This window comes from Arabiibacter massiliensis, assembly GCF_902386925.1.
Taxonomy (GTDB): Bacteria; Actinomycetota; Coriobacteriia; order Coriobacteriales; family Eggerthellaceae; genus Arabiibacter; species Arabiibacter massiliensis.
This window is the reverse complement of record NZ_LR698996.1, coordinates 973,057-1,029,756: the sequence shown is the minus strand read 5'-3', so window position 1 is coordinate 1,029,756 and position 56,700 is coordinate 973,057. Positions and strand designations below refer to the sequence as shown.

The 56,700-nt window shown below is 67.6% G+C and carries 50 protein-coding genes and 2 tRNA genes (2 of these 52 cut by a window edge); 40 read left to right on the top strand and 12 right to left on the bottom strand.

Translation table 11 applies throughout. The features are described 5' to 3' along the window. Positions 1 to 1,041, top strand: the 3' portion of a protein-coding gene (rlmD, locus tag FX134_RS04495) for a 23S rRNA (uracil(1939)-C(5))-methyltransferase RlmD (RefSeq protein ID WP_172623381.1). It extends 303 nt beyond the left edge of the window; only the last 1,041 of its 1,344 coding nucleotides appear in the window; its start codon lies beyond the left edge, outside the window; the stop codon is at positions 1,039 to 1,041. A 7-nt stretch (positions 1,042 to 1,048) separates the two neighbouring features. Here rlmD and FX134_RS04490 read toward each other — a convergent pair whose 3' ends face one another. Then, positions 1,049 to 2,179 carry a WYL domain-containing protein gene (locus FX134_RS04490; RefSeq protein WP_172623380.1) on the bottom strand — a complete coding sequence of 377 codons (1,131 nt, stop codon included), beginning with the start codon at positions 2,177 to 2,179 and terminating at the stop codon, positions 1,049 to 1,051. Positions 2,180 to 2,309: 130 nt separating this feature from the next. Between FX134_RS04490 and FX134_RS04485 the strand changes: the two genes are divergently transcribed. From FX134_RS04485 to FX134_RS04405, 17 genes are all read left to right on the top strand, one after another. Beyond that, positions 2,310 to 5,015, top strand: coding sequence for an AAA family ATPase (locus FX134_RS04485; protein ID WP_172623379.1), 2,706 nt, complete (start codon positions 2,310 to 2,312; stop codon positions 5,013 to 5,015). Between the two features lie 171 nt (positions 5,016 to 5,186). Continuing rightward, on the top strand, positions 5,187 to 6,215 hold the full coding sequence (locus FX134_RS04480; protein ID WP_143412132.1) for a hypothetical protein: 1,029 nt from the start codon (positions 5,187 to 5,189) through the stop codon (positions 6,213 to 6,215). A 556-nt stretch (positions 6,216 to 6,771) separates the two neighbouring features. Continuing rightward, a complete protein-coding gene (locus tag FX134_RS04475; RefSeq protein WP_080798205.1) occupies positions 6,772 to 7,305 on the top strand; it encodes a peptidylprolyl isomerase in 534 nt (177 codons plus the stop codon). Positions 7,306 to 7,347: 42 nt separating this feature from the next. Beyond that, positions 7,348 to 8,712 carry a tetratricopeptide repeat protein gene (locus FX134_RS04470; protein WP_080798202.1) on the top strand — a complete coding sequence of 455 codons (1,365 nt, stop codon included), beginning with the start codon at positions 7,348 to 7,350 and terminating at the stop codon, positions 8,710 to 8,712. 73 nt (positions 8,713 to 8,785) lie between these two features. Continuing rightward, positions 8,786 to 9,190, top strand: a complete 405-nt coding sequence (gene ndk, locus FX134_RS04465; protein WP_080798198.1) for a nucleoside-diphosphate kinase — start codon at positions 8,786 to 8,788, stop codon at positions 9,188 to 9,190. 136 nt (positions 9,191 to 9,326) lie between these two features. After that, positions 9,327 to 10,364, top strand: a complete 1,038-nt coding sequence (locus FX134_RS04460) for a 4Fe-4S dicluster domain-containing protein (RefSeq protein ID WP_080798195.1) — start codon at positions 9,327 to 9,329, stop codon at positions 10,362 to 10,364. After that, positions 10,354 to 11,265, top strand: a complete 912-nt coding sequence (locus FX134_RS04455) for an FAD/NAD(P)-binding protein (RefSeq protein WP_080798192.1) — start codon at positions 10,354 to 10,356, stop codon at positions 11,263 to 11,265. The genes FX134_RS04460 and FX134_RS04455 overlap by 11 nt, the downstream gene beginning before the upstream one ends. A gap of 16 nt (positions 11,266 to 11,281) precedes the next feature. Then, positions 11,282 to 12,067 (top strand): NADH-quinone oxidoreductase subunit B family protein, encoded by a 786-nt coding sequence (locus FX134_RS04450; RefSeq protein ID WP_172623378.1) that lies wholly within the window; start codon positions 11,282 to 11,284, stop codon positions 12,065 to 12,067. Between the two features lie 10 nt (positions 12,068 to 12,077). Continuing rightward, positions 12,078 to 13,370, top strand: coding sequence for a Ni/Fe hydrogenase subunit alpha (locus tag FX134_RS04445; RefSeq protein ID WP_080798186.1), 1,293 nt, complete (start codon positions 12,078 to 12,080; stop codon positions 13,368 to 13,370). Positions 13,371 to 13,492: 122 nt separating this feature from the next. Beyond that, positions 13,493 to 14,548 (top strand): rod shape-determining protein, encoded by a 1,056-nt coding sequence (gene mreB, locus FX134_RS04440; protein ID WP_080798183.1) that lies wholly within the window; start codon positions 13,493 to 13,495, stop codon positions 14,546 to 14,548. An 18-nt stretch (positions 14,549 to 14,566) separates the two neighbouring features. Then, positions 14,567 to 15,478 carry a rod shape-determining protein MreC gene (mreC, locus tag FX134_RS04435; RefSeq protein WP_080798180.1) on the top strand — a complete coding sequence of 304 codons (912 nt, stop codon included), beginning with the start codon at positions 14,567 to 14,569 and terminating at the stop codon, positions 15,476 to 15,478. After that, positions 15,475 to 16,002, top strand: a complete 528-nt coding sequence (gene mreD / locus FX134_RS04430) for a rod shape-determining protein MreD (protein ID WP_080798172.1) — start codon at positions 15,475 to 15,477, stop codon at positions 16,000 to 16,002. Before mreC ends, mreD begins: the two co-directional genes overlap by 4 nt. 12 nt (positions 16,003 to 16,014) lie before the next feature. Next, entirely contained in the window at positions 16,015 to 18,180 is a 2,166-nt protein-coding gene (gene mrdA / locus FX134_RS04425) for a penicillin-binding protein 2 (RefSeq protein ID WP_080798168.1), read from the top strand. A gap of 36 nt (positions 18,181 to 18,216) precedes the next feature. Then, positions 18,217 to 19,419: a rod shape-determining protein RodA gene (rodA, locus tag FX134_RS04420; RefSeq protein WP_080803740.1), complete on the top strand. Its 1,203-nt coding sequence runs from the start codon at positions 18,217 to 18,219 to the stop codon at positions 19,417 to 19,419. A gap of 13 nt (positions 19,420 to 19,432) precedes the next feature. After that, positions 19,433 to 20,506 carry a YcjF family protein gene (locus tag FX134_RS04415; RefSeq protein WP_080798165.1) on the top strand — a complete coding sequence of 358 codons (1,074 nt, stop codon included), beginning with the start codon at positions 19,433 to 19,435 and terminating at the stop codon, positions 20,504 to 20,506. 57 nt (positions 20,507 to 20,563) lie between these two features. After that, complete coding sequence (locus tag FX134_RS04410; protein ID WP_080798162.1) at positions 20,564 to 22,519, top strand: TIGR03960 family B12-binding radical SAM protein; 1,956 nt, start codon at positions 20,564 to 20,566, stop codon at positions 22,517 to 22,519. After that, on the top strand, positions 22,512 to 23,234 hold the full coding sequence (locus FX134_RS04405) for a TIGR03936 family radical SAM-associated protein (protein ID WP_080798159.1): 723 nt from the start codon (positions 22,512 to 22,514) through the stop codon (positions 23,232 to 23,234). The genes FX134_RS04410 and FX134_RS04405 overlap by 8 nt, the downstream gene beginning before the upstream one ends. Positions 23,235 to 23,333: 99 nt before the next feature. Here the strand turns inward: FX134_RS04405 and FX134_RS04400 are convergent. Next, positions 23,334 to 23,410 (bottom strand) — tRNA-Asp (locus FX134_RS04400). Between the two features lie 375 nt (positions 23,411 to 23,785). On the opposite strand from FX134_RS04400, the gene FX134_RS04395 reads away from it, so the two are divergent. The 4 genes from FX134_RS04395 (at position 23,786) to FX134_RS04385 (ending at position 27,533) form a co-directional block, all read left to right on the top strand. Continuing rightward, the gene (locus FX134_RS04395) at positions 23,786 to 24,622 is read left to right on the top strand and encodes a Fic family protein (RefSeq protein ID WP_080798156.1); all 837 of its coding nucleotides are present in this window, start codon (positions 23,786 to 23,788) and stop codon (positions 24,620 to 24,622) included. Positions 24,623 to 25,133: 511 nt separating this feature from the next. Beyond that, on the top strand, positions 25,134 to 25,487 hold the full coding sequence (locus tag FX134_RS04390; protein ID WP_080798154.1) for a nucleotidyltransferase domain-containing protein: 354 nt from the start codon (positions 25,134 to 25,136) through the stop codon (positions 25,485 to 25,487). A gap of 178 nt (positions 25,488 to 25,665) precedes the next feature. Then, entirely contained in the window at positions 25,666 to 26,433 is a 768-nt protein-coding gene (locus tag FX134_RS14550; RefSeq protein WP_172623377.1) for a type IV toxin-antitoxin system AbiEi family antitoxin domain-containing protein, read from the top strand. Between the two features lie 8 nt (positions 26,434 to 26,441). Further along, positions 26,442 to 27,533 (top strand): nucleotidyl transferase AbiEii/AbiGii toxin family protein, encoded by a 1,092-nt coding sequence (locus tag FX134_RS04385; RefSeq protein WP_172623376.1) that lies wholly within the window; start codon positions 26,442 to 26,444, stop codon positions 27,531 to 27,533. Between the two features lie 348 nt (positions 27,534 to 27,881). Here FX134_RS04385 and FX134_RS04380 read toward each other — a convergent pair whose 3' ends face one another. Beyond that, positions 27,882 to 29,060, bottom strand: coding sequence for a hypothetical protein (locus FX134_RS04380; RefSeq protein WP_080798149.1), 1,179 nt, complete (start codon positions 29,058 to 29,060; stop codon positions 27,882 to 27,884). 351 nt (positions 29,061 to 29,411) lie between these two features. Here FX134_RS04380 and FX134_RS14990 point away from each other — a divergent pair, with 351 nt between their 5' ends. Beyond that, a complete protein-coding gene (locus FX134_RS14990) occupies positions 29,412 to 29,825 on the top strand; it encodes a helix-turn-helix domain-containing protein (protein ID WP_080798147.1) in 414 nt (137 codons plus the stop codon). A gap of 73 nt (positions 29,826 to 29,898) precedes the next feature. Here the strand turns inward: FX134_RS14990 and FX134_RS04370 are convergent. Continuing rightward, positions 29,899 to 29,975, bottom strand: a tRNA-Asp gene (locus tag FX134_RS04370). 214 nt (positions 29,976 to 30,189) lie between these two features. Here FX134_RS04370 and FX134_RS04365 point away from each other — a divergent pair. The 8 genes from FX134_RS04365 to FX134_RS04330 all read left to right on the top strand — a co-directional run bounded on the left by FX134_RS04365 (position 30,190) and on the right by FX134_RS04330 (position 39,966). Further along, the gene (locus FX134_RS04365; protein WP_080798144.1) at positions 30,190 to 30,675 is read left to right on the top strand and encodes a MarR family winged helix-turn-helix transcriptional regulator; all 486 of its coding nucleotides are present in this window, start codon (positions 30,190 to 30,192) and stop codon (positions 30,673 to 30,675) included. After that, positions 30,666 to 32,828 (top strand): ABC transporter ATP-binding protein, encoded by a 2,163-nt coding sequence (locus FX134_RS04360; protein WP_080798141.1) that lies wholly within the window; start codon positions 30,666 to 30,668, stop codon positions 32,826 to 32,828. Before FX134_RS04365 ends, FX134_RS04360 begins: the two co-directional genes overlap by 10 nt. Further along, complete coding sequence (locus FX134_RS04355) at positions 32,825 to 34,693, top strand: ABC transporter ATP-binding protein (protein WP_080798138.1); 1,869 nt, start codon at positions 32,825 to 32,827, stop codon at positions 34,691 to 34,693. Before FX134_RS04360 ends, FX134_RS04355 begins: the two co-directional genes overlap by 4 nt. Positions 34,694 to 34,742: 49 nt before the next feature. Then, positions 34,743 to 35,462 (top strand): HAD family hydrolase, encoded by a 720-nt coding sequence (locus FX134_RS04350; protein ID WP_080798134.1) that lies wholly within the window; start codon positions 34,743 to 34,745, stop codon positions 35,460 to 35,462. Positions 35,463 to 35,957: 495 nt separating this feature from the next. After that, positions 35,958 to 37,496, top strand: coding sequence for a ribonucleotide reductase subunit alpha (locus FX134_RS04345; protein WP_080798131.1), 1,539 nt, complete (start codon positions 35,958 to 35,960; stop codon positions 37,494 to 37,496). A gap of 3 nt (positions 37,497 to 37,499) precedes the next feature. Continuing rightward, positions 37,500 to 37,997 carry an RrF2 family transcriptional regulator gene (locus FX134_RS04340; protein WP_080798129.1) on the top strand — a complete coding sequence of 166 codons (498 nt, stop codon included), beginning with the start codon at positions 37,500 to 37,502 and terminating at the stop codon, positions 37,995 to 37,997. Further along, the gene (locus FX134_RS04335; protein ID WP_080798126.1) at positions 37,988 to 38,863 is read left to right on the top strand and encodes an HhH-GPD family protein; all 876 of its coding nucleotides are present in this window, start codon (positions 37,988 to 37,990) and stop codon (positions 38,861 to 38,863) included. Before FX134_RS04340 ends, FX134_RS04335 begins: the two co-directional genes overlap by 10 nt. A 524-nt stretch (positions 38,864 to 39,387) precedes the next feature. Further along, entirely contained in the window at positions 39,388 to 39,966 is a 579-nt protein-coding gene (locus FX134_RS04330; RefSeq protein WP_080798123.1) for a manganese efflux pump MntP, read from the top strand. A 436-nt stretch (positions 39,967 to 40,402) separates the two neighbouring features. On the opposite strand, the gene pheA is transcribed toward FX134_RS04330, so the two are convergent. After that, positions 40,403 to 41,254: a prephenate dehydratase gene (gene pheA / locus FX134_RS04325; protein WP_080798120.1), complete on the bottom strand. Its 852-nt coding sequence runs from the start codon at positions 41,252 to 41,254 to the stop codon at positions 40,403 to 40,405. Positions 41,255 to 41,629: 375 nt separating this feature from the next. Between pheA and FX134_RS04320 the strand changes: the two genes are divergently transcribed. From FX134_RS04320 to FX134_RS04295, 6 genes are all read left to right on the top strand, one after another. Then, a complete protein-coding gene (locus FX134_RS04320) occupies positions 41,630 to 42,874 on the top strand; it encodes a hydrogenase small subunit (protein WP_080798111.1) in 1,245 nt (414 codons plus the stop codon). 6 nt (positions 42,875 to 42,880) lie between these two features. Beyond that, positions 42,881 to 44,545: a nickel-dependent hydrogenase large subunit gene (locus tag FX134_RS04315; protein ID WP_080798105.1), complete on the top strand. Its 1,665-nt coding sequence runs from the start codon at positions 42,881 to 42,883 to the stop codon at positions 44,543 to 44,545. Position 44,546: 1 nt separating this feature from the next. Next, positions 44,547 to 45,233 carry a cytochrome b/b6 domain-containing protein gene (locus FX134_RS04310; RefSeq protein WP_080798101.1) on the top strand — a complete coding sequence of 229 codons (687 nt, stop codon included), beginning with the start codon at positions 44,547 to 44,549 and terminating at the stop codon, positions 45,231 to 45,233. Between the two features lie 227 nt (positions 45,234 to 45,460). Next, positions 45,461 to 45,889, top strand: a complete 429-nt coding sequence (locus FX134_RS04305; protein ID WP_080798097.1) for a viscotoxin-A3 — start codon at positions 45,461 to 45,463, stop codon at positions 45,887 to 45,889. 2 nt (positions 45,890 to 45,891) lie between these two features. Continuing rightward, positions 45,892 to 46,404 (top strand): hydrogenase maturation protease, encoded by a 513-nt coding sequence (locus FX134_RS04300; RefSeq protein WP_232050836.1) that lies wholly within the window; start codon positions 45,892 to 45,894, stop codon positions 46,402 to 46,404. A gap of 232 nt (positions 46,405 to 46,636) precedes the next feature. After that, the gene (locus FX134_RS04295; RefSeq protein WP_080798093.1) at positions 46,637 to 47,650 is read left to right on the top strand and encodes a sensor domain-containing diguanylate cyclase; all 1,014 of its coding nucleotides are present in this window, start codon (positions 46,637 to 46,639) and stop codon (positions 47,648 to 47,650) included. Here the strand turns inward: FX134_RS04295 and FX134_RS04290 are convergent. Beyond that, on the bottom strand, positions 47,631 to 49,307 hold the full coding sequence (locus tag FX134_RS04290) for a putative bifunctional diguanylate cyclase/phosphodiesterase (RefSeq protein WP_080798090.1): 1,677 nt from the start codon (positions 49,305 to 49,307) through the stop codon (positions 47,631 to 47,633). The two genes, FX134_RS04295 and FX134_RS04290, sit on opposite strands and share 20 nt — an antisense overlap. 259 nt (positions 49,308 to 49,566) lie before the next feature. On the opposite strand from FX134_RS04290, the gene FX134_RS04285 reads away from it, so the two are divergent. The 3 genes from FX134_RS04285 to FX134_RS04275 all read left to right on the top strand — a co-directional run bounded on the left by FX134_RS04285 (position 49,567) and on the right by FX134_RS04275 (position 51,378). After that, positions 49,567 to 49,989 carry a DUF488 family protein, N3 subclade gene (locus tag FX134_RS04285; RefSeq protein WP_080798087.1) on the top strand — a complete coding sequence of 141 codons (423 nt, stop codon included), beginning with the start codon at positions 49,567 to 49,569 and terminating at the stop codon, positions 49,987 to 49,989. 262 nt (positions 49,990 to 50,251) lie between these two features. Next, positions 50,252 to 50,863 (top strand): TetR/AcrR family transcriptional regulator, encoded by a 612-nt coding sequence (locus tag FX134_RS04280; protein ID WP_080798083.1) that lies wholly within the window; start codon positions 50,252 to 50,254, stop codon positions 50,861 to 50,863. Continuing rightward, complete coding sequence (locus FX134_RS04275) at positions 50,860 to 51,378, top strand: flavodoxin domain-containing protein (protein ID WP_080798080.1); 519 nt, start codon at positions 50,860 to 50,862, stop codon at positions 51,376 to 51,378. Before FX134_RS04280 ends, FX134_RS04275 begins: the two co-directional genes overlap by 4 nt. On the opposite strand, the gene FX134_RS04270 is transcribed toward FX134_RS04275, so the two are convergent. From FX134_RS04270 to FX134_RS04245, 6 genes are all read right to left on the bottom strand, one after another. Beyond that, the gene (locus FX134_RS04270) at positions 51,375 to 51,914 is read right to left on the bottom strand and encodes a CarD family transcriptional regulator (RefSeq protein ID WP_080798077.1); all 540 of its coding nucleotides are present in this window, start codon (positions 51,912 to 51,914) and stop codon (positions 51,375 to 51,377) included. The genes FX134_RS04275 and FX134_RS04270 overlap by 4 nt on opposite strands. A gap of 275 nt (positions 51,915 to 52,189) precedes the next feature. Beyond that, positions 52,190 to 53,251 carry a hypothetical protein gene (locus tag FX134_RS04265; protein WP_080798072.1) on the bottom strand — a complete coding sequence of 354 codons (1,062 nt, stop codon included), beginning with the start codon at positions 53,249 to 53,251 and terminating at the stop codon, positions 52,190 to 52,192. 57 nt (positions 53,252 to 53,308) lie between these two features. Continuing rightward, positions 53,309 to 54,346 carry a hypothetical protein gene (locus FX134_RS04260; RefSeq protein ID WP_080798070.1) on the bottom strand — a complete coding sequence of 346 codons (1,038 nt, stop codon included), beginning with the start codon at positions 54,344 to 54,346 and terminating at the stop codon, positions 53,309 to 53,311. Between the two features lie 47 nt (positions 54,347 to 54,393). Continuing rightward, positions 54,394 to 55,611: an AAA family ATPase gene (locus FX134_RS04255; RefSeq protein WP_080798068.1), complete on the bottom strand. Its 1,218-nt coding sequence runs from the start codon at positions 55,609 to 55,611 to the stop codon at positions 54,394 to 54,396. Between the two features lie 15 nt (positions 55,612 to 55,626). Beyond that, positions 55,627 to 56,118: a hypothetical protein gene (locus FX134_RS04250; RefSeq protein ID WP_080798066.1), complete on the bottom strand. Its 492-nt coding sequence runs from the start codon at positions 56,116 to 56,118 to the stop codon at positions 55,627 to 55,629. Positions 56,119 to 56,158: 40 nt separating this feature from the next. After that, a protein-coding gene (locus FX134_RS04245; protein WP_080798063.1) for a hypothetical protein crosses the window boundary here: on the bottom strand, positions 56,159 to 56,700 show its 3' portion. Its footprint extends 121 nt past the window's final position; 542 of the gene's 663 nt are visible here — the last part of the coding sequence; its start codon lies off the right edge, out of view — the gene reads right to left on this strand; the stop codon is at positions 56,159 to 56,161.

Here is a 56,700-nt window from a genome sequence, read left to right as displayed (position 1 = left end):
ACGGCGGGCTTCGAGGCCGCCCGCGCCGAGGAGCTCGTGCGCCCCTGCCTGCCGAGCAAGCGGCAGTGGGGCTACCGCAACAAGCTGGAGCTGGGCGCGCGCATGGACGAGCGCGGCGTGTTCCAGCTGGGCTTCCACCGCGAGGGCACGCACGACATCGCCACGCCGGACTCGTGCCCCTTGGCCCACGACGCGCTCAAGAAGGCCCCGAAGGCGCTGCGCGGCGCGCTCAGGTTCGCGCAGGGGTCGTCCGATCTGGAGATCTTCCGCGTGGGCGTGCGCCACAGCCTGCGCACGCGCGACCTGGAGGTGGCGCTGTGGACGGCACCGGGCGCGTTTCCCCGCGCGCACATCGCCAAGACGCTGAAAAGCGCGCTCAAGGCCACGAGCATCGTGCGCGTCATGGCCGACCCCGGCAAGGCGCGCAAGATCAAGGGCGTGGAGACGCTCGACGGCAAGGGCTGCTGGGAGGAGGAGCTGGGAAGCGCCCGGTACCTCACGAGCGCTCCCTCCTTCTTCCAGGTGAACACCGCGCAGGCCGAGAGGCTGGTGGCCGAGGCCGTGGCCGGGCTGGGGGGCGCGGTGGGCGAGGACGGCCCCGAGGGGCTCGACGGCCTGCTGGTGGCCGACCTGTACGCGGGCGGCGGCACGTTCTCCATCCCGCTCGCGCAGGCCGGGGCCGACGTGCTGGCGGTGGAGTCGGCCGGCTCGTCGGTGCGCGATCTGCGCCGCAACGCCGACATGAACGGGGTGGACGTGGAGGTGATCGGCGGCGACGCGGCGCGCGAGCTGCCGGAGCTGGGCGGCCTGGACGCGCTCGTGGTGGACCCGCCGCGCGCGGGCCTGGCCGACGGCGTGGTGGAGAGCATCGCCGCCGCCGCGCCCGGGCGCGTGGTGTACGTGAGCTGCAACCCCGCCACGTGGGCGCGCGACGTCAAGCGCTTCGAGCAGGAGGGCTACCGCCTGGCCCGCGTGCAGCCGGTCGACCTGTTCCCGCAGACGTTCCACGTGGAGGTCGTCTCGACGTTCGAGCGCGTGTGAGGGCGCGCTAGCCCGGAGCCCCGCCCGCGTAGCGCTTCGCCACGCGCAGTCCTTCCTCGTGCAGGGCGTCGCGCAGGCTCTGGGGCTTCAGCACCTCGACCACGTCTGAATACTGCATCGCGAAGAAGCGCATGGCGTTCTCGTTGGCCTGCACGGAGGCTTCGAGGAGCGGGCGGGCGCCGGCCGCGCCGCCGTCGACGCGCGCGAGGCGCACGGCCGACCCGAAGCGGTCGAACACGAGGTTGCGGTTCGCATCGGTGTCCTCGAAGCGGAACAGCACGGCGACGATGGGATCGGAGTACGTATAGAGGTGCTTGTCCAGGTAGGCCCGTATGTCGGGATGCCGGTCGGGCGGCACCGTCGCCTTCCGGGGCTCTCCGCAGCGATCGCGGGGTATCTCCGCATCGAACATGAGGTCGATGCGAAACGAGTACATCTTGCGATCGCCCGGGGGTATCTCGGCGCTCGGGTAGCTGGCGAAGAGGTAGTGCCTTCCGTCGCTCATGGCCATGAAACGCGGATCCACCACGTGGCGCCGCTCGCCGGCCTGCTGGCAGAACCTGCCTTCCAGATCCAAGCTGCCCAGCGAGAAGCTCGCCTGCCAGCCGTTGCCCAGGGCGTCGTTCAGCACGTCGATGCTGCGGAACAGCTGCCTGTTCACGGCGGGCTGCGGGCTCGCGTCGTAGAAATCGCCGAAGCCCGCAAGCTTCTTCGCGCGGGCCCCTCCGAGCGCGCTCACCTTCTGCCAGAGGTCGCGCTTCTGCCGCGGCGGCATGCGCGGGCAGCTGAACAGCGCATCCGCCAGGTAGCGCAGCTCCTCCGCCTCGAGCGCGGGCTCGCAATGCCAGCCGCAGCTCACCTCCTGCACGCCTCCCTGGCCGTCGGAGCGCTCCTTCACGTCCGGACGCACCCGCTCGTCGAGCTCGGCGAGCCAGGACAGGTTGTTCGAGACGGTCTTGCGGTCGACCTCGATGCCGTATTCGGCCTCCACCCTCCTGCGGATGTCCTCGATGCTCAGGGGATGCTCGGCATCGGTGCCCTGCTCCAGGATGCGCAGGATGCAAAGCGGCAGAAGCTTCAAGCGGCAGTCCCGCCGCCGTTGCGGCCTCGCCTCCTCCTTCGTTGCCCTGCTGCCCATAAAGGCCTCCTTTCGCGTCGATGGGTCACAGTATAGGGCATCCCGTTGCGCCATATGTCCGTTTTTCCTACCATGCTGCCCGCTACCATGGGCTTTGAAGAGGGAAGGCGCGAGAGAGGTGCATGGGACGATGAAGTGCTACCAGGCAGTGTGCAAGGGCGCCGACATGGACGCCTGGATGATCGACGAGAAGGGCTACCTGCGCGACGAGCTCGACAAAAAGGCGCTGGCGTTTCCCTTCCGGTTCCGCCACGGGCGGTGCGACGACGATGACGTGCTGCGGTTCGGCGTGTCGCTGCTGTGCGCCGAGTGGAACGTCGATGAGGACGATGCGAGGGAATACGCGCTGGAAGCCTGCCGGCTCTGGGGCTTTCCGCAGCCTTCGTCGATCGAGGTGGAGGAGTGCACGTTCGGCACCTGCATCCTCAGCGAAAGCAACGGCTGCTGCACGTGGGTGGACCAGGCCGCGATGTGCCGCGTCGCGAATCTTGTCGAGCTGAGGGAATTCATGGGCCGCACGCAGTCGATGTCGGAGCGGCTGCTGGCGAAGCCCCTCCCGAAGGCCGAGGCGTTCGAGCGCCTGGAGCGCACGAGGTACGCGCAGGCTCTTGCCGACGAACTCGCGCGCGTGTACGCAAAGCCCGAGCGCAAGGAAGATGCAGCGGCTCTGGCGCCGGTCCACTACCTGCTTGAAGGGGCGAGTCCCGCGCGCTACGAGCCCGCCCTGGACATCCTCCTGGGGGCGCTTCTAGAGGCGGGTCGGCTGCCGTCGCGCCACGTGTTCGCCTTGGACATCGATAGGTTCGACATCAGCCATCCCGAATCGTTCGCCGAGAGGGACTGGCTCGACCGAGTGAACGAGGCGTTCGCGGAAGCGCTCGACGGCAACGTCTTGGTGGTCAGGTACGGATCGCGCGACGAAGGCTCCTCGTTCGGCAAAAGCTCCTATCGCCTGCTCAGCAAGCTCATCGACATGCTGAGGGGCCATCGCGACACCATGCAGATGGTCTTCCTCGTGCCGCCGGGCAAGCCCGACGTGAAGATACGCATCCGCAAGCGCCTCGGGGCGCCGATGGTGGACGTGGCAGAGGATGCGGTTCCGAGGATGCAGGGCGCCGACATCGAACGGCAAAGGCGCCATCTGGCGAAACTCGCTGCCGAAGCGGGGATGGAGGCGGACGAGAGCCTGGACGCGCTTCTCGAGGAGCGCGCTCGCAACCGTTCCTTCGACGACTTGGATCAGGTGTTCGTCGAATGGAAGCAGCGCGCGCTCATCAGCGCGGCGTTCCCGCAGTACCGCGAGGTGGCCGCCGAGTCAGAGCGGCTGCTGAAGGCCGACAGGGAGCCGGCGGCTTTGCAGCGCCTTGAGGAGCTGGTGGGTCTTCACGAGGTGAAGCGCCAGGTGAAGGACATCCTCCTCCGCAGCGAGATGAGCCGTGAGGCCGAGCTCTCCGGCCTGCCCGTGCAGCCCTTCTCGCTGCATGCGGCGTTCGTGGGCAACCCCGGCACGGGCAAGACCGAGGTGGCGCGCCTGTACGGCCAGGTCCTCTCCGAGGCCGGCGTGCTCGGCGAGGGGCGCGTGGTCACCGTGTCGGGCTCCGGCAGCTGGAGCGTGAACGAAGCTTTCGACGCCGCGCGCGGCTCGGTGCTGTTCATCGACGAGGCGTATGGGATGCTCGAGCGCCCGAGCAGCTCCATCGCCGAGCTCATCGCCTTCATGGAGAACCGGCGCGACGACACCGTGGTCATCCTGGCGGGTTACGAGGACGAGATGGACGCGCTTTTGGATTCCAATCCCGGCTTCCGCTCGCGCCTGGGGTCGGTCGTGCGGTTCCCCGACTACACGGCCGACGAGCTTGGCCAGGTCTTCGACCTCATGTGCGCCCGCGCCCAGCTCGTCGTGCCCGAGAAGACCCGGGTCGCGGTGCGCGACGTGCTCTCGCGAGGTGGCAGGCGGGACGACCGGGGCAACGCCCGCTTCGTGCGCAAGCTGTTCGAGGATGCGGTGGGCGCTCAGCAGGTGCGCCTGGCCCGCTCGCGGGGCGGGGGAGCGCCGCTTTCGCGGATGGAGCTGCAAACGCTCCTGCCGAAGGACGTTGGCCGTCTGCCGAACGCGCGGGCGAAGAGCGCGCGCCAGGAGCTCGGGGAGCTCGTCGGGTTGGACGAGGTGAAGCGCCTGGTGTCGGATCGCCTCGATTTCGCGCGCGTGCAGAAGATGCGCCGCGACTCGGGGCGAAATGGAGCCGGCGTGTCGATGCACATGGCCTTCCTGGGCAACCCCGGCACGGGCAAGACCGAGGTGGCGCGCCTGGTGGGGCGCATCCTCAAGGAAGAGGGCGTGCTCTCGGTGGGCGACTTCTACGAATGCGGGCGGCAGGACCTGGTGGGGACGGCCGTGGGGTGGACGGCTCCGAAAGTCGCGAAGCTGTTCAGGCGCGCGAAGGGCTCGGTGCTGTTCATCGACGAGGCGTACTCGCTCGACGACAAAGGGCGCGGAGGCTACGGGGAGGAGGCCATCGCGACCATCGTCGATCAGATGGAGAAGCTGCGCGACGACCTGGTGGTCATCTTCGCCGGCTACACCCGCGAGATGGAGCGGCTGTTCGCGGTCAACCAAGGGCTGGCGTCGCGCGTAGGGTTCCAGGTGGAGTTCCCCGACTACAGGCCGGACGAGCTGCGGCAGGTGCTCGAGCTGATGGCGGACAGGGAGGGCCTGCGCTTGGCTCCCGGCGCCGCCGAGAAGGCGGAGGGGTTCGCGCGGACCGCCTCGAAAGGGGAGGACTTCGGCAACGCCCGCTTCATGCGCAACCTGCTCGAGCACGCGATGGTGGCGTAAGGCGCCCGGCTCGTGCGCTCGCTCGGATCGCGCGAGCCGGGCGAGCAGGAGCTCGTCACGCTGGAGCCGGAGGACTTCTCCTGGGAAGGCCCCGCCGAGAAGCCGACGCTCGGCTTCGCCGGCGCGTGAGGTATGATGGAGCTGCAAGCAAGAGGGAAGCGAGGCTCGGACATGGGAGAGAACGGCAAGAACCCTTTCACGTGGGACTACGACTACAAGGACCTCATGGAGGACGGCTTCATCAAAGGCTTCGACGAAGCCCGGGTGCGCGCGGCGTTCACGGCGGCGGGGAAGGACCGGCGCGATTACCCGGATCCGATCTCCAAGCTCCTCGCGTTCAAGTATCTGGCCAAGGAGCACAATTTTGACAGCGGTATGGAGCATGAGGAGGAGTGGCCTGCAAGGATGGTGCTGAAGAAGAGCCTGCCCGAGGGATGGAGGTTCTCAAGCAATAAGCTCTGCAGAGAGGGAATGGACCTGCAGATTCGCTACGATGTCATGAACTCGTTCGCGACCACCTTCAACTTTGCTTCGCGACACTTGTATCCGCAGCGATTCGGGAAGGGGAGGGAGACGCCGAGCTACCAGAAGACCCTCGCCTTCTTCGAGGAGATGCGCGGGTGGCCCAGGCACTGGAGGAGGGATCTCATCGAGCTGCACCGTCTTTTCGAGAGGTTCGCAGCGCTTGCCCACACGATCGGCAATTTCACGTACATTCCTTATATGAAGTTCGATGGGGGAGGAACCTTCAACATGCGGCGTGGGTTCGGCGCCCTTCCCCTCGGCACCGAGGATGCGCGCGTGCACGACTACTGGGACCTGTCGCTCGAGTGGCTCAAGGAGCGGGGCATTCCAGGTCATTGGGAGGGGCTCGCTAAAGGATGCCCGGTCACGTTCGAGGATTACGTCGAGCTTGCGCGGCTGGAGTTCTACTGCGTGGACGATGATGCTATCAGAGTTTTTCTTGAGAAAGCCGAGGGAGCCAAGCCCGACGGTGTTGAAGAGGCGTACGAGGAGACAGTGCGCGAAAAATGCAACTACGAGGTCGTTCCGCTCTGGAAAGGGCATCGCTTGGACGACCCCGGCTCCTACGTGCCCGAGGATATCGCGCAGATCGCCAGCTTCCTTGAGGCCGTCAACCTGCGCATCGAGGCGCGCGGACGCCTGCTCATCGCCTTGCACGAGAAGGCGATGAGCTGATGCCTCCTGCGCTCGTCCGAGCGGATCGCTGCGCGCGGAAAACCGAGATTCCTGCCACGAGCCAGGGTTTCGACTCCACCTTTGACGCATGATCGACCACCTCGGAGGAGAGGCTGCACGCGAATCACGACGTCTCTGCGCAAAAATCCTCGACGTGAAAGGATTTCTGTGATCTGCGCTGGCGTTGGATTGTCCCGACCTGGGAAAACGCCGAAGATCAGCCCCTTCGGCGAGCCGGCGCCCTCGCTTTTCCGCTTCCAGGCCTTTCACGTCGAGGGTTTTCGTGTCGAACGGAGCGGTTCGGCGTGCAGGGGGACGCGGTCGTCGGATCGTGCGTCGAAGGGGGCCAGAACAAGGGCTTTTCGCGCACTCGGCAGCGGAAGGGGATCGCTCGGCTCCGGCGCGCCCCTCGTCCCTCGTCGCGCCTCAACGCGGCGTGGATGTTCTACGATTTTTCCGGGTGGGCGGGGTTGACCTGCTAAACTTCTCCCTTGTATGCGATATTTCGCCCCGTTTCGCGTGGGCGCATGATAGCAAGCAAACGAAAGGGAGCCCTATGGCGCAGTACACTCCGGAATACCAGCCGACCGGCGAGGAGATCGCGGTCATCAAGACGTCGAAGGGCACGATCCGCGTGCAGCTGGCGGGCAACGACGCCCCCATCCACGTGGGCAACTTCGTCGAGCTGGCGCGCAAGGGCTTCTACGACGGCCTGAAGTTCCATCGCCACGTGCCCGGCTTCGTCATCCAGGGCGGCTGCCCGAACACCCGCGGCCTCTCCTCCGATGAGGTCGTGCAGAAGGCCGGCAACCCGTTCGCGGGCCTCGGCACGGGCGGGCCGGGCTACTCCATCAAGGAGGAGTACACCACCAACCCCAACAACAAGCACCTCGACGGCACGCTGGCCATGGCGCGCTCGCAGGATCCCAACTCCGCCGGCTCGCAGTTCTACCTGTGCCTGGGCGCCCAGCCCATGCTCGACTCGGGCTACACGGTGTTCGGCCAGACCATCGACGGCATGGACGTCATCGGCCAGCTGCGCGTGGGCGATGTGATCGAGGGCATCGAGATCGAGAACGCCGCCGACTAGCGAGCCGCCTCGGCCCGAACCGCGAAGACACGAAGGAAGCAGATGAACAACGAGTTATTCCAGCAAGCGCGCGCGGCCTATGCCCGCAGGGACTTCCAAGGCGCCCTCTCCGCGTACACGCAGTGCTTGCAGGATGCGAGCCGCCCGCTCGCTCCCGGCGAGATGGGGCTGCTCTACCACCAGATCGGCAACTGCCTGGTCAAGCTCAAGGACCCGGGCGAGGCCATCCACGCCTACACGCAGGCCACCGTCGACGCGTCCTACGACGCGTGCGGCGCGGTCAACTACAACCTGGGGATGGCCTACGCGTCGCTGCACGACTACGAGGACGCGGTCAAGCACTTCGAGATAGCCGTGTCCGACGCCAAGTACGACGCCTCGTACAAGGCCTACACCGGCATGGGCAACGCGCTTCTGAAGCTGGGCAAGTCCGCCGAGGCCGGCGTCGCCTTCCGCGAGGCCGCGCTCGACGAGGGCAACCCCGATCCCACGAAGGCGCTGCTCAACCTGGGCGTCTGCTTCATGGCGCTCAACCGGCCGGCCGACGCCGTGGCCTCCTACGAGAGCGCCCTGCAGTTCGACATGAAGGCCGACACGCGCAACAAGCTCTACGCCAACCTCGGCCAGGCCTACGTGGCCTGCGGCCAGATGCAGAAGGCCGCCGCGGCCTTCGAGGAGGCCATCGCCGACAAGACCTACTTCCTCAGCGACTCGGCCAGCGTCGACTACCAGCGCGCCATCGCCGCCGTCGCCCAGGGCACTTCCGAGATCACGCAGGTCATCGCCCCGGTGTCCGCCGGCGCCGACATGTCGGGCCTCGACGTGGCCGCCGACGGCTCGGCCGTCTACGTCGACCAGGACCCCTACGCCTCCGCGCAGGACCCGTACTACTACGCCGACCCGTACGCCCAGAGCGACCAGTACGGCGTGGTGCCGGGCGGCGAGGACCGCTTCTTCAACGCGAGCGACGAGGAGCTCGAGCAGTGGTCGAAGGGCATCGCGAAGCAGGAGCGCAAGCGCCGCAACGTCGGGCTCAAGATCCTCGTGTTCATCGTGCTCCTGGTGCTGGTGGCGTTCGGCGCCGCCGTGTTCCTGTACACGCAGGGCTGGGGCTACCCGACGCAGGAGACGGTGGTGGAGCAGCTGTTCGCCGACCCGCAGGCCGCCGCGACCACGCTGTTCGCCGACGAGGTACCCGCCGACAGCGCCGCGTCGATGGTCGGCCCGGTCGCGCAGGACGCGAATCCGACGATCGACGGCATCGACAAGTCCATGAGCGACTCCACCGCCTACGTGACGGCGAAGACGGCCGAGGGCGGCGAGATGCAGTACAAGGTGTCGCTCGTGCGCGACCTCATCGGCTGGAAGGTGTCCAACGTCGAGATCTACTTCGCGAGCCAGAACTGACGATCAGGTTCACCGGAGGCGCGCAGCCGCGGCCGCGCGCCTTCTTCATGTACATAAGAGAAAGGGAAACCGCATGGCAGTGCAGAAGACCTACACCATGATCAAGCCCGACGGGGTGAAGAACGGCCACATCGGCGAGATCGTCAACCGCTTCGAGCGCGCCGGCCTCGCCATCGAGCGCATGGAGCTCGGGATGGTCACCGACGAGCAGGCCAAGGCCAACTACGCCGAGCATGAGGGCAAGCCGTTCTATGAAGGCCTCATCACCTACATCACCAGCGGCCCCGTGGTGAAGATGGTCGTGTCCGGCGAGGGCGCGGTGGCCAAGTGCCGCTCGCTCATGGGCGCCACGAACCCGGCCGAGGCGGCCCCGGGCACCATCCGCGGCGACTTCGGCCTCATCATGGACGAGAACGTCATCCACGGCTCCGACTCCCCCGAGTCCGCCGAGCGCGAGATCGGCATCTTCTTCGCCTAGGCTTTTCACCCGGAAACGCCCCTTCACCGCCGTGGAGGGGCGTTTCGTCGTTTGCAGGGCCGTTTCAGACGCGGGTCTTCGGGCCTTTGCTACACTGGACGCACGCGCATCCATCCTGACGAGAACGGACGAGAGCATGCTCTATCGAGTCATCGATGCCGGCGAGCTGCCGGCGCTCGTGTCGGCGTTCATGGAAACCTACGAGGTTGTGGCTCCCGTCGAGCGCGACGGGAGCCACGTGTTCGAGGCCATCGCGTCGCCCGACGACATGGACCTTTCCTACGAGACGACCATCGCATCGCCCAAGAAGTACTTCCTGCCGCCCGAGGAGACCCTCATGGCCTTCGACGCGCGCGACAACGGCGTGCGCGACTTCGCCGCCGAGATCACCCCGCGCGTCATCTTCGGCGCGCACGCCTGCGACATCAACGCCGTGAACCGCCTCGACCTCGTGTTCAGGTACGGCCGCTATCCCGATCCGTACTACGTCGCCCGGCGCAACGCCACGCTCATCGTGGGCGTCAGCTGCACGCCGACCGAGACGTGCTTCTGCCATCTGTGGGGAAGCGACGAGGCCCGCTTCGGCTACGACCTGTTCCTGCAGGACATCGGCGGCAAGTACCTGGTCAGCATCTCGAGCGTCGAGGCCGCGAACATCCTCGAGGCGGCGTGCGACCCGCGCGTGGCCACCGATGCCGAGCGCATCGAGTTCCGCCACGCCACGCGCCGGCGCCAGGAGGCCTTCAACCGCTCCATCCCCGACATCACCGACGTCGCCATGCTCATGGACGCGTTCCACAAGGACCCGTTCTGGGACGAGCTCGGCGGGCGGTGCCTGTCGTGCACGGCGTGCTCGGCCGTGTGCCCGACGTGCTTCTGCTTCGACATCCAGGACACGCTCGATCCCGACGGCAGGACCGGGCGGCGCGAGCGGGTGTGGGACGCGTGCACCGCGCCGCAGTTCGCCGAGGTGGCCGGCGGCCACAACTTCCGCCCCGACGGACGCAACCGCGTGCGGCACCGCATGTACCACAAGCTCAACGGCTTCCTCGCCAACCACGACCGCATGCTCTGCGTGGGCTGCGGGCGCTGCGTGAAGGCGTGCAAAGCGAGCATCAACCCCATCGAGGTGCTCGAGTTCTTCGAGAGGAAGGGGATGAAGGATGCCCAGTAGCTGCGCCGTTTCCACCGTCCAAGTGCGCCCGTTCTCCGAGGAGGCGGCGCCGCTGTCCGGCACCGAGATGATGGCCGCGAACCCGTATCGGCCCTGGCCGGCGCGCATCACGTCCATCGTCGACCTCACCGAGACGGAGAAGCTCTTCGAGTTCCGCCTCATCGACGAGCGCATCCGCGACGCGTTCCACCACGAGCCGGGGCAGTTCGTGGAGGTGTCCATCTTCGGGGTGGGCGAGGCGCCCATCTCCATCTCCAGCTCGCCGTCCAAGCGCGGCTTCATCGAGCTCACCGTGCGGCGCACGGGGCGCTTCACCGAGGTGCTGCACACCATGCAGTGCGGCGACATCGTGGGGCTGCGCGGCCCGTTCGGGCGCGGCTTCCCGTTCGAGGAGATGAAGGGCCACGACATCCTGCTCGTCGCCGGCGGCCTCGGCATCGCGCCTCTGCGCTCGCTCATCAACAACATCCACGACGAGCGCTCGGAGTTCGGCAAGGTCACCATCATCTACGGGTCGAAGAACCCCTCCGAGGTGATGTTCCGCAAGCAGTTCGAGATGTGGCGCCACCGCAAGGACTTCGACCTCTACCTTACCGTCGACCGTCCCGACGACACGTGGGACGGCGAGGTGGGCCTGGTCACGAAGCCCTTCGAGCATCTGGAGATCGACGCGTCCAACACCTACGGAGCGCTGTGCGGGCCTCCGATCATGTACCGGTTCGCCATCGACGAGATGCGCAAGAAGGGCATCAGCTACGACCGCATCTACGTGAGCTTCGAGCGGCACATGAAGTGCGGCATGGGCAAGTGCGGCCACTGCCAGATCGGGCACCAGTACGTGTGCATCGACGGGCCCGTGTTCAACTACTGGGAAGCCAAGAACATCCAGGGGTCGATGTGATATGGAGGCGTGCGATATGACCGGAAAGTGCATTGCCTGCCAGGAGGAGCCGTCGGCCCCGCGCGTCGTGGTGGCCGGGCTGGCCAGCTGCTTCGGCTGCCAGCTGCAGATCACCAACGCCGAGGCGCACCTGCTCGACGTGCTCGGCCAGATCGATCTGCGCTACTGGCAGCTGGCCTCGAGCGACCCCATGCCCGACGAGTTCGACGTCGCCATCATCGAGGGCGCCGTGACCACCGAGGAAGCGGAGGATCTCGTGCGCGATCTGCGCCGACGCGCCCGCACCGTCATCGCCATCGGCGCGTGCGCCACCACGGCCGGCATCCCCGGCATGGCGGCCGACGGGTTCCTCGAGCGGCCCGGCCAGGTGTATTCCCACGTGCCCGCCGCCTGCGGCGACATGGTCGCGCCGCGCTCGGTGGGCTCCGTCGTCGACGTGGACTTCGAGGTGCGCAGCTGCCCCATCGACACGCTCGACTTCGTCGACGTGCTGCAGCGGGCGCTCTACGGGTCGAACAAGGCGTTCACCACGCGCACGATGTGCGGCGACTGCAAGCGCAACGAGACCACCTGCTTCTTCGGCAAGGGCCAGCTCTGCCTGGGGCTGGTGACCACGGCCGGCTGCGGCGCGCGGTGCGTGAACCTGGGGCGGCCCTGCAACGGCTGCCGGGGGCTCTCGCCCGACGCGAACCTGGCCTCGGCGCGCGAGGCGTGCGAGCGCTACGGCGTGCCCTCCGCGCGGCTCGACGAGGCGCTCCAGATGTTCAACCAGACGAACCCCGCCCTTTCGGCCAGCGAGTGAGGATGCCCTTATGACGAAAACCTCCATCCATGTCGACCACATCGCCCGCATCGAGGGCCACGGCAACGTGCGCGTGGTCATCGAGGACGGGGCCGTGAAGACCGTCGAGATGAACGTCGTCGAGCCGGCGCGCCTGTTCGAGAGCATGGTGCGCGGGCGCATGTTCCACGAGGTGCCCTACATCGCGTCGCGCATCTGCGGCATCTGCTCGGCCAGCCACGTGGTCACCGACCTGCACGCCGTCGAGCGCGTCTTCGGCATCGAGGCCACCGACCGCACGCGGGCCCTGCGCGAGCTTCTGGTGTACGGCTCCTACCTGCAGAACCACGCGTCGCACCTGTTCGTGTTCGCCGCCCCCGACTTCCTCGGCATGCCGAGCGTGTTCCCGCTCGCCGAGACGGACCCGGCGCTGTTCGAGCGGGCGCTCGGCCTGAAGGCGCTCGGCAACGAGCTGTGCACGAAGGTGGGCGGCCGGTCCATCCATCCCATCACGGCCGTCGTGGGCGGCTTCACGCACGAGATCGGCGCGGGGGAGTACCGCGAGCTGGCCGACAAGATGGACGCGGCGGGCGAGTTCGCGCTCAAGGCCGTCGATCTGTTCCGCGGCTTCGAGGTACCCGCCATCGAGACGGCCGGCGACATGCTGGCCATGGTGGAGGAGGGGCGCTACCCGGTGGAGGGCCCGAGCACGGCGCGGTTCCTCAAGGCCGGCATCGACTTCGACGCGAACGGCGTGCAGGACGCCATCGAGGAGCGCGCCGTGGCGCATTCGGCGGCGCTTCTGGCCTGCGTGCGCGCGACGGGCTCGGCGTATTTCACGGGCGCGCTCGCACGCATCAACGCCTCGTGGCAGCACCTGGGGCACAACGCCCGCGTGGCCGCCGCGAAGGCGGGGCTGCGCCCGCCCGAGGACAACCCGTTCATGAACAACGTCGCCCAGGCGGTGGAGCTCGTGGACGCGCTCGACCGGTGCGCTCAGCTGTGCCGGCGGCTGGCCGAGCCCGATGCGTTCGAGGGCTCGAGCGAGCCTGCGGCGTTCGAGGTGCGCGCGGGCCGCGCCGTCGGCTTCACCGAGGCCCCGCGCGGCGCGCTCTTCCACGACCTGGAGATCGACGCCGAGGGCCGTGTGGCGCACGCGTCCATCCTCACGCCCACCGCGCAGAACGTGGCCAACCTCGAGGCCGACATGCGCCTTCTGGCCGAGAAGCTCGTGGCCGACGGCGCCGAGAAGCCCGACGTCCAGCTCGAGATAGAGAAGCTCGTCCGAGCCTACGACCCCTGCCTCTCCTGCAGCGTCCACTGAGAAACGAGGCAATCGTCCCTTTGTCACGGAGCGTGTGCCTCCCTCGTGGATTTTCGGCGGGGGTTGGGGGCCTGTGCTAGAATCTGAGGCTACGTGAATCGAGATCCAAGGGGTTTGCCTGTATGTCCTTCTTAGACGTGTTCTCGGGTCTGACCGGCCAAATGTCCACGGACATGGCCATCGACCTCGGAACTGCAAATACGCTGGTCGCCATCCCGGGCGAGGGCATCGTCGTGAACGAGCCGTCCGTCGTGGCCATCGAGAAGAGCACGCATAGGGTGCTCGCCGTGGGCCATGAGGCGAAGAACATGATCAACCACACGCCCGAGGCGTTCTCGGCGGAGCATCCGCTGCATGACGGCGTGGTGGCCGACTACGACGTGACCGAGGCCATGATCTCGGCCTTCATCAACAAGGCCGCGCCGCGCAAGTACCCCTGGCAGGCGAAGCCCCGCATCGTCATCTGCATCCCGTGCGGCGCCACCTCGGTGGAGAAGCGCGCGGTGTTCGAGGCCGCCATCCAGGCCGGCGCGCGCCAAGCCTACCTCATCGAGGAGCCCATGGCCGCGGCCATGGGCGCCGATCTGCCCGTCACCGAGCCCACGGGCTCGATGGTGGTGGACATCGGCGGCGGCACCACCGAGGTGGCCGTCATCTCGCTCGGCGGCATCGTCACGTCGTCGTCTTTGCGCCTGGCCGGCAACCGCATGGACGAGGCCATCGCCATGCACCTGCGCGACCTTCTGGGCATCAAGATCGGCGAGCGCACGGCCGAGATCATCAAGATCAAGATCGGCTCCATCCTGCCCTTCGAGGACGGCCGCGAGCGCGACATGATCATCTCGGGCCAGGACGTCATCACCGAGCAGCCCAAGGAGGTGACCATCCAGTCCGAGGACGTGCGCGCCGCGCTCGTGCAGCCCTGCGAGGAGATGGTCGTCCACATCAAGGAGACGTTCAAGAAGACCAACCCCGACCTGGCCAGCGACATCATCCAGAACGGCATCCTGCTCACGGGCGGCGGCGGCCTGCTCTCGGGCCTGGACCGCTACCTCACCGATAAGCTGGAGATTCCCGTGTGGACGAGCGAGACGGCGCTCACCAACGTGGTCATGGGCTGCCTCAAGGTGCTCGAGACGCCCACGGCCCTCAAGCAGACGCTCATGCGCTCGAAGTAAAGGCAGACCCACTCTTTCATGGCGCTCAATTTCCAACAGAGAAGCTCGGTGCTCGTCCGCCGGGTTCTGCTCGTCGCATTCGTCGTCGGGTCGCTCGCGCTCGTGGCGACGTACTCCCGCGAGGGCGAAGGCGGCTCGCTGCACGCCGCGCAGGCCGCGGTGTCGGGAGCGTTTGCGCCGCTCAAGTTCGTGGGCGCGGCCGCCGGCTCGGGTATCGACGCCGCCGGCGAGGGCATCGAGAACCTCACGGCCGACGAGAGCACGCTCTCCGGCCTGCGCGAATACAACGCCGAGCTCGTGGAGCAGTACGCCCAGACCGAGGAGCTGCGCCACGAGAACGAGGAGCTGCGCGCGCTGCTCGAGCTCAAGGACTCCTACGACATCGAGGGCGTCGCCGCGCGCGTCATCGGCGGCCCCGCCGGCGCCTGGGACCAGACCGTCGCCATCGACAAGGGCGCGGCCGACGGCGTGGACAGCGGGCTCACCGTCATGGGCACGTCGGGCGTGGTGGGCCAGGTGGTCGAGGCCGCCGAGCACACGGCCACGGTGCGGCTGCTCACCGACTCGCACAGCGGGGCCGCCGCGCTCGTACAGCAGAGCCGCGCCCAGGGCATCGTGCGGGGCTCGCTCGAAGGCCTGCTCTACCTGGAGGACCTCGAGGCCGACGCCGAGGTGGCCGAGGGCGACACCGTGGTCACGTCGGGCCTCGGCGGCAGCTACACCCGCGGGCTCCTCATCGGCACGGTGGTGAAGGTGGACGCCAAGCAGGGCGACGTCTCGCGCCGCGTGGTCGTCTCGCCCAACGAGAAGGCCCGCGCCCTCGAGACGGTGATGGTGGTGTTCAGCGCCGCCGGGGGCTCCGGCTCCGCGGACGCGGGCTCCTCCGACGCCGATGCCGGCGACGGCGGGGAAGGGGGCGAGCAGTCGTGAACCTGACCCGCGAGAACATCGTCGTGGCCGCGGGCGCTCTCGTCGCGCTCGTCCTGCAGGTTGTCGTGGCGCCCAACATCGCGCTCTTCTCGGCCCAGCCGAACTTCCTCCTGGCCTACGTGCTGGTGGCGGCCATCGCCAACCCGCACGGCGAGGGGCCGGTCATGCCGTTTCTGCTGGGCCTGGCCTACGACCTTCTGGGCACGGGTCCGGTGGGCGGGATGGCGCTTTTGTTCGTGCTGGCCTCGTTCGCGGCTTCGCGCGCCTTCGCCGTGCTCGACAACGACACGCTGTTCATGCCGCTCACCATCCTGGCCGTGGCCGCCTTCGCCGTCGAGATGATCTACGGCGCGCTGCTCGTCGCGCTCGGCCTGCCGGCGGGCCCCCTCGACGCGTTCCTCTACCGCGCCCTGCCGTGCGCGCTCTACGACTGCGTCGTCGGCCTCGTGCTCTACCCGCTCGCTGCGCGCCTTCTGGCGGGCGGCGCCCAGGATCGCGGACCGCGCACGCCCCGGTTGCGGTAGGGGGTCGGGCCCATGTTCGCCGCCATCGTCGCAGCCCTCGCCACGCTCGTGGCGGTCATCGTCGCCGTCGCCGTCGCGCTGGCCCTGCGCGGCCGCTCGAAGTCGTCCAGCGTGAGCGTGAAGAAGGACGTGCGCTCCATCAGCTCGGTGGGCGTGTCCTCCTCGCTCGGGGGCGCGGGCGGGCGCGTGGGCGCAGGAGCCCCGTCGCGCCCGGGCACCGCCGCGCAGCGTCCGGGCGCGAACCCCGCCGACGGCCTCAAGTCGCGCTTCATGGCCATGGGGGTGCTGGCGGCGGGCATCTTCGGCTCGCTCGCGGCGAAGCTCTGGGTCATGCAGATCCTCGAGTCGGAGGAGTTCGACAGCGCCTCGGAGGAGAACAAGTACGCCACGGTGCTGGAGCCCGCCCCGCGCGGCTTCATCTGCGACGCCGACGGGCTGCCCCTCGTGCGCAACCGCTCCTCGCTCACCGTGCTGGCCGACCCCGACGTGGCCGACGACCGCGACGTGGTGCTGCGGCTGTCGGCCGTGCTCGGCGTGCCGTACCACGTGGTGCGCCAGCGCATCCAGAACGCCTCCTCGGGCGCGCAGAGCCAGCGCGTCGTGGCGAGCGACGTGCGCCTGCGCGACGCGGCGTTCATCCAGGAGCACAGCGACGCGTTCCGACACGTCGAGGTGCGCCCGCGCACCGTGCGCGACTACCCCTACGGCGCGCTCGCGGCGCACGTGGTGGGCTACACGGGCTCCGTCATCATCGAGGACCTCCAGACGCCGCGCGAGAACCGCCAGATCGGCCTGGGCGACGAAGTGGGCCGCGCCGGCATCGAGCAGCGCTACGACGATTTGCTCTCGGGCGACCCCGGGCAGCGCAAGGTGGTCGCCGACGCCCAGGGCAACATCGTGGAGGTGGTGAGCGAGACGCAGCCGACGAAGGGCTCGGACGTCCGCCTCACCCTGAAGGGCCCGGTGCAGTACGTCTGCGACCATGCGCTCGCCCAGCTCATCGCCCCCGAGGGCGGCATCATCGGCAGCGGCAAGGGCGTGGCGGGCACCGTGGTGGTGATGGACCTGGCCGACGGCGGCATCGTCGCCATGGCGAGCTACCCCGCCTTCGACCCTGCGGCGTTCGTCGGCGGCATCCCCGACGCGACATGGGAGACCTACAACGCCGAGGAGAAGATGAGCCCGCTTGTGAACAGGGCCATCTCGGGCACGTACCCCGCCGCGTCCACGTACAAGACCTTCACCGGGCTGGCCGCGCTGAAGCACGGGTTCGCCGACGCGTCGCGCACGTGGGGCTGCTCGGGTACGTGGGACGGATGGAACACCGGCGAGGAGAAGAAGTGCTGGAACCACAACGGCCACGGCACGGTGGACTTCCGCGGCGGCATCGTGCAGTCGTGCGACACGGTGTTCTACGACATCGGCAAGCAGTTCTGGGACAACCGCGAGCAGGTGGGCGAGACGGCCCTGCAGGACTTCCTCGCGAAGTTCCGCTTCGACCAGCCCACCGGCATCGACCTGTCCTCCGAGGCGTCGGGCATCATCCCCACGCCGGAGTGGAAGGCTAACAACTACCGCGACATGCCCGAGGTGGCCGGCTGGGTGGGCGGCGATCTGGTGAACATGTGCATCGGCCAGGGCTACGTGATGGTGACGCCGATGGAGGTGGCCGTCGCCTACGGCGCGGTGGCCACGGGCAAGCTGCTCAAGCCCCACGTGCTCAAGGACGTGCGCAACGCCAACGGGGACGTGGTGCGCGAGTGCGCGGCGGAGGTGACGGGCGAGGTGGACGTGTCCGCCGAGCACCTGGCCGCCGTGCGCGACGCGCTCAACGGCGTGGCCACCGACAACGCCGACATCTCGAAGACGTTCAACGACTTCGGCATCGACCCCGCCACCGTGGCGTGCAAGACGGGTACCGCCGAGTTCACCGACAAGGGCGACACGGCGTGGTTCGCCTGCTACGCGCCCGTGGATGATCCGAAGTACGTGGTGGCCTGCGTGGTCGAGCACGGCGGCGGCGGATCGGCCGTGGCCGCGCCGCTGGGCGCGGAGGCGCTCGCGGCCGTGCTGGCCTACGACGCGGGCGAGCTCGAGGCGATGGGCGAGATAGCAGGCACGACGGGCAAGGTGAAGGAAGACGCCATGACCGCCGCCATGACCGGGCGGACCGACTAGCGCGCCTTGGGGGCGCACGACGAGAGGAGGATGGACATGCCGCAGCTGCCGCAGATCAACTCGGTGAAGGCGCCCGACCGCGCCGTGGTGCAGGCCACGCGCTCGCGCCGCCTGCCGTGGCTCAACATCCCGCTCGTCGTGGTGGTGGCGCTGCTCGTGTGCTACGGCCTCGTGGTGGTGTACTCGGCCGTGTACGGCGACCCCGACTATTCGTTCCCGCGCCAGGCCGGTCTCGTGGCGGCGGGTTCCGTGCTCATGGTCGTGCTCTGGCGCTTCGACTACCGGAGCCTGTCGGACTTCACGATGCTGTTCCTCATCGTGAACGTCGTGCTCATCCTCTCGCCGCACATCCCGGGCCTCGGCACCGACGCGGGCATGGGCTCCCAGTCGTGGATCAAGCTGGGCATACAGGTCCAGCCCGGCGAGTTCGCGAAGATCACCGTCATCCTGCTCGACGCGAGCGTGGCGGCGCGCTACGGCGGCCGGCTCGACGATGTGCGCGAGTACCTCAAGGCGCTCGGCATCATGCTCATCCCGTTCGCGTGCATCATGACCCAGCCCGACCTGGGCACGGGGCTCGTGTACCTGTTCATCGCCGCCGTGGCGCTCGTGGTGGGCGGGGCGCGGCCGAAGTTCCTGCTCATCACGCTGGCGGCCGGCATCGTGGCGGTGGCCTGCGTGTTCGCGCTCGACGAGGTGCTCGCCACGCGCAATCCCGACGGAACCGTGCAGTACAAGCTGCTCAAGAACTACCAGCGCTCCCGCCTGCTCGTGTTCCTCGACCCCGAGCTCGACCCCACGGGCGACGGCTACAACCTGAAGCAGGCGCAGATCGCCATCGGCTCGGGCGGCCTGTTCGGCAAGGGCTACATGCAGGGCTCCCAGCACGCGCTCAACATCCTTCCCGAGGCGCCCACCGACTTCATCTTCTGCGTGCTGGCCGAGGAGCTCGGGTTTTTGGGTGTAATGGCGCTGCTGGTTCTGTACGTCGCGCTCGTTTTGGTATGCTTCCGCATAGCCCATGCGGCCGGCGATCTGTTCGGAATGCTCATCGTCATGTGCTCCGTGGGCATGTGGCTGTTCCAGATACTTGAGAACATAGGCATGACCTGCGGGCTCATGCCTATCACGGGCATACCGTTGCCGTTCATAAGCTACGGGTCAACGGGCACGATGATGAACTTCGCCATGCTGGGGCTCGTGGGCTCCGTGTGGGCCCACAACATCCAGAAGCGCTAGGGAAGGGGCGGTTATGCAGCTACCTGTGGACATCAAGGCGGTCATCGACGAGGCCACCAACATCGACGAGGCGCGCCAGACGCCGCTGTCGGTGAGCGTGTACCTCGACGACGGCGCTCCGGGCGACGTGCTGGCCCACGTGCGCCAGGCGTTCGCGAGCGCCTCGGTGCATGCGCGCGTGTCGCTCATGTACCTGGACGGCCGCCCGTTCGCTCCCTACGCGGGCGACGACATGGCCGTCATCGTCGCGGGGCTCGACGAGCGCGTGGGCTCCTGCGCCGAGGAGCTGCGCCGCGCGGGCGTGCCCGTCATGGTGGTGACCACGCTGCCCTCGCTCGTGGCGGACGTCGCCGACGCGGCGGGCCACCCCATCCCGCGCGGCGACCTCGTCGCGCCGAAGGCCCCGCGCGTCCCCGCCGCGCTGCCGGCCGCCGACGACTCCGCGGACGCCGCCGCGCCCGCCGCGCCCGCCGAGCCCTACGCGCTCGACGCCGCCGCGGCCGCCTCGCTCTCCGAGCGCATGGGCGGCTGGGTGATCGACGCGTGCAACGAGAAGCGCCTCGCGTTCGCGCTGGCCTTCCCCTTCGTGCGCAAGCCGCTGTCGCTCGAGGCCGTGAACGCCACCGCGCTGCAGAACGCCGGCGTGGGCCTGCTCGTCGTCATCCCCGGGGCCGACCTGCCCGTCATGACGCTCAACCAGGCGAAGATGCTGCTCATGATAGCCGCCGCCTACGGCGAGGAGCTCAACATGGAGCGCGTGAAGGAGCTCGCGGCGGTCGTGGGCGGCGCGTTCGCGTGCCGCGCGGTGGCGCGCCAGCTGGTGGCGTTCGTGCCGGCGCTCGGCTGGGCCATCAAGGCCGCCATCGGCTACTCGGGCACGCAGGCCATGGGCCGCGCCGCCATCGAGTATTTCGAGGACGGGGCCACGCTCGGACGGCTGACCGACGCCGTGGCCCGCGCGCGCGACAAGGTGGTGCGCGCCGCCGCGAGCCGCGTGGCCGCGAAGGCGCAGGACGTGGGGTCGAGCGCCGTAGCCTCCGTGCGCGCCGCCGCGGCGACCAAGCTGGCCGGAGGACGGTCGCGCTAGGCGCCCCGCAGCCCCGCCCGCCCTCTATTCCGACCGACCTTCGAGAAGGACATGCCGATGACGGATCTCTGGCCGCGCCTCGAGCCGCTGCTCGCCGACGCAGAGCGCCCCGCGCGCTACCTCAACCACGAGTACGGCTGCGTGTACAAGCCCGAGGCGGACTTCCGCTTCTGCATGGTCTACCCGGACACGTACGAGCTGGGGCAGGCCAACCAGGCGGTGCGCATTTTGGTGAACGCCGTGAACGCCGCCGACGGCATGGCGGCCGAGCGCGCGTTTTTGCCCGCGCCCGCGTTCTGCGACGTGCTGCGCGCCGAGGGCCTACCGCTGTTCTCCATCGAAAGCTGCGCGCCCGTGGCCGAGTTCGACGTCGTGGGCATCACGCTGCCCCACGAGCTCGCGGCCACCAACGTGCTCGAGACGCTCGATCTGGCCGGCATCCCGCTGCACGCCTCCGAGCGCGCCGAGGGCGACCCGCTTGTGCTGGCCGGCGGCCCCTGCGCGTTCAACCCCGAGCCCTACGCGCCGTTCTTCGACGCCTTCAGCATCGGGGAGGGGGAGGAGGCCGTGCCCGAGGCGCTCGCGCTCATCCGGCGCCTGCGCGCCGACGGAGTCCCGCGCGCCGACATCCTGCGGGCGCTCGCGCACGAGCCGGGCTGGTACGTGCCCGGGCTCTACCGCTGGCGGGACGAGGCCGAGGCGCAGGAGGCGGGCTCGTGGATCGAGCCTGTGGAGGAGGGCCTTCCCGTGCTCATCGAGAAGCGCCTGTTCACGCGCTTTGCGGAGAGCCCCGGCTGGGAGCCGTGCGTCGTGCCGTTCACCGAGGTGGTGCACGATAGGCTGAACGTGGAGATCCTGCGCGGCTGCGCGCGCGGCTGCCGCTTCTGCCAGGCGGGCATGATGTACCGCCCCGTGCGCGAGCGCTCCGCCGACAACGTGGTGGAGTCCGTGGTGGCGGGCCTTGCCGAGACGGGCTACGACGAGGTGAGCCTGACCTCGCTCTCCTCGACCGACCACTCGCAGATCGCCGACATCCTTACGCGCGTGAACCGCTCCTGCGACGGCAAGGGCGTGCGCGTGTCGGTGCCCTCGCAGCGCCTCGACGCGTTCGGCGTGGACATGGCGGGGCTCGTGGCCGGCCAGAAGAAGGGCGGCCTCACGTTCGCGCCCGAGGCCGGCACGCAGCGTCTGCGCGACGTCATCAACAAGAACGTCACCGAGGACGACCTGTTCGGCGCCATCGACGCGGCGTTCGCGGCGGGGTGGCGGCGCTGCAAGCTGTACTTCATGATAGGCCTGCCCACCGAGGACGACGACGACATCAAGGGCATCGCCTCGCTCGCCCAGCGCGCCTACGACCGCGCGAAGGCCGCCGTGCCGCCCGAGCAGCGCGGCAGCGTGCGCATGAGCGTGAGCTGCGCGCTCTTCGTGCCCAAGGCGCAGACGCCGTTCCAGTGGGACGGCCAGATCGCGCCTGAGGAGGCCATGCGCCGCGTGAACCTGCTGCGCCACTCGGTGAAGTACAAGGCCGTGGACGTGCACTGGCACGACCCCTCCACGAGCTTCATCGAGGCCGTCATGAGCCGCGGGGGCCGCGAGGCGGCGGCGTGGGTGGAGGCCGCGTGGCGGCGCGGCGCGCGCTTCGACGCGTGGACGGAGTGCTTCCGCGAGGACGCGTGGGTGGAGGCCGCCGAGGTCGTGGGCCTCGATCCGGCCGCCGTCGCGCAGACGAGCTACCCGGCGGGCCGCGTCATGCCGTGGTCCCACATTTCCACCGGCGTGTCCGAGCGCTTCCTCGCACGCGAGCGCCGCCTGGCCGACGAGGGCCGCACGACGCCCGACTGCACGTTCGGCGCCTGCTCGGCCTGCGGCGCCTGCCCCGCCCTCGCCGCCGACAACCAGCTCGCACAGCCGCGTGCGGCCTCCTGTCATCCTGAGCGGAGCGCCGAAGGCGCGGAGTCGAAGGATCCCGCGCGGCGCGCCAGCGCAGAGAAGGAGGCCCCCCATGCCTGATCCCCGCAACTTCCGCCTGCGCGTGACGTTCTGCAAGCAGGGCCGCCTGGCGCTGCTCTCGCATCTGGAAGTGGCCCGCGCCCTCGAGCGCGCGGTGCGCCGCGCCGGCCTGCCCTTCGCCGTGAGCGAGGGCTTCTCGCCCCACATGAAGATCGCCTTCGGCGCCGCGCTCCCCGTGGGCGTGGGCGGCACGCGCGAGCTGTTCGACCTGCAGATGACGCGCTACGTGCGCCCCGAGGAGGCCCTCGCGGCCCTGCAGGCGGCAAGCGTCCCCGACCTCATGGTGAAGGCGTGCTCCTACATCGACGCGCACGCGCCGGCGGCCTCGGCGGCGTACCCCGTGGGCACCTACCGCGCGCTCCTGTCGTGCGCGCCCGCCGCGCTGCCCGTGCCCGAGGAGGTGCGCGTCGTCCGCAAGAAGAAGGAGAAGGTGCTGCACGTTCCCGAGTTCCTGGCGGGGGAGATGGAGCTGGCCGGCGCCACGCTCACGCTCTCGCTGGTGTCGAAGCCCACGGGCAGCCTGCGCCCCGACGTGCTGCTGGCCGCCTGCTGCGCCGAGGCGAATGCCGAGGCCCAGCCTGACGGCGGTTCCGAAAACCCGCTGGCTTTCCTCGTGGAGAACACCGACCCCACCCTCATCGACGCCGACGCGTGCACCGAACGCAACCCCCTGCGCGTCCTCACCATAACCCGTATCGACCAGCGCCCCGCCTAGCCTCCTGCCGGCCGAATCCGCGTGCAGGGGCAGGCCGTTTTCGGTGCCACGTGAAGGGAGCGAAAAAGCCCGCCGGATGGGCGGGCTTTGCATTCAAAGTGGCGGGATGTACGAGACTCGAACTCGCGACCTCCGACGTGACAGGCCGGCGCTCTAACCAACTGAGCTAACACCCCGTGCTTTAGCAGCGCGGATTATTCTACCGGGTGACGCCGATGAGCGCAATACCCAATTTTGGCCGCTCCCGCAGACGACGGTGGCTGCCCGAGCGGGCGATGCGGCAGGAATTTGCGGCTGTGGCACGGATTCGGCGGTATCCGATGCTCTGCGGCTGCCGGCGCGCAGCGTTTGCCCAGGTCGTTGTTTTCGCAGTCGTCGCGTGCGTGCCACAGCCGCAAATTCCTGCCGCATCGCCCGACGCTGGCATGCCGCGGGCGCTGCTTTCATCCGGCAAGCGCCGCACGAACGCGAAAGGTATAATAGCGCACTGAAGCATTCCAGCGGAACATATGCGCAGAGATAGCGAGCGAAGCTAGAATCGGAGGTGAACCATGAGTGCAGAAAAATCCACGGCTGAATATCGCGAAGACGTTCCATACGTCGAATCGATCCCGGAAACCACGATGGCGCAGCGGCGGGACTACTGGGAAACCGCGAAGGGCCTGCAGGCGACCGACGGCCTCGAAGTCTCGAAATACGCCGATGAGCAGGCAGGCCGCTACATCGAGGGCGAGCTTTCTGCCGAAGAGCTGTCAAAGCAGATCGCCGAGCACTACAGCGAGCAGGCGATCGACGACGCAACGCGTACGCGAGAGGCGGACGAAGTGTCGGCGCGCATGGTCAAGTACCTCGAAGGGGGCGCGTTCAGGCTCGCGCCCTCGACCCTGTTCGCGATCCACCGCCACATCTTCGACGGCGTTTTGGACGAAAGCTGGGTCGGCGTTGCGCGGTGCGTGAACCTTACGAAAGCGGAGCCTGTTCTCGTCGGCCGCTCCGTCGCCTATGCCGACTACACCATGATCAAGGACCAGCTCGCCTACGATTTCGAACAGGAGGGTGCGAGGCCCTACCGCCTGCCCTTGGACAGCGGGCAGATCGAGCGCTTCGCTGACTTCGTGTCGAACGTCTGGCAGACGCATCCTTTCCGCGAGGGCAACACGCGGACGATAGCCCTGTTCTCGCAGCTCTACTTGCGAAGCCTGGGGGTCGACGTCAACAACGCCCCCTTCGCCGAGAACAGCGCGTACTTCCGCGATGCGCTTGCGAGGGCCAACTACGCGAGCATCAGGGAGGGGATTCGCGAAGACCGCTCCTTCCTCTATGCGTTCTTCTCCAACGTCGCGCTGGGCGCGTCCAATCCCCTGGTCGGCGACCGCCCTTACCTGTGAGCGCTGGACGGCCCCGCCAGCCCTCCGGTTGAACGGCAGGCGCAGGGAGCCCGAGCGCGCGACGGGAGGGGACGCTAACGCGGCTGCCCTCGCAGTCGTCGCATGCGTGCCACAGCCGTAAAATCCTGCCGCTTCGCCCGATGGAGGAGGGGAGCGCGCTCCCGAACGGGCAGGCGCGGCGGCGCTTCTGCCCTCGGGCTTGTTGAGAAGCACGGTATCGCATCCCCTCCCATGCAGCGGCATAGCCGCAGACAGCGAGTTTCGTGTCCTGTACGGACAGCCTCCGGCTGTCCGTACAGGACCCCTGCTGGGAACCAACGCGCTTTCTGCGGGGGAGGCCTCGCGCCCCTGGCACCGCCTGCCGACCACGAGCCCCGACACGTATTCGGCGGCGAGGATGCGCCGCAGAGGATGGCGCGTGCCTCGCCCAGTTCGAGCGGCAGCTTGATGCGCAAGGTATAATAGGGCTGCACGCACGAAAAGACCCGGCATCAAGAGTCGGAGGTGAAGGATGGCCGCCGCCGCAAGCATCAAGGGGTTCTCGAAAATCAATCTGCCCGACGACCTTTTGCAGCGTCTTGTAGACAGCATCGTCAACGCCGTCCCGACCGACGCCATCTACGTCTTCGGCTCCTATGCTCGCGGCGAGGAAAGACCCGGCAGCGATGTGGATATCTACGTCATCACCAGCGATGACGGGAAACGCCCGCTTGAATATGGAGCCGACGTGCGCGGCTCGTTGATGTGGACGCCGCTGTCGCGCGACGTGCTGGCGGCCCCGCGACCCCTGTTCGAGGCGCGCAGCAAGGAATTCTGGAAGGTCGAAGCTCGCGTGGCCGAAGAGGGAGTGAGGATCTACGGCTGACTATCGTGAGGACGCCCCTTGCGTTGAAGCCGTCTCGACAGCCGCGAAAGCGCATCGGCCGCGCCGGATCCGGCGGGTGTCAAACCTTCGGCACCCTGCGAGGATGTTGATGCTATTGCAGTATAATAACCTATATGATGTTATGTTCTTGCATGAATGTCAACCCTTTGGAGGACGTATGGCAGCTAAGGACTTCCTGGAAAACACGGCGGCATTCACCATCGAGGAATACTTCGACGCCGTCGGGCGCTCGCCTGCCAACGCCAACCTCCTGTCGCGCGCCAAAGGCGCGGGGAAGGTTCTATCCCCCATGCGCGGGGCGTACGTCTCGAACACGGGGCGGTACCGCGCCCACGAAGCCGACCCCTACCTGGTGGCGACGAAGCTCGGCAGCGACGTGGTGTTCGCCTACGATTCGGCCCTTGCGCTGCACGTCGGCCTCCATAACGCCACAACCACTACGAGCTTCTATGCCACGGGCCGCGCGCTCGATCTGGTGTTTCTGGGAAGGACGTACCGCCGCTACCCCCGCCCTTCGCGCGATCCCCTCGTCAAGCGCATGAGGCGTGCCGGCGCGGGGGTGATCGCCGCGACGAGCAAGGAGCAGACCATCATCGACTGCCTGCAACGGCCCGACCGCTGCGGCGGCGTCGAAGCCCTTTTCCGCAGCCTCTCGGTCGTCCGGTTCGTCGATAGCGAGGTTCTGGCCGATCTGGCATCGGGCGCGGGGGCGTCCGTCTCCGCGCGGTGCGGATGGGTGCTCGAACGCAAGCAAGAAGCCTGGGATGTGCCCGCCGCATCAATCGAGGCGCTTCGCGAGGCGGCGTCCTCGGGGCCTTTGTACTTCGGAAGCACGTCGCACCTCGCGAGCGCCGAGTGGGACGGCGCGTGGAACCTGTACCTGCCCGCCCCGTCGGAAGACATGGAAGGATGGCTCGAAGGATGATGCCGGGCATGGAGAGATTCGACCGAGTGAACTTAGAGAAAGTCGAGCGCCTTCTCGATTTCCTCGATGCCCTTGCCGACAACCCCGCTGCGAGAAACCGGATCTGCCTTCATGGCGGCACCGCCCTCAATTTCTTCATTATCGAGCCTACAAGGCTCTCGCTCGATGCCGATATAAACTACATCGGCTCTGCCGACCGGGAGCAGATGATACGCGACAGGGATGCGATAGTCGGCGCTGTTCGCGGCACCGCCCTCGAATTGGGCTATCGGGTAGAGCCAAGCAAGGTCGAGCACGCGGGCACCACGATGAAGCTGGTCTATGACCAGCGCCGGGGCGCGCGCGACTTCATCAAGGTCGATCTTGACTTCTTAAACCGCGCGCCGCTCGTTCCCCCCGCGATTCGCACCGCCGCCTTCGACTCGAAGACGATCTCTTTTCCTGTGAACGCGCCCATTGAGGTCGTCGCGGGAAAGATCACCGCGATTTCAGACCGCGTCGTGCCTCGCGACCTATACGACATCGGGAGAATCGCCGAAACGAAAGGCGTTTGGACGACCGGAGACGAAAAGCTCGATCACGGCATCATCACGTTCTATCGGGGCTTGGCGAAGTCCTTTCCCAAAAACCAAGATATCCTGGCAAGATTCGACGGAAGGGAGCAGGATGTTCGGGAGGTGCTTTGGCCCGTCCTGCCTGCGGATACGGCTCCTTCCCTTGAAGAGCTGAAATCGGACGCCGCCGAGTTTCTTGAATGGGCCGCGACGCCGCAGTCGAAGGCCGAGGCCGAGTTTCTGGCCCGCTTGGCCCTTGCCGACTATATGCCCGAATTGCTGTTCTCCGGGTATCCGGCAGTGCTCAATGCCGCCCTGGCATCTCCTGCGATGCAATGGAAGCTGGTGAACCTAAGGAGATCGCCCCGGCTTGGGAGGCAGCTCGATAAACCAGTCGAAAGCCCGGAGGCCGGCCGGCCGGTTGAGGCAGAACCGCTCGCCAGCCCCCGCCTGAACGCCAAGCGCGAGGAGGCCGAGCGGGCGGCGGGAGGGCCGGACGCGGGCGCGGAGAGGGGCCGTTCGAGGGATTCCGGCCCCGAAAGATAGCATTTGCAAAACCCCAGGTCAGCGAATGGTATTATTAGACGATAACTATTATTGATTTACGTCAAAGAGGGGGCCTTCGCCCCCTCTTTGGTGCTTTTTATGTCGCACTCGCCTTATTGCACGGCCCCGCAGGAGCACTTGTAGCCGGTGACAACTTGCTCATATCCGGTGATGACCTGCTCATACCCGGTGATCACCTGCTCATACCCGATTATCTCCTTGTTGTAGCCGACGACGATTTCGTCGATCCACGTGCTTGAGCTTTCCCCCGCGAGTGCGTGCGGCTCGTTATGCCCGACATAAGAGCCACCCGGTATCTCCCCGCAGATAGAGCAGTAGTAATGCTCTTCAATGATGGGAGCGCCGTTGCCGTAGATGGGAGCGCCGTTGCCGTAGATGGGAGCGCCGTTGCCGTAGATGGGGATGCTGTAGCTGTGCTGGTGCGGGGGCGGAACCCTGGGAGCTTGAGGAGCCGCCGGAAGGCGCGCTCGGGGCGCTCTGCTGCACGGAGGCCGCGCTGCCGGGCTTGGAGGGCGCGGCCTGCGCCGAGGCGCGCGCGGCGCTCGCGGCGTCGGCCTTGCCCGCGCCTTCGAGGATGTCGGCGGCCGCCTCAAGCTGCTCCTTGCTCATATCCTCCTTGGCGATCTTTGAAAGCGCACATTCAACCTCTACCGGCTCGCCCTCGCCGTCAACGCTGAACTTGACCGGCTCCTTCGGCAGCTCGTAGGTGGAACCGTCCTCGCACACCGGCGCTGCCGTCACGTACAGCTCGTAGTCGCCCTGGTCAAGCTCGCCGACCTCCACCGCCTTGTTGGCCTCGACCTCGCGCTCCTCGATGACGGTCTTGCCCGCAGCGTCGGCGGCGACCACCTTGGCCTTGGTGACGCCGGCGTCGGCCCCCTCGGCCTTGACGGTCAAGACGACCTCGCTCTTCTCGGCCTTCTCCTCGGCGCGCACGGGCGCGCTCTGCGATGCGGTCGCCTTCGGGGCGACGGGAGCGGAGGCGGGCGGCTGTGCCGTCGCCAAAGCGATGCCTCCGACAAGGCACGCCGCCGCGAGCGCGACGCCGACGCCGAGGGCGGCCTTCTTGCCGGCAGTCCAGGACGGGTAGATCATGCACAGGGATCGGTCGCCGCGCACGGCCGCGAGCGCGTCGGCGATATCGAGGGTTTCGCGCTCGTCGGCGAGGACGATGGTGCCTTCGCCGGTCTGCTCCTTCTTGGCGACGACGCACTTCTTAGGCACGCGCATGACCTTCGCGCTCGCGGATTCCGGAGGGTTCTCCGCTTCCTTCCAGTCCTCCAAGCCGCGCTCGGCCCCCTCCTTGTCCGCATAGTCCATGCCCACGATGACGCGCTCGGTGCCGCCTTCGACAAGGCCCTTGGCGACGACGCACCAGCCCAAGTCGGGCTTCTCCTGCTTCGCGGCCTCGTCCTGCCCCTCGCTGCCGGCCTCGACGGCCTCAATGGGAGCGGTAGGTGCCTGCGCCTGCTCGTCCACGGTTTCCTTCTTCTCTTGCTCGCCCATCGTCTTCTCCTTCGATGATGTATCGCGCTTTCGACATGATACCTTGGGCTTCTGCCCCCGGCTCGCATCGAGCGCCGCTTCCAGTTGCGCTTGAACCTTCGGCGCGCGCCGAGCATTTCGCAGCTAGCTTAGCGCCGCTCCGAACCGGGCGTCTGCGAGGGGGGGGGGTTGAAGGCGGTTTCACCGAAACAGGGAGAGTCGCTGCGCGCAGGCAAAGAAGGAGCCAACTTATCATGCTGGATGCCGGGCACCAATTGCCCGGGACGTACATGAACGTTGGCTCCTGCAATAGTATACCCCCGATTTGCGCGCTGGTCGATACCGCGTTTCACCACGAACCCCCTTTCTCCGATGCCGGCAGAGGGCGGCGATCCCTCCTGCGCAGGTGCCGCCAGCGGTCGTTTGCCGTCGGGTGTTCTTGCCTCCACCTATGCATTACATGATACCAACTGTAGGGAAGCGTCACCACATCAAATTTTCGCGGGAGCTTACCCTTTACCCATGGATGGCAGGAGCCGCATATCCGACGATGAATTTCGTCGCGCTTTCGGGAGCGTTGTAGCTCGGCGCAGGGTCGCGCTCGGGATGTCTCAACGCGCCTTCGCCCGCATGTCGGGTATAGAGAACTCGCATCTGCGCGAAATCGAAATTGGCAAGCGCAACCTTATGGCCTCGACCATGCTCAAACTGGCTTCCGCCTTGGACGTGGCGCTCAGCGCTCTTATCGCGGATGCTGAGAATGGCGTGCTTCACTTGGAAAAATGACGCAGGCTTCTTGAGGGGGAGCGCGGCCCGGACATGAAAAAGCCCGCCGGATGGGCGGGCTTCGCAAGCAGGATGGCGGGATGTACGAGACTCGAACTCGCGACCTCCGACGTGACAGGCCGGCGCTCTAACCAACTGAGCTAACACCCCGTGCTTTAGCAGCGCGGATTATTCTACCGGGTGAAGCCCTCCCGCGCAATACCCTATTTCGAGAAAATCCCGGCCCGCCTCGTCGCCCGCCCACGCCCGCCCCGCCAGGCGTGCAGGTTCTGTGCTCTTGAAAACATTTTAGTAACTAAAACTTATCATGTGGTAAAGTTTAGCAACTAAATTGTAACTGACGTTCGATCGCAAGGGAGGGCCCATGAAGGAATCCTTCGCCCAGACGAAGCGCGAGCTGTACGGGCTCATGCAGCGCATGCGCCACAGCCGCATCACGCCGCCGACGCCCGACGGCGTCACGCCGCTCGAGGCGCGCACGATGATGGCCGTCGATGAGATGCGGCGCTGCCACGGGGAGACCCGTCCCGGCCGCATCGCGGAGTTCGCGCACACCACGCCGAGCGCGCTCTCGCAGGCGTTCAAGTCGCTCGAGGAAAAGGGGCTCATCGAGCGCCGCCGCTCCGGCGACGACTACCGCGGCATCACCGTGAGCCTCACGGACGAGGGCGAGCGCCTGGCCGCCGAGGGCCGCAGGCTCCACAGCGCGCACATGGACGAGGTCATGGCCCACGTGGGCGAGGAGGACGTGCGCCACCTCGTGCGCATCCTGCGCAAGGTCGTGGAGTTCCACGAAGGCGCCGCCCCGGCTGCGCCACACGACGAAGGGGGCGACGCCCCGTGCGCATAATACGCTATCTCAAACACTGCAAGCTGGCGGTGGCGCTCATCGTGTGCCTGCTCATCGTGCAGGCGTTCACCGACCTTGCGCTTCCCAACTACACGTCCAAGATAGTGGACGTGGGCATCCAGCAGTCGGGCGTGGAGCACGCCGCTACCGAGGAGATGACGGCCCGTACCCACGACCTCGTGGCCATGATGCTGCCCGAGGCCGACGAGCGCACCTTCGAAGCCGCCTACGACGAGACCGACCAGGGCACCTACAAGCTGAACGCCCAGGGCGAGCGCGAGCAAAACGAGCTCGACCGAATGGTGGCGATGCCGCTGGTGGCCGTCCACTACTCCCAGCAGATGCCCGACCTCGACCTGGACCAGGCCCTGCAGGCCTACAAGGCGGGCGCCGTGCAGAAGCAGGACATCCTCGGCATGCTCGACGAGGCGAAGTCGAAGCTCGGCGACGCGAGCGACTCCATCGTGGAGCAGCAGGCCATCGCCGCCGCCCGCGCCGAGTACGAGGCGCTCGGCTACAACCTCTCCGACATGCAGATGCGCTACCTCGTGCGCGTGGGCCTCATCATGCTCGGGCTCGCCGCGCTCGGCATGGCGGTTGCCGTCCTCGTGGGCTTCATCGCCTCGCGCACGGCCGCCAAGGTGGGCGCGACGCTGCGCGCGAAGCTGTTTAGGCGCGTCGTGTCGTTCTCGGACGCCGAGGTGCAGTCGTTCTCGGCCGCCTCGCTCATCACGCGCGGCACCAACGACGTGCAGCTCATCCAGATGGTCACCGTCATGCTCCTGCGCATGGTGCTGTACTCGCCCATCCTCGCCATCGGCGGCATCATCATGGTGTCGCGCACGAACCTGGCCATGAGCTGGATCATCGTGCTGGCCGTGGCGGTCATCGGCATCCTCATCGTGGTGCTCATGAAGGTGGCCATGCCCAAGTTCAAGATCATGCAGAAGCTCATCGACCGCGTGAACCTCGTGTCGCGCGAGATGCTCACGGGCCTGCCCGTCATCCGCGCGTTCGACCGCCAGCCCTTCGAGGAGGAGCGCTTCGACGAGGCCTCCACGCGCCTCATGAAGACGCAGCTGTTCACGAACCGCGTCATGACGTTCATGATGCCGCTGATGATGCTCATCATGAACGGCGTGAGCGTGCTCATCGTATGGGTGGGCGGCAGCTACATCGACACGGGCGCCATCCAGACGGGCGACCTCATCGCGTTCATCACCTACGCCATGGTCATCATCATGAGCTTCCTCATGATAGGGATGATATCCATCATGCTGCCGCGCGCCGACGTGGCCGCCCAGCGCGTGAACGAGGTGCTCGACACGAGGCCCACCATCTGCGATCCCGATCCCGCCGCCGCGCGCGATGCGGAGCTCTCCGCGAGCGCGGGCGGCGCGACCATCGCGTTCAACGACGTGAGCTTCAAGTACGGCGACTCGGCTGAATGCGTGCTCGAGCACATCGACTTCACCGCCGAGCCGGGCAAGACCACGGCCATCATCGGCTCCACGGGCTCCGGCAAGTCGACGGTGGTCAAGCTCATCGAGCGCTTCTACGACGTGACCTGCGGCTCCATCACCGTTGACGGCATCGACGTGCGCGACGTGAGCCAGGAGGCCCTACGCGCCCAGCTGGGCTACGTGCCGCAGAAGGCGTTTCTGTTCAGCGGCACCATCGAGTCGAACATCGCCTACGCCGACGAGGCCATGCCGCGCGAGCGCGTGGAGGAGGCGGCCGACATCGCCCAGGCCTCCGAGTTCATCGCCTCGAAGGAGGAGGGCCTCGCCTCGGAGGTGTCCCAAGGCGGCACGAACGTGTCGGGCGGCCAGCGCCAGCGCCTGGCCATCGCCCGCGCGCTCGCCACCGAGGCGCGCGCCTACCTCTTCGACGACAGCTTCTCGGCGCTCGATTACAAGACCGACGCGGCGCTTCGCCAACAGCTGCACACGCGCCTGGGCGGCAAGACCGTGGTCATCGTGGCGCAGCGCATCTCCACGGTGCTGCACGCCGACCTCATCGTGGTGCTCGAGGACGGCCGGGTCGTCGGCCAGGGCACGCACGAGGAGCTCATGCGCACCTGCGAGGAGTACCGGGAGATCGCGATGTCGCAGCTCTCGGAAGCCGAGCTGAACGGGGGTGATGCAGCATGAGCGCGCAGAATCAGACGCATCGGCCCCGCCGCGGCCCCGGCAGCGGCCACGGCCCCGGCGGGCGCATGATGCCCGGCGAGAAGCCGAAGGACTTCAAGGGCACCCTCAAGAAGATGATCGCCTTCATGGGGCGCTTCAAGGCGGCGCTCGTGGTGGTGGGCGTGTTCGCCATCGGCTCGACGGTGTTCAACATCGTGGGGCCCAAGGTGCTCTCCACGGCCACGACCGAGCTCTTCAACGGCATCGTGGCCAAGATCGACGGCACGGGCGGCATCGACTTCGACGCCATCGCGCAGATCCTCCTGTTCACGCTGGGGCTCTACCTGTTCTCCGCAGCGTGCTCGTTCGTGCAGGGCTGGATCATGTCGTCGGTGTCGCAGCGCACGAGCTACGAGCTGCGCCGAAGCATCGCGGAGAAGATCGACCGCATGCCCATGGGCTACTTCGAGCGAACGAGCGTGGGCGACACCCTCTCGCGCATCACCAACGACGTGGACACGCTCGGCCAGAGCCTGAACCAGGGCGTGACGCAGCTCATCACGTCCACCACCACCATCATCGGCGTGCTCATCATGATGCTCACCATCAACCCGCTCATGACGCTGGTGACGGTGGTCATCCTGCCCATCTCGGTGGTGCTCATCATGGTGGTGGTGAAGCGCTCGCAGAAGTTCTTCGTCGCGCAGCAGAACACGCTCGGCGAGATCAACGGCATCGTGGAGGAGACGTTCTCCGGCCACGCCATCGTGCGCGCGTTCAACCGCGAGGACGGCACGGTGGATAATTTCAACGAGACGAACGCGCGCCTGTACAACTCGGCGTGGAAGAGCCAGTTCGTGAGCGGCCTCATGCAGCCCATCATGAACTTCGTGGGCAACTTAGGTTACGTGGCCGTGGCCATCACGGGCAGCTTCCTGGCCGTGCAGGGTGTCATCACGGTGGGCGACATCCAGGCGTTCATCCAGTACGTGAAGAACTTCACGCAGCCCATCACCCAGCTCACGCAGGTGAGCAACGTCCTGCAGCAGATGGCCGCCGCGGCCGAGCGCATCTTCGCGTTCCTCGAGGCGCCGGAGGAGGAGCCCGACCGCGCCACCGCGCGCACGGCCGACGTGGAGTGCGAGGTGGAGTTCGACCACGTGCGCTTCGGCTACGATCCGGAGAAGCCGGTGATCAAGGACTTCTCGGCGCGCGTGACCGAGGGCCAGACCGTCGCGCTCGTCGGCCCCACAGGCGCCGGCAAGACCACCATGGTGAAGCTGCTCATGCGCTTCTACGACGTGCAGGGCGGCGCCATCCGCGTCGGCGGCGTGGATGTGCGCGACTTCGCCCGCGACGATTTGCGCAGCCTCTTCGGCATGGTGCTGCAGGACACGTGGCTCTTCCACGGCACCATCCGCGACAACATCCGCTACGGCAAGCTGGACGCCACCGATGCGGAGGTGGAGGCGGCGGCGCGCGCGGCCTACGTGCACCACTTCATCCAGACGCTGCCCCAGGGCTACGACACCGAGATCAACGAGGACGCGAGCAACATCAGCAGCGGCCAGCGGCAGCTGCTCACCATCGCGCGTGCCATCCTGGCCGACCGGCGCATGCTCATCCTGGACGAGGCCACCTCCAGCGTGGACACGCGCACCGAGGAGCGCATCCAGAAGGCCATGGACAACCTCATGGCCGGGCGCACCTCGTTCGTCATCGCGCATCGGCTGTCCACCATCAGATCAGCGAACCTCATCCTGGTGATGGCGCACGGCGACATCGTGGAACAGGGTACGCATGAACAACTGCTTGAACTTGGCGGTTTCTACGCGGAGCTGTATAATTCACAGTTCGCTGAGACTATCGACGAGGCGGAGGGCTAGGCGCGCGGGGGACGCGGCGCCGCTCCGCCGAACGGGAGGGTGGCGCCGCATGTCCCACACGGGGACCGAGGAGACTGGCAATCACGGGGAGGCCGCGCCTGAGGGGAAGGCGCGGCTCGCCGTGTTCGATTTCGACGGCACGAGCATCGAGGGCAACTCGCCGGTGCTGCTCGTGTCGCACCTGATGGGCGAGCGGATGCTGAAGAAGCGCATCCTCGCGCGCATCCTTCTGTGGGCGGCGGCCTACAAGCTGCGTCTGCCGCAGAACGAGGCGGCCGTGCGCGGGCTCGTGTTCACCGCCTTCGAGGGCAAGCCGGCCGAGGAGGTGGACGCCTTCCTGGCGAGGTTCTACGACGAGCGCATCGCGCCCGTGTTCCGCCCGGAGGCCGACGCGGCCATGCGCGCGCACGCCGAGCGCGGCGACACCGTCGTGGTGATCTCGGCCACGTTCGAGCCCATCATCCTGCGCGCCATGGAGCACCACCCCTTCGAGAACCAGATTTCCACGCGCATGCGCATCGCGCCGGACGGCACGTATACGCGCGAGGTGGAAGGGCGCCCCGTGGAGGGGCAGGAGAAGCTCGCGGCCGTGAAGCGCTTCGGCGACGAGCGCTTCGGGCCCGGCAACTGGGTGCTGGACAGCGCCTACGGCGACCACCATTCCGACCGCGCGGTGCTCTCGGCCGCCGAGCACGCCTATGCGGTGTCGCCCGACCGCCCGCTGTCGCGCACGGCCCGCGCCCAAGGCTGGACGGTGCTCGACTGGTAGGACCGTTTTCCGAGGGAGCGCCCGGCGGCATCCAACGCTCGGCAGTCCTGAGCTCGCACGAACAGCCCGCTGGGCTGTTCGGCTCGTGCGGAACTCGCTTATGGATGCCGCCGGGCGCTCCCTCGGAAAACGGTTGCCGTTTCGCTGGGGGGGGGTCGCCGTCTTCTTTTTGTCTGGGCGAGCGAAGCTTCCTTTTGTCATCCTGGGCGAGCGAAGCTTCCTTTTGTCATCCTGAGCGAGCGAAGCGAGTCGAAGGATCCCATGCGGCGCCAGCCGTGAGACGTCCTGCTGTCGCCGCGCGGGATCCTTCGACTTCGCGCCTTCGGCGCTCCGCTAGGATGACAAGGGGCTCGGCTGAGGCTCAACGGCAGCGTTACGAATTGTGGTGTTTGGGAGGCCCCCTGTGCGGGGCGGGGGTTCTTCGGTAAAATGCGACCTGAACATAGGCATATCGACATTGACAGTGATGTTCCCATAACAAAGGAGGTTGGGTCCATGTTTGAGAACGACGCGAACAGCTCGCCCAGCCACAACGACGAGCACGATTCCTTTGCCGAGTACCTGCGCAGCGCCGCTGCGGCCTGCGCGTCGGGCGACGCCGTGCTCGGCATGCACCTGTACCTGGCGGCGTTCGAGCGCGCGCAGCGCAACGACGGCACGCCGCCGGAGGAGGAGGCGGTCGACGGCCTCAAGCAGGCGTGGAGCCTGGCCTGCACGCTCAAGGAGCGCTCCATCGCCGAGTACGCCTTCGAGCGGCTCGAGCCCTACCTCAACCAGGAGGAGATCGCCGCCTGCGCCGACCAGCTGCAGCGGCTCGCGCTCGACAAGCTCGAGGAGTTCGGCCTGACGCGCGAAGACCTCGAGGACATGACCGACATGATCTCCCAGGACTTCCTGGGGCTTGACGGCGCGCCCCTCATGCGGGTGGAGCACGTGACGGCCCCGGCCCCGGCTGCGAGCGCCGTGGCGGTGGAGGAGGCCGACGGCCCTGAGGGTTCCGACGCGGCGGACGCCTCGGCGCAGGACGACCCCGAGGCGATGGGCAAGGCCCTCGAGGCCGTCGCGCGCGCAAGCGGGATGGGTCCCGATGCCGACGCGGTCCTGTCGTCGATGGAGCGCATCACCTACGACGAGCTGGTCGGCTACGACGAGACGGTGGCCCTCATGCGCGACTTCGGCGTGGGCATGCAGAAGGACCCGCGCTTCCAGGAGCTCGTCGCGCTGCTCAACGCTCGCCATGGGCTCGACCGCATGCCCGCCTCCGACGCGCTGCTGTTCCGCTCGCCGGCGCGTGAGGATGCGAACCGCTTCATGGCCGCCACGCTCGGCGAGCTCAACCTGCCCGCCATCCGCATGCACATGGAGGAGAACCTCCAGGGCATGCCGGTGCTCTGCGTCATGGCGCAGGCCGACCGCCAGCCCCAGCTCAACGGCGCGCGCAACGCCTTCGAGGGGCCGGGCGTGCTCATGCTCGAGGACCTCGACCTGTGGATATCGCCGATGGGCGACCCCTCCGACGACTTCGGCGGCTTCCTCATGGCCAGTCTCTCGCGCGGGGCGCGCGAGGCCATCAGCCTCATCCGCTCGGCGGCGGAGAACCCCGACGTGTACGTGCTGGCGTCCGCGGCCGAGGCGGGCGAGATCGATCCGTTCTTCTTCGACCTGCTCGAGCCGCTGTCGGTGGTGGACATCGATTACCCCACCGACTCCGAGCGCGCCGACATCTGGATGGAGATAGCCCGCGAGCACCCCTCCGTCCGGGGCATCGACCGCGTGGCGCTCGTGCGCTACTCGTCGCAGATGCCGCGCTACGATATGTACATGGCGGCCCGCGAGGCCATCGAGGAGGCCTACAAGGCAAGCCTCGTGGCGCGGCGCTACGTGCCGGTGACCGCCGACAACCTCTACGACAAGCTGGCGGCCTACCAGCCGCTCGACTCCGAGGAGTACAAGGCCCTCGAGGAGGCCGTCGTCGACGATTTCAGGCGGGACCTCGAGAACCTCGAGGACCTGCTCAACGGGAAGGAAAGCTAGCTGATGGACATCACGCGCCGTTGCGATTACGCCTGCCGCATCCTGCGCGCCGCCTACAAGAGCGGCGAGTCGTACGTCTCCGTCTCCGACATCGCGGAGGAGGAGGGCATCCCCTACGCGTTCGCGCGCAGCATCCAGCACGACCTGGTGAAGGGCGGCCTCATCAAGACGGTGCGCGGCGCGCGGGGCGGGCTCGCGCTCAACTGCGACCCGGCCGAGGTCACGCTGCTCGAGGTGCTCGAGGCGGTGCAGGGCCCGGTGAGCATCTCGCTGTGCGTGATGGACCCGGCCTACTGCGACAAGCAGAAGGACTGCGCGTACAACAAGCTGTGGCAGGGGGCGGATCGCCTGCTCAACGACTACTTCGCGTCCATCACGCTCAAGGACCTCATCGAGCAGGGGGCGAGCCATCCCGTGGTGGAGGCCGCCATGGACTCGGCGAAGGGCTCCCATGCGTGCAAGGGCGATGCGGACCCGGAGGCTTGCGGGTCGTGCGCCTAGCGGGCGATCGCGCCGCTGCGTGGCCCGAGGGCGCGCCGTCGCGCGAGGCCTTTGTGGGGAAGGTGCGCGAGGAGGGGCGGCTGCACCATCGCGACCTGCCGTGGCGCTATCTGGACGACCCCTACGCCGTGCTGGTGAGCGAGGTCATGCTGCAGCAGACCCAGGTGGCGCGCGTGCTGAAGCATTGGGAGCGCTGGATGGCGCTTTTTCCCACGGTGGATTCGCTGGCGGCGGCGGGCACGGCCGACGTGCTGGCGCAGTGGCAGGGGCTCGGGTACAACCGACGGGCGCTCGCGCTCAAGCGGGCGTGCGAGGAGTGCTCGGCTACGCGGGAGGGCCGGCTGCCCGAGACGGCCGAGGAGCTGATGGAGCTGCCGGGCATCGGGCCCGCGACGGCGGCGGGCGTCATGGCGTTCGCGTTCAACCGGCCGGGCGTGTACCTGGAGACGAACGTGCGCACGGTGTTTCTGCACGAGCTGTTTCCCGGGCGCGAGGGCGTGGCGGATCGCGAGCTGGTGCCCCTGGTGGCGGCGACGTGCCCCGAGGACGACGCGCGGGGGTGGTACTACGCGCTTCTGGACTACGGAGCGCATTTGAAGTCGATCATGGCCAATCCCTCGCGGCGCAGCGCCCATCACACGCGGCAGTCGGCCTTCGAGGGGTCGCGGCGCCAGAAGCGCGCCGAGCTCGTGCGCGTGGTGCTGGCCGAGCCCGGCATCGGCGAGGACGAGCTGGCCCGCCGCCTGGACGCCTTCGAGCGCGCGGCCGGCCGCGACGCCGTGGACGCGGCGACGTTCGCCTCCATCGTGTCCGACCTCGTGACAGAAGGCTTCTTCCGCCAGGAGGGCGAGGGCTTCTGGGCGTAGGGAGGGCGAGCCGGCTGCGCGTGGTGTTCGCGGGTCGCACGAGGACGCTTTTCGTGCAAAACAAAACATTCCATCTGATCAGGTTAAATGCATTGTAAAGCCTGATCAGCGGTCTGCACAAAAGCACGCGACGTGTGATGTTCGGGGGGGGGGGGTCGGCGACGTCCCGGCGAAGGTGACGCTGCGCGACAAGGCGAGAAAACGCGCACGAAGGCGCTTTCTGTCCACGTCGCTACAAAAGTCTGACCAGGTGAAACAACCTATTTCACCTGGTCAGGTGCTTGGACAAAATCAGGCTTCGTGCGCGTTTTCTGTGCTAGAATAGCCGAATCCCGTGGGGGAGTAGTCGGCGCTGGCAAGGCGCGGCTGCGTCAACATACTGCTTCTTCTTGAGGCTGGCGCAACCTGAAACGACAAGACTCGCGGTGTGGCGCTTGGCGTCGCACCGCTTCTTCATGCAGCCGGTGCGCACGCGCCGGTGTTTTTTTGTTCGCAGCTGGGGGCAGCAGGACGAGAGGATTGCCATGGGATTCATGGAGTTGTTCTTGATCGCGGTGGGGCTGTCGATGGACGCGTTCGCCGTGTCGGTGTGCAAGGGTCTGTGCATGAAGCGCCTGAACATGCGCCAAGCTCTGGTCATCGCGCTGTTCTTCGGCGGCTTCCAGGGGCTCATGCCGCTTGTGGGCTGGGCGCTCGGCACGCAGTTCGAACGCTACATCACGCCGGTCGACCATTGGATCGCGTTCGGCCTGCTCGCGCTCATCGGCGGCAAGATGCTCTGGGATGCCTTCCATGAGGATGACGAGGAGCTGTCCTGCCCGGCCGACGGCAAGCTCGACCTGCGCGAGCTGGTGATGCTGGCCATCGCCACCAGCATCGACGCGCTCGCCGTGGGCATCACCTTCGCCTTCCTGCGCGTGGACATCGTCATGTCCGTGGGGCTCATCGGAGTGACGACGTTCGTTCTCGCGCTCGTGGGCGTCGCCGTGGGCCACCGCTTCGGCGCGCGCTACGAGAAGGCCGCCACCATCGCCGGCGGCGTGGTGCTCATCCTTATCGGCACGAAGATCCTCCTGGAGCACCTGGAAGTGCTGGCGCTGTAGAAGGGAAGCAGGCTAAGCGGCCTCCACGACACAAAAAGCGGTCGGTTTGGCACTCTGCCAAAGGGCGTGCCGTCAAGAGTTTTCGTGCGAGCTGGGAAAACGCTGCGACTGATGCGTCTGACTCTCCGGAAAGGCGGCCATTCTAGTGCAGCGAGTGCCAAACCGGCATGTTTTTGTGTCATGGGGGGCGGTTGGGATGTTTCCCGCTATCGCCGCGCGGGATCCTTCGACTCGCTTCGCTCGCTCAGGATGACAAAGGCGCAGGTCGACCCCGGCTTTAGCGAAGAGCTTCCCGGTGGAATGGCCGCAACCGGCAAGGGGCCGGGGACGAGCCCACCAAGCGAGTTCCGCACGAGCCGAAACGCCCAGTGGGCGTTTCGTGCGAGCAGGACTGCCGAGCGACTGGGCTCGCCCCCGGCTCCCGCAGGTTGACGGACTATCCCACTGGGTAGCTGCCGAGCACCTTCACCTCGCGCAGCTTCAGACGCAGGCAGTTGAGCGCCGTCTGCACGGGCAGGGCGTTCGCGTCCTCCTCGAACTCGATGAAGAACATGTAGTCGCCCAGCTGCTGCTTGGTGGGGCGTGACTGGATCATGGACAGGTCGATGCCCGCGTAGGCGAACTCCGAAAGTATCATGTTCAAAGTGCCAGCGCGGTTCACCTGCAAAAACAGCGCGAGCGACGTCTTGTAGCGGTCGCCTCGGAACACGGCGGGGTGTCCCTGGCGGCCGATGAGCGCGAACAGCGTCTGGTTGCCGAAGTGGTCCTCGATATCGCGCTCGGCCACGCGCGCGCCGTAGAGCTCGGCCGCGAACGCGTTCGCGATGCCGGCAACATGCACGTCCTCGGCGGCCATGCGCGCGCTCTCGGCCGTGGACGACGTGGTAATGGTCGCACGCCCCGGCAGCCGCTCGGCCAGAAAGCGCCGGCACTGCGCGAGCCCCTGGGCGTGCGAGGCCACGCAGGTCACGTCCTCCAGGCGCGCGTCGGGATGCAGCACCAGGCAGTGGTGGATATCCAGCACGTGCTCGCCCAAGATGGACGCCTGGCTCTTGAACGCGAAGTTGTCGAGCGTGGCCGTGACCGACCCCTCCAGCGAGTTCTCCTTCGCCACCACGCCGTACTCGCACTTGCCCCGGTCCACCGCGTCGAACACCTCGTCGAACGACGCGCATTCCAGAAGCTCGGGCTCGTCGTGCCCCAGGCGCGCGGCGAAGGCCCGGGCGGCCTCGTGGGTGTAGGTGCCGGCGGGGCCGAGGTAGGCGAAAACGGGTTCGGGAGCGCTCATAGGTTCATCCTTTTGCTTACGGTTCTCGTTTATTCTTGCTTGTGATATGATACCGATCTTCGCGACGAGACGAGCCGGGAGAAACGGCGCGCGACAAGAAACCTACGAGAGGCGCCGGAGAATCGGCGGGCGGTTTCTTGCTGTGCGCGCACTGCATACGAAGCGCGATTAACGGGATGGTTTTGCATGAAACCGCAGGAAACTGCGGCGAGAGTGAATAACTCATGTTACGACCTGCGGATACCGTAACATTTTCATGCCACTGGCGGGCCAAACGTTGCGCTCGCGCGCCTGTCCTCCCAATCGTTACAATCGTCGTGGAAAATACATAATCAGCAAGCAATGGAAGACGAGAGCACCTGAGGAGGTGTGCACATGGAAACAGAGGCCACGGTTTCAGAGTTTCAGCAGATGCTTTCCGCACGCGGCGTGAGCCGACGCAGCTTCATGAAACTTTGCGGCGCGGTCGCGGTGGCGGCGGGATTGTCCGAGCTCGCCGCTCCGAAGGTCGCGCAGGCCCTCGAAACGTCCGTGATCGGCGCAAAGGAGGGCAAGCTGTTCCCGGTCATCTGGATCGAGGGCGCGTCGTGCACGGGCTGCACGGAGTCGTTCGCGCAGGTCGAGACGCCTGACGCGGCTTCGATCGTGCTGGAGATGATCTCGCTGAACTACTCCGAGACCCTGTCGGCTGCGGCCGGCCACTCCATGGAGCTGGCCAAGGAGCAGACCATCAAGGATTGCGCCGGCAACTACATCCTCGTGTACGAGGGTGCCGTGCTCGAGGGCTGGGGCGGCCAGGCGCTGCGCGTTGCCGACAAGCCCGGCACGGAGCACCTTGCCGAGGCGGCCGAGAGCGCCGTCGCGGTGGTCGCGCTGGGCTCCTGCGCCGTCAACGGCGGCTGGATGGGTGCGAACCCGAACAGCTCCGGCGCGCTCGGCGTGCAGGCGTTCCTCAAAAAGCGCGGCATCGAGACCCCGGTCGTGAACGTCCCCGGCTGCCCGGCCAACCCCGAGTGGCTCGTGGCCGTGCTGGCCGACGTGGTGCTTCTGGGCCTCACGCCCGCCGAGCTCGACCTCACGAGCGAGGGCAAGCCCACCGGCATCTTCGGCCAGACGATCCACGACAACTGCGAGCGTCGCGGCCACTTCGAGAACGGCGAGTTCGTCTACGAGTTCGGCTCCAAGGAAGAGGCCATGGGCTACTGCCTGTATCCCCTCGGCTGCCGCGGCCCGCAGACGAAGGCCAACTGCGGCGTCACGCTGTGGAACAACCGCCGCAGCTGGTGCGTGCAGTCCGGCGCCCCCTGCATCGGCTGCTGCGAGGCGGCCCCGAACGATCCCGGCCACAACTGGGTCGAGGTCAACACGCCGTTCTACAAGCGCCATCGCGACCTGCGCATCGGCGACTGGATGGTCCAGCCCGGCACCATCGCGCTCGGCATCACCGGCATCCTGGCGGCGGCCCTCGTGGTGCACGGCTTCGGCATGAAGCTCACGGGCCGCATGGACGGCGGCGCCGACTTCGAGAAGGTCCGCAGCTGGGACGCCAAGCATCCCGACAAGTCCATCGGCACCTACGATGCGACCGACAAGCCCAACGACGAAGAAGAAGGGAGGTAAGCCTACATGACCCGTTCAGTCATCGACCCGATCACCCGTATCGAGGGCCATCTCCGCGTCGAGATGGAGGTCACCAACGGCAAGGTTTCCGACGCCTGGGTGTCCGGCGGCTGCTTCCGCGGCATGGAGATGGTGGTGGAGAACCGCACGCCCGAGGACGCCGCGCAGATCGTGCAGCGTATCTGCGGCGTGTGCCCGGTTTCCCACGCGCACTCCTCGGCCATCGCCGCCGAGAAGGCCTACGGCATCCAGATCTCGAACAACGCGCGCATCATCCGCAACCTCCTCGAGGGCGCGCAGTTCCTGCACAGCCACATCCTGTGGTTCTACAACCTGGCGGCGCTGGACTACGTGAACCCGCTGAATGCGCTCAAGGCCGACGCTGCCGACGCCTACGATCTCGCGCAGGCTGCCGGCACGTCCATGAACAGCGACTTCGCGGCCCTCAAGGACCGCCTGAAGGCGTTCGCCGACAACGGCCAGCTGTCCATCTTCTCGGGCAACTGGTTCGACGCGGAGGAGGGCACGGCCTACCAGCTGCCCCCCGAGCTCGACCTCATCTGCACCGCGCACTACCTTGAGGCGCTCACCATGCAGGCAAAGGCCTCGCAGATCTCCGCCATCCTCGGCGGCAAGATGCCCCACGTCATGACGCTCATCCCGGGCGGCACGGCGTTCGTGCCCACCGATCAGAAGCTCGACGACCTCAAGGGTCTCATCGACGAGATCTACGACTGGGTCGAGGCCACGATGATCCCCGACACCCTGGCCATCGCGCCGTACTACATCGACGCGCTCAACTGGGGCAAGGGCTGCGGCCGCTACGTGGCATGGGGCGTGTTCGAGGGCCCCGGCGACTACGCCGACTACAACGAGCAGATGAAGAACCGCTATCTGCCCATGGGCGTCATCGACGACAAGCTCGAGATCAGCGACGTGCAGGAGAACCTCATCACCGAGTACATGGGCTCGTCCTGGTACGAAGGCGAGGAGACGTTCACGTCCCCGTACTTCACCACGAAGCCCGAGTACACCGAGTACAACGTGGAGGACCGCTACACCTGGGTCAAGTGCCCCGCCTACGACGGCAAGCCCTACGAGGCCGGCGGGCTCTCCCGCGTGCTGGCCGCGTACAAGCGCAACGTGCCGTTCATCGTCGAGCAGGTCAACGGCCTGCTTGAGGCGCTCGGCGCTCCCGGCCAGGTGGGCGTCGCCCAGTCGACGCTCGGCCGCACCGCCGTCCGCCAGATCGAGACGCTCTACATCGCCGGCCTCATGAAGGAGTGGCTGACCGAGCTGATGGAGGCCCTCAAGGGCGGCGACAGCGAGTACTTCCGCAAGCCCGAGACCATCACCGGCGCCGGCACCGGCTTCTGGGAGGCCCCGCGCGGCGCGCTCTACCATTCCGAGAGCGTGAAGGACGGCAAGATCGAGGGCTACCAGATCATCATCCCGACCACCTGGAACCTCGCGCCCAAGAACGCCAACGGCGAGCACGGCCCGATGGAGCAGGCGCTCATCGGCAACCCGGTGGGCGACATCGAGAAGCCCATCAACGCCCTGCGCACGGTGCACAGCTTCGACCCCTGCACGGCGTGCGCGGTGCACATCACCGAGCCGGCGACGGGCAAGAGCTTCGAGACCGTCACGAGCCCCTGGGGGGTGAAGTAACATGGCGCATCTGGCACACTATCGCGAGGCCCATCCGCTGCCGTTCATCATCACGCACTGGGTGAACCTCATCGCAATGCTGCTGCTCATCATCACGGGCTTCAGCATCCACTTCCCGTTCTGGGGCGGCTTCATGGGCATCGCCCGCGGGGTGCACGTGTTCTGCGGCTTCGTGCTGTTCATCAACTGCATCGCCCGCGTGGCCATGGCCTTCTTCGTGAAGTCGTCGCCCACCGGCGGCACCCGCTCGCAGGTCATGGACTACAAGACGTGGCTGCCGCAGGCTGACAACCGCCACCAGGGCGCCCAGTGGATCAAGTACTATCTGTTCCTGAAGAAGGACCATCCGCTGTCCGCCAAGCTGGGCGTGCCCCAGAAGATCAGCTACCTCGCCATCCCGATCCTCATCATCGTGATGTTCTACACGGGCCTGTGCCTGTGGAACCCCACGATGAACGTGGGCTTCTTCGCGGCGGGCACCGATCTGGTGGGCGGGCTCATGTCGATGCGCATCATCCACTACTTCATGATGTACGTCTTCATCTGCTTCATGTTCATCCACATCTACCTGGCGAACATCGAGGGCATCTCCCCGACGCTGCTCATGTTCTTCCGCAAGGAGCACGGCGGCCTGGTCTACGATCCCGAGAAGCACGCGATCGTGGGCGAGGACGACCTCAAGCACTAACCGCTCGAATCTGCGAAGGGCCCCGGGGATTCCGGGGCCCTTCCTCATTCTATGAAGGCGACGAAGGCGTCGGCCAGCTGCCGGTTGTAGCTTCCCTCTCGCAGCGATCCTGCGATGGCCAGCATCTGCTTGTCGTCTCCTTCCGCTCGCGGAGCCTTCCCCGCCTGCGCGGGGTCCTCGTCTATAATGGCAGAGAAACGCACGCAGAGCGAAAAGGACGGCGAACTGTGGCTGAATTGACCGACGAGCAGATAGCCCTCGAGGAGGAGTTCCTCGAGGGCATTCCCCGCATCAACATCGGGGCCCTCCTCATACCGCCCATCTGGGGGCCCGCGCACGGGTTCTGGGCCTCCATCCTGTTCTACCCCGTGTGGCTGTTCGCCGACAACATCTTCTACGCCGCGATCATGGAGCGCACGGCGCTCGCCATCGTGCTGGGCCTCGTGGTGCTCGTCACGCTTATCGGGGGCACGGTGGCGTTCTCGCTCATCGGGCAGCCCTTCGCGGCGCACCGGGCCGCCGGCTTCGGCCGCGACAAGGAGGAGTACCTGCGCCGCGAGCGCATCTGGGCCGTCGTCGGCGTCGTCGTGGCGCTGGCGGTGGTGGCCGCCGCGACGTACTACAACCTGGCCATCCGACCGACGGCGGGGGCCTAGCCGTGGCCGCCGAGGGCGCGGCGCGCTCCATCGCGGTGTTCTGCGTGGGCAACAAGCTCATGCTGGACGACGGGGTGGGGCCGGCCGCCTACGAGGAGCTGTGCGCGCGCTACGAGATGCCCGAGAACGTGCAGCTGTTCGACCTGGGCTGCTTGAGCCTCGACATGATCGAGCGCGTGCGCGAATTCGACGTCATCGTCACGGTGGACGCGGTGGACGGCACCGGCGAGGAGCCGGGCACGGTGCTCCGCTTCGCGCCCGACGCCATGGCGCGCCACTCGGGGGCCACCGCGTCGCTGCACGACCTCAAGCTGGTGGACCTGTTCGACGCCGCGACGCTTCTGGGCTACGAGGCCGAGGGGCTGTGCCTGGGCATGCAGGTGGAGAACGCCTCGCCCGCCGTGGCCACCATCGGGCTCACGCCGAAGGTGCACGACGCGCTGCCGCTGCTGGTGGACACGGTGGCCGGCGAGCTCGCCCGTCTCGGCTGCCCCCCGAAGCGCCGCGACGCGTGAGGTGCGTCATCAGTGACAATATCCCCCTGTCACGTCCCCCTGTCACGCCCTCTCCCACGATTCCGTTAGGGATTTACCCTTCGGTTCGGGGGCGGGCTCCCTGGCTTTTCAACGGCGACGTTGCGGATCGGCCATGCTCCGGTACAATGCTTTATCGGCTTCGCGGGATGAGATACGATGCTGTCCGCTGTTTCTGCCGATGTTCACCATATGAGGAGGCGCTTGGGATACCGTGTCGAACCGAAGCGGAGAATTCGAGTACGTTCGAGAGCTGCCCGTCCCCCTCATCGTGGTCGAGGCGGTTCTCGACGAGGCGGGGGAGCCCGTCGACCTCGTGTACGAGCGCGTCAACGAGATGGCTGCGGACATCGAGGGCGCGCCCGCCGACGCTTTGGAGGGGCGCTCGTTCTTCGACGTCCACCCCGGCGCGCGGCGCGACTTGATCGGCATCCTGGCCGAGACGGCCCTCACGGGTGCCAAGCAGCATTTCTCTCTCTGCGATCCGACGACGGAGCGCTTCTTCTCCATCAGCACCTACCGGCCCGCCGCGGGCCGCTGCGCCTGCCTGACCCAGGACGTCACCGAGCAGGCGCGGCTCGAGAGGGCGATCAAGGAGGAGTACAGCCGCCTCGAGCGCCAGGCCACGCGCGACCCGCTCACGGGGCTTCTGCACGTGGCGCAGGGCCGCCGCCTTGTGGAGGAGGCGCTCGCGCAGCCGCCGCGCTGGCCCGGCGCGAAGGGCGTGCTGTTCATGTTCGACGTGGACGACTTCAAGAAGGTGAACGACGAGCACGGCCATCACTGCGGCGACATGGTGCTCAAGGAGTTCGCCGAGCTGCTCGAACGGTCGTTCCGCCGCAGCGACATCGTGTTCCGGGCGGGCGGCGACGAGTTCTCCGCGTTCATCGCCGACGTGCCGTGCGCGTGCGTGGCCACCCGCATCTGCGACGACGTGATCGCGGGCGTGGAGCAGCTGTCGCGGCGCTGCGTGGAGGTGAGCGTGAGCGTGGGCGTGGCGTTCGGCTCGACGGAGCGCTCGCTGGAGGAGTTCTACTGCGCGGCCGACCGAGCGCTCTACGGCATCAAGCGCACCGGCAAGAGCTCGTACCGCATCTGCGACCTGGACGATCCCGCTTCCTGCGACGTGCTCGGCCCGTCGTTCAAGCGCGCGAGCCTGCCGGCGTGCTCGGCGGCGCCGTCCCCGGTGGAGTCGGTGGAGGGGCCCGTCAAGACGCCTGCGGCGTGAGGAACAGCTCCTCGAAGCGCTTCGCCGGCACGGGCCTGGACACGATGAAGCCCTGGATGCAGTCGGCGCCGATGGAGCGCACCGCGTCGAGCTCGGTGGCCTGCTCGACCCCCTCGACGGTCACCTCGATGCCCACGCTATGGCAGAGCTCTATCACCGCGTCGATGAACGAACGGTTGAAGTCCTCCTCGTGGATGTTGCGGATGAACAGCCGGTCGATCTTCACGATGTCGGCGGGCGACTGCGACAGCAGGCCGAGCGAGGAGTACCCCGTGCCGAAGTCGTCCATGGCGATGCGCACGCCGAGGCCGCGCAGCTCCCCGAACGTCGAGCGCAGCGCCTCCATGTCCGTGACGAAGTAGCTCTCGGTCATCTCGAGCACGATGCTGCGCGGATCCGTCCCGTAGCGCTCGAGCAGCTCGCGCACCAGCGGCACGAATCCCTCGTCGAGCAGCTGCAGATACGAGATGTTCACGTTGACGATGAACCCCGGGCGCCGTGCGGACCACGCGGCGCATTGGCGCACCGCCTCTTCGAGCACCCAGGCGCCCACCTGCCCGATGAGCCCGTAGGACTCGAGGATGGGGATGAACTCCACGGGCGAGATGCTGCCGCGCTCGGGCGACTCCCATCGCAGGAGCGCCTCGGCGCCGGCCAGCTCGAGGGTGCGCGCGTCCACGAGGGGCTGGTAGTGCAGGGAGAAATGCTCCATGCCGTCCACCACCGACAGCTGCATGAGGTCGCTGATCTCGAGCCGCCGGCGCTTCTCGTGCGTCATGGCCGACGAGAAGAACGCGAACGTGTTCTTGCCGCGGTGCTTGCTCTCCTCCAGCGCGCTCTCGGCGTTCTTCAGCAGGTCCTGGCCCGTGCGCCCGTCCTCGCCGATCATCGCGATGCCTGCGGAGGCGGTGCAGAAGTACGGGGTGCCGTCGATGGCGTGGGGGCGGTTGGACACCATGTGCAGCGACCGGTAGGCATCCTCCATCGCCCGGCGGCCCGCGCCGTCGACGACCGCCGCGAACACGTCGCCGTCGAGGCGGAACATCGAGGCGTCGTCGGGCAGCACGCGCTGCGCGGTCTGGGCGAACTGCCTGAGCACGCCGTCGCCGAACGCGTGGTCGTTGAGCGAGTTGATGCGCGAGAAGTCGTCGAGGCCGAGCACCATGACGCCGCCGCTGCCTCCGTGGGCGATGAGCCGGTCGATGAGCTTGAGGCACTCGTCGTGCGTGAACAGACCCGTGATGGGGTCGATCCTGCCCTTGCGCTCGAGGTTGGTGACGACGCCGGCGAACACCGTGGGCTCGCCGTGCGCGTCGCGCTTCAGCAGGCCGCGGCACAGGATCCAGATGCGCTCGCCCTTGGCGTTGAGGATCTGGTACTCGATGTCGTGGACGTCCGTCTTGCCGGAGAGCATGTCCTCGATGCTCTCGTCGAAGCGCTTGCGGTCGCGCTCGACGATGCGCTCGCGCCACGCGGGGATGAGCCCGAGGATGAGGCTGTCGTCGAAGCCGAAGTCCTCGCGCATGTTGTCCGAGAGCAGCGCGAGGTCGCGCCGCATGTCGATGACGTAGAGGTAGTCCTCGGTGCTGAATGCGACGGCATCGTAGAACAGGCGCGCGTCGAGCTCGAAGAAGTCGAGTGCCTCGTTGGTTTTCAAGCTCGGTCTCCGTTTCGTGATTGAGCTATTCGTTGAGGGTCATTGTAAACGCAAATGGCCGCCCGGGGAATACCGAATGCGGATCGAATGCGTATCGGCAGGTCGCATGCGCGGGCGTGGCAGGCGGGTGACGGCGCGCCCCCGGTTGGCCCACAAGCCGCGTGCGAGGCCCGGCCGCGCGGCGCGGATGCGGTAGCGTGTGCCCTCGAAAGCACGGCGCCGTGCAGGTCGCGGCGCGCATCCCCGAAGGAGCCCTGCCATGAGAATCGAGACCATCAGCGCGTACGAGACGTCGGCCGAGGGGTTCTTCGACTGCCTCGAGCAGTGGAAGACCGACCTCGTCTTGGATACGAGGCTCAAGAACACGAACCAGCTGGCCGGGTTCACGAAGCGCGACGATCTGGCCTTCTTCGTCGAGAAGGTCGCGCACGCGCGCTACGCGCACGACAAGCTGTTCGCCCCCGCGCCCACCATGCTCGAGCGCTACCTGCACGGCAACCTCGGCTGGGACGCGTACGCCGACGCCTACCGCGAGGACCTGCGCGAGCGCGAGGCGGTGCCGCAGTTCTTCGACCGCTACGGCGAGTACGCCTCCGTGGCCCTCGTGGGCACGGCCACGCGCTCCCGCCGCTCCCACGTGGAGGTGCTCAAGCAGATGCTCGAGGAGTTCCTGGCGCAGTAGGAGGGCGTTATGTCGTATGTTGTCGTCCTGAGCGGAGCGAACGGAGCGAGCATCTCCCCTTGTCATCCTGAGCGGAGGCGGCGAAGCCGCCGGAGTCGAAGGATCCCGCGCGGCGCCAGCAGTGACGCTTACGGCTGGCGCCGCATGGGATCCTTCGACTCCGCTCACTTCGTTCGCTCCGCTCAGGATGACAACCTAGGCCTTGCAAAACTAGCGAACGCTAGTATAATGGCTAGCGATCGCTAGTTTTTAGGAGGAGCGCATGGGGGATACGAGGGAGCGCATCGTCGCGGCTGCGTTCGAGCTGTTCGCGGAGCGGGGCTACCATGCGGTGTCGGTGCGCGACATCGCGGCGGCGGTGGGCGTGAAGGACGCGTCGCTGTACAACCATTTTCCCGGCAAGCAGGGCATCTTCGACGCGGTGCTGGCCGAGCAGCTCGAGCGCACGCGTGCGGCGTTCGCGGACGAGGGCGTGATGTTCGAGCCGACCGAGGATCCCTCGGGTTACGCCGGCGACATCGAGGAGGTGGAGCGGAGGGTGCTCGCGGGATTCCGCCGATTCTTCGAGGACGAGGACCTGGTGCGTCTGCATCGGCTGCTCGCCATGAGCCGGTTCGCCGACGAGCGGGCGGCCGCGGCGTACCGCTTCGTGTTCATCGAGCGTCCCCAGGCCATCCAACGCGCGGTGTTCGAGCGCCTCATGGCGCGCGGGCTCTTCAAGCTCGACGACGCGGCGGCGCTCGCCCGCATGTTCTACGGCCCGGTGTTCCTTCTGCTCGAGACGGGGATTCCGTGGGGCGAGGCCGAGCCGCTCATCGCCGACCATCTGCGGCGGTTCTACGCCGCGCATTCGATCGAAGGGGGACTGTCATGACGAAGGCCGTCGTGGTGTACGCGTCGCAGACGGGGTTCACGAAGCGCTATGCGAAGTGGATCGCGGAGGAGCTGGGCTGCGAGGCGGTGCCGGTGGAGCGGGCGGACGCGGGCAAGCACGACGTCGTCGTGTTCGGCGGCTGGTTCCACGCGGGCGGACTCGTGGGCAAGAAGTGGCTCGCCCGCGCCCGCGCCGAGCATCCCGAGACGCGCTTCGTCGCGTTCGCGGTGGGCGCGACGCCGCCGGAGTGGGCCGATATGGTGGACGAGGCGATGGCGCGGGAGCTCCCCTCGCCGGAGTTCGACGGCGTGGAGCGCTTCTACCTGCGCGGCGGGTTCGCCTACGAGCGCCTGAGCCTGCCGAACAAGCTGGCCATGAAGCTGTTCTTCAAGATGCAGGAGAAGCAGGCGGCCGACGACCCGCGCGCGGCCGAGATGCTCTCCGGCATGCGCGGCGGCTTCGACGCCACCGACCGCGCCGCCATAGAGCCGGTGGTCGCCGCCGCGCGCGGCTAGCGGCGGCGGGCCTCGGCCTTCTTCACGCGTTCCACCAGGAAGTCCTTCACCTCGTCGCGCGGGATGTCGAGCGCGACCGACAGCTCGTCGCACAGAAGGCCCCCGGCCAGGTCGAAGTACTTCTTGTCGGTGGCGGTGATCTGGCGGCCCGCGTCGGCGCGCCGCACGGTGCGCGCGTGCACGGACTTCATGATGGGGATGAGGTCCTCGGGCGCGAAAGTCTTCAAGTGCTTGTCGTACTCCTCCTTGATGCGGCGCTCGAGCAGCGTGGGCGTGGAGGCGGTCGGCTTGAGCGCGGACTCATCGATGCCGTCGGCGTCGGCGATGGAGTCGACGAGCGCGAGCGCCTCGCGCCTGCCCATGACGGGGCGCAGCGTGGGCGGCTCGGCCTCGTCCACGGCCACGAACAGCTTGAGCGCGTTCTCGAACAGGGCGTGCAGCTCGAAGTAGTCGCGGCCCTCGAAGTAGCCTTCGCGCACGGCGGCCACTTCGCAGACGTGGTGGCGGTATACGACGGTGTCTCCCGGTGAGAGCATGGTTCCTCCGATGGTCGGTGGGTATGCGGGGTGTTGTTCCGTCGCGTCGGAAAAGGACGTCGCAGATCAGCGGTTCAATTATAGCAGATTCGAGCCGGCGCCGGCGCGTCCCATCCGCAAGCGCCCCTTTTGTCATCCTGAGCGAGCGAAGCGAGTCGAAGGATCCCATGCGGCGTTAGCTGGAAGGCTTCCAGTTGGCACCGCACGGGATCCTTCGACTCCGCGGCTGCGCCGCTCCGCTCAGGATGACAAAAGGGGCGGCGCGCTGGGCGCGGCTAGTCGTCTTCGGGCAGGCGGCGGTCGGCGATGCCGCTCTTGCCGCAGAGGATGGCGTAGCGCTCGCGGATGATCTTGCGGTACGACGCGTTCCGCTCGTTCAGCCTGTAGGCCAGATCGTAGGTGTCGAGCGTCTGGCGCACGAGCTCCTGGTTGCCGAAGCCGCGGGCGTGGTTGCGCTCCTCCTCCTCGTGGATCGATCCGTCGAGGGCGAGCGCCTCGCGCAGGAGGAAGTAGCCGGTGTTGACCTTCTCCTTCTCGCCGGCGGCGTTCTTGATGCCCCGGCGCGCGATCTCCATGATCTTGGCGTAGTCGTTCACGCCGTAGAGGATGGTGTCGAGGTAGGTGAGGCAGCACTGGGCCGCGGGAATCATGCACGCCGTGCCGTCGTTGGCCTCGTGCTCCTGGTAGATGGCGCTTTCCAGCACGTCGCGCGCCTCGTCGATGCGGTTGTCGGCGATGAGGATCTCGGCCTCCTGGTTGTAGAGCCGCTCCTCGAGCGGCGACTGCATCCGGCATTCCCGGATGATCTCGAGGCCCCGCCCCAGCGCCTCGGAGCGCTCCTCGGGGCGGCACACGTCGGCGTAGCTCACGTAGAACTCGCTCGCCCAGATGGCGAGGTACCAGTCCCAATAGCGCCGCGGGATGCTCTTGGCGGTCTCGACAACGCGCTCGCCGAGCTCCCATTCGCCGCATTTGCCGGCCGATTGGAGGACGTCGCCGAGGAGGTCGATGTTGTAGGGGGCGGCCTCGAGCGCCTTGCGGGCCAGCTTGAGCGCGTAGAGGTAGTCGTCCGCGTTCAGGAAGTGCGTGATGAAGTTGTGCCACTGGTCCGCGGTGCCCGACGCCTCGCCGTGCTCGAGCAGCCAGTCAGCCACCGCGCGCGCGTAGGCGCCGCCGCGCAGCGTGCCCCGCGGGCCGGCGACGGCCTGGTTCGCCTCGACGACGGTGGCGAAGTCCATCTCGCCCTCTTCGTCGTCCTCGGCTTGGGCGCCGCCGAGCAGGGCGCCGCGCAGCGCCTCCAGGAAGTCCTCATCCTCGATGGTCGTCTCGTCGTCCATGCGCGTTCCTTTCTCGATCGGTGTCCGGTTCCACTATGCCCTCGCTGGGCGCGCGCGTCAACGTCTGCGCGCCAGGGGCTGCTCGGCCGCTTGCGCGAGGAGGCGCGGGTTGTCGAAGCCGATAAGGCTTCCCATCAGCAGGAAGGCCAGGCCCCGGCCCGCGCCGCCGTCCGCGCAGCGGAGGAAGGCGCTGCGGGAGAGGCGGATGTCTTCCGGGCGCGCCGCATCGCGCCCGAGCGCCTCGAGCAGCCCGTCCGCGCGCTCGAAGAAGGCCGGTCCGTCGGCCGCCGCCATGAAGGCCTCGCAGCGCCGGGCCATGGCGCTGAAGCGCAGGCCCTGGTCGCAGACGAAGTATTCGTAGGCGGCGCACGAGAGGGCGGCGTCGGGCGCGCGGTCTGCGAGCGCAGCCGGTGCGCAGCCGAAGGCCTCCTCCGATGCGGCGGCGAATCCCGGCGGGAACAGGCGCTCGACAAACGCGGCGTCGTCTGAGGGGCGCGCGGGCACGAGCGGGCCGCCGCTCCCGTCGCCGTCGCCGAAGACGAGCTCCTTCACGAGGCGAAGCGGAGCGCTCGGCCGCTCGTGCGCGACGGGGGAGGGCCGCTGGCCGCCGAGCGCGCCCATGCCCGCCGTCTTCGGCGCGCGGCCGGCGCGGTTGTCGTACTCGAAGCTGCAGTACAGGGCGTTCTTGACGGCGTTCCACCAGCCGTCCGCCTTCGCGTCCCACTGCTCGAGGGAGGTGGCGGCCTTCTCCTCGAACACGGCGTCGATGGCCTTGATGCGCACGCCCGCCTCGTCGAGGTAGCGCTTCGTGAGCTCGGCGGGATCGAGCGCGTTCTGGTAGCCGAGGGCGATGGCGTCGAGCGCGTCGAGGTACGTCTCCTTCGAGAACTTGAGCGGGTAGCCGTTGCGCCGGTCGGGCTTGCGGCCGAGCACCGCCTTGTGGCCGTCCTCGCCGAGCTTCAGCAGCTCGTTGATGCGGGCCCAGCTGTTGTAGCTGGTGCGCGCGCCCAGCTCGTGCAGAAGCCCGATGGACACCTGCGGGTAGACGACGCCGTCCTTCTCGGGCGCGAGGAGGTTTCCGCGGTCGGTGGGCATGTCGTGCCTCCTTGTCGAAGATGACCCGTTCATTATCGCATGTTCCTTCACGATGAGAACCCCACGGGGTTGGCGCGCGGGCCGTCCGCGCCGCAGAGGTCCGGGTCGGCCAGCGCCGCGCGCACGTCGCCCGCCTCGATGGCCGCGCGGCCGTCCCCGTCGCGGACCTGCTTGATGACCGCGCGCTCGAACAGCCGCCGCACGCTGCGCGCGTTGGCGAACCCGGGCAGGCCCCGCAGGGCGCGGCACGCCTCGCGCACCGCTTCCTGCGCCCCGCCGGCCAGGGCGAAGCCGTTCGCGCGGGCGAACGAGGCGAAGATGGCGGCCAGCTCGTCGGTGCCGTAGTCGGGAAACGGGATGCGGAAGCCGATGCGCTCGCGCAGCCCCGCGTTCATCGCGAAGAGCCGCTCCATGTCGGCGGGGTAGCCGGCCAGCACGCACACGAAGCGCTCGCGGCGGCTCTCCAGCAGCTCCACCAGGGCGTTCACGGCCTCGTAGGCGTAGGCGTTGCCGCCGCGGCCGTCTTCGGCCAGCCGGTAGGCCTCGTCGATGAACAGGATGCCGCCGTCGGCTTGCAGCACCTTCTCGCGCACGAGGCGCGGCGTCTCGCCCACGTAGCGCCCGATGAGGTTGGCGGCGTCGGCCTGCACGAACACGCCCGCGCCGCTTGTGACGCCGGTGCGGTCGCAGTAGGCGAGCAGCCGCCGCGCGAGCTCGGTCTTGCCGGTGCCGGGGTTGCCGATGAAGGCCATGTGGCAGCTGCTCAGCACGCGCCGGCCGTGCCGGGATACGGCGTCGGCCACCTCGCGCACCGAGCGCTTCTGCGCCTCCATGCCCACGAGGCCGTCGAAGGGGTCGCCGTCGGCGGCGCCGGAGGCCGGAGGCGGGGCGAAGTCGGCCGCCTCGGCGAACTCGCCGTCGGGCTTCATGGAGGCGAGGCGCGTGCACGCCTTGAGAAGGGGCGCCGTGCGCACGCTCGGCGCGGCCGCGCGATAGGACACGTCGCAGCCCTCGAACAGCTCCTTGATCATGAGCACCGAGCGCTTCGTTCCGGACTCCTTGAGCACGAGCCGGCTCTCGGGCTCCTTCACGATGAAGGGCAGGCACGCCGCGCCGTCCTTGAGGCGGGGCTTTCCGATGTCGATCATCACGTCGTTTGCGCGCAGGAAGTTCACCGTGGCGGCGACGCCCTCCAGGTCGGGCGAGGCGTCGGGGCAGCGGATGACCCCCTCGAAGAACGTGCCGATGGCGCTGCGGGCGTCCATGGGCGGCCTCCTCTCCTACTCCGTCGGCCCGAGCCAACGCTCGATCAGGCCCTTCATTCCCGAATGCCCGCCTACGGCCTCATCGTCGGGCTCGGTGTCGGCGTCGTCGTCGAAGCATGCCTTCGCCAGCGCGACGTGCTCCTCGTCGAGGAAGGCCGCGGCGCGCGCGAGGGCGCGCTCGATCTCGGCCCCTTCGCCGGACGCGAGGTTCATGCGCAGCGACACCTCGCCGTCGGCGGGGTCCACCGTGAGCAGCCCCCATTCCGCGCGGCTCTCACGGGCGCGCTCGAGGCACGTGTCGAGGAAGGCGTCGAGCCGCCCGTCGGGCACGCGCACGGGCGGGTAGAGCGCAAGGTGGGGCTGGGGCGAGCGCTGGAGCATGACGCCCACGCGGGCGTGGCGCGTGTCGAGGTAGCCCCAGGCGCGGGCATCGCCGCCCGGCTCGAGCGAGGACGTCTTGAACGAGACGCGCGCGGGCGCGGCGTTGTCCGATGCGGAAGCGGTCATGGTTCTCTCCTTTGGCGGTCGGGGAACGGGGGCGGGGGCGTCACGCGGCGGCGACGTCGAGGGCGGACTTGCCGCCGAAGGCGACGGCGTTGAACTTCGGCGTGAACCCGCGCACGGTGCTCAGGGCGAGCGCGAAGCAGAGGCTGAGCCCTCCCTCCTCGTCGCGCTCCTTGAGCAGGCGGGCGAGGGCGTCGAGCGGGCCGCCCTCCCCGGACTCGGGATGGGCCGCCCGGTCGGTTCCGTACTCCTCCGCGACGAGCTTCGCATCCAGGTCGAACGCGAAGACGACGGCGCCGTCGCGCGAGTCGTCGACGGGCTCGAATCCGCTCAGGCGGAAGCTGCCGTTCTCGAGCATGATGAGCTTGTTCGCCTCGGCGCGGCGGTCTGCGGGGATGCGGATGCCGGTGTCGATGGCAACGCGCACGAGGTCGCCTTCGCGGACGGCCTCGATCTCGGCGTAGCGGCAGCCGAAGGCGCAGGGCATGCCGGACCACGTGCCGTCCTCGCAGGCGAACAGGCTCACGTGGCGCTCGAAGGCGTCCTGGATGGCGGCGTCCGCGGCAAGGCGGTCGTCGACGGGTT

Coding starts and splice junctions, on each gene's coding strand:
- FX134_RS04365 (WP_080798144.1), top strand. CDS start 30,190: ATGAAGGAATCCTTCGCCCAGACGAAGCGCGAGCTGTACGGGCTCATG.
- FX134_RS04460 (WP_080798195.1), top strand. CDS start 9,327: ATGCTCTATCGAGTCATCGATGCCGGCGAGCTGCCGGCGCTCGTGTCG.
- ndk (WP_080798198.1), top strand. CDS start 8,786: ATGGCAGTGCAGAAGACCTACACCATGATCAAGCCCGACGGGGTGAAG.
- FX134_RS14550 (WP_172623377.1), top strand. CDS start 25,666: ATGGCAGCTAAGGACTTCCTGGAAAACACGGCGGCATTCACCATCGAG.
- FX134_RS04340 (WP_080798129.1), top strand. CDS start 37,500: ATGGACATCACGCGCCGTTGCGATTACGCCTGCCGCATCCTGCGCGCC.
- FX134_RS04285 (WP_080798087.1), top strand. CDS start 49,567: ATGAGAATCGAGACCATCAGCGCGTACGAGACGTCGGCCGAGGGGTTC.
- FX134_RS04455 (WP_080798192.1), top strand. CDS start 10,354: ATGCCCAGTAGCTGCGCCGTTTCCACCGTCCAAGTGCGCCCGTTCTCC.
- FX134_RS04350 (WP_080798134.1), top strand. CDS start 34,743: ATGTCCCACACGGGGACCGAGGAGACTGGCAATCACGGGGAGGCCGCG.
- FX134_RS04310 (WP_080798101.1), top strand. CDS start 44,547: ATGGCGCATCTGGCACACTATCGCGAGGCCCATCCGCTGCCGTTCATC.
- FX134_RS04330 (WP_080798123.1), top strand. CDS start 39,388: ATGGGATTCATGGAGTTGTTCTTGATCGCGGTGGGGCTGTCGATGGAC.
- FX134_RS04390 (WP_080798154.1), top strand. CDS start 25,134: ATGGCCGCCGCCGCAAGCATCAAGGGGTTCTCGAAAATCAATCTGCCC.
- FX134_RS04485 (WP_172623379.1), top strand. CDS start 2,310: ATGAAGTGCTACCAGGCAGTGTGCAAGGGCGCCGACATGGACGCCTGG.
- FX134_RS14990 (WP_080798147.1), top strand. CDS start 29,412: ATGCCGGCAGAGGGCGGCGATCCCTCCTGCGCAGGTGCCGCCAGCGGT.
- FX134_RS04270 (WP_080798077.1), bottom strand. CDS start 51,914: ATGCTCTCACCGGGAGACACCGTCGTATACCGCCACCACGTCTGCGAA.
- FX134_RS04450 (WP_172623378.1), top strand. CDS start 11,282: ATGACCGGAAAGTGCATTGCCTGCCAGGAGGAGCCGTCGGCCCCGCGC.
- FX134_RS04395 (WP_080798156.1), top strand. CDS start 23,786: ATGAGTGCAGAAAAATCCACGGCTGAATATCGCGAAGACGTTCCATAC.
- FX134_RS04410 (WP_080798162.1), top strand. CDS start 20,564: ATGACGGATCTCTGGCCGCGCCTCGAGCCGCTGCTCGCCGACGCAGAG.
- FX134_RS04355 (WP_080798138.1), top strand. CDS start 32,825: ATGAGCGCGCAGAATCAGACGCATCGGCCCCGCCGCGGCCCCGGCAGC.
- FX134_RS04480 (WP_143412132.1), top strand. CDS start 5,187: ATGGGAGAGAACGGCAAGAACCCTTTCACGTGGGACTACGACTACAAG.
- FX134_RS04405 (WP_080798159.1), top strand. CDS start 22,512: ATGCCTGATCCCCGCAACTTCCGCCTGCGCGTGACGTTCTGCAAGCAG.
- FX134_RS04490 (WP_172623380.1), bottom strand. CDS start 2,179: ATGGGCAGCAGGGCAACGAAGGAGGAGGCGAGGCCGCAACGGCGGCGG.
- FX134_RS04250 (WP_080798066.1), bottom strand. CDS start 56,118: ATGACCGCTTCCGCATCGGACAACGCCGCGCCCGCGCGCGTCTCGTTC.
- FX134_RS04345 (WP_080798131.1), top strand. CDS start 35,958: ATGTTTGAGAACGACGCGAACAGCTCGCCCAGCCACAACGACGAGCAC.
- FX134_RS04380 (WP_080798149.1), bottom strand. CDS start 29,060: ATGGGCGAGCAAGAGAAGAAGGAAACCGTGGACGAGCAGGCGCAGGCA.
- FX134_RS04445 (WP_080798186.1), top strand. CDS start 12,078: ATGACGAAAACCTCCATCCATGTCGACCACATCGCCCGCATCGAGGGC.
- FX134_RS04415 (WP_080798165.1), top strand. CDS start 19,433: ATGCAGCTACCTGTGGACATCAAGGCGGTCATCGACGAGGCCACCAAC.
- FX134_RS04275 (WP_080798080.1), top strand. CDS start 50,860: ATGACGAAGGCCGTCGTGGTGTACGCGTCGCAGACGGGGTTCACGAAG.
- FX134_RS04385 (WP_172623376.1), top strand. CDS start 26,442: ATGGAGAGATTCGACCGAGTGAACTTAGAGAAAGTCGAGCGCCTTCTC.
- FX134_RS04320 (WP_080798111.1), top strand. CDS start 41,630: ATGGAAACAGAGGCCACGGTTTCAGAGTTTCAGCAGATGCTTTCCGCA.
- FX134_RS04255 (WP_080798068.1), bottom strand. CDS start 55,611: ATGGACGCCCGCAGCGCCATCGGCACGTTCTTCGAGGGGGTCATCCGC.
- mrdA (WP_080798168.1), top strand. CDS start 16,015: ATGTTCGCCGCCATCGTCGCAGCCCTCGCCACGCTCGTGGCGGTCATC.
- FX134_RS04475 (WP_080798205.1), top strand. CDS start 6,772: ATGGCGCAGTACACTCCGGAATACCAGCCGACCGGCGAGGAGATCGCG.
- pheA (WP_080798120.1), bottom strand. CDS start 41,254: ATGAGCGCTCCCGAACCCGTTTTCGCCTACCTCGGCCCCGCCGGCACC.
- rodA (WP_080803740.1), top strand. CDS start 18,217: ATGCCGCAGCTGCCGCAGATCAACTCGGTGAAGGCGCCCGACCGCGCC.
- mreC (WP_080798180.1), top strand. CDS start 14,567: ATGGCGCTCAATTTCCAACAGAGAAGCTCGGTGCTCGTCCGCCGGGTT.
- FX134_RS04280 (WP_080798083.1), top strand. CDS start 50,252: ATGGGGGATACGAGGGAGCGCATCGTCGCGGCTGCGTTCGAGCTGTTC.
- FX134_RS04265 (WP_080798072.1), bottom strand. CDS start 53,251: ATGGACGACGAGACGACCATCGAGGATGAGGACTTCCTGGAGGCGCTG.
- FX134_RS04260 (WP_080798070.1), bottom strand. CDS start 54,346: ATGCCCACCGACCGCGGAAACCTCCTCGCGCCCGAGAAGGACGGCGTC.
- FX134_RS04470 (WP_080798202.1), top strand. CDS start 7,348: ATGAACAACGAGTTATTCCAGCAAGCGCGCGCGGCCTATGCCCGCAGG.
- mreB (WP_080798183.1), top strand. CDS start 13,493: ATGTCCTTCTTAGACGTGTTCTCGGGTCTGACCGGCCAAATGTCCACG.
- FX134_RS04315 (WP_080798105.1), top strand. CDS start 42,881: ATGACCCGTTCAGTCATCGACCCGATCACCCGTATCGAGGGCCATCTC.